Origin of the sequence: Azospirillum oleiclasticum, assembly GCF_013423485.1 — a bacterium.
Lineage (GTDB): Bacteria > Pseudomonadota > Alphaproteobacteria > Azospirillales > Azospirillaceae > Azospirillum > Azospirillum oleiclasticum.
Genome location: NZ_JABFFR010000019.1, coordinates 110,768 through 166,302, shown reverse-complemented (window position 1 = coordinate 166,302; position 55,535 = coordinate 110,768). Strand labels below are relative to the sequence as shown.

56 protein-coding genes (2 of these 56 running past the window's edge) are annotated in these 55,535 nt (G+C 70.9%); 14 read left to right on the top strand and 42 right to left on the bottom strand.

Translation table 11 applies throughout. From position 1 onward, the window contains the following. The 11 genes from HL658_RS19720 to secF form a co-directional block, all read right to left on the bottom strand. A protein-coding gene (locus HL658_RS19720; RefSeq protein ID WP_180284008.1) for a chemotaxis protein CheW crosses the window boundary here: on the bottom strand, window positions 1-566 show its beginning. Its footprint begins 1,690 nt before the window's first position; 566 of the gene's 2,256 nt are visible here — the first part of the coding sequence; the start codon lies at window positions 564-566; its stop codon lies beyond the left edge, outside the window. Window positions 567-615: 49 nt separating this feature from the next. Then, window positions 616-981 carry a response regulator gene (locus tag HL658_RS19715; RefSeq protein WP_180284009.1) on the bottom strand — a complete coding sequence of 122 codons (366 nt, stop codon included), beginning with the start codon at window positions 979-981 and terminating at the stop codon, window positions 616-618. Then, on the bottom strand, window positions 978-1,289 hold the full coding sequence (locus HL658_RS19710; protein ID WP_180284010.1) for an STAS domain-containing protein: 312 nt from the start codon (window positions 1,287-1,289) through the stop codon (window positions 978-980). Before HL658_RS19710 ends, HL658_RS19715 begins: the two co-directional genes overlap by 4 nt. 116 nt (window positions 1,290-1,405) lie before the next feature. Further along, a complete protein-coding gene (locus HL658_RS19705) occupies window positions 1,406-1,840 on the bottom strand; it encodes a DUF29 domain-containing protein (RefSeq protein WP_180284011.1) in 435 nt (144 codons plus the stop codon). A 114-nt stretch (window positions 1,841-1,954) separates the two neighbouring features. Further along, window positions 1,955-4,702: a sensor histidine kinase gene (locus tag HL658_RS19700; protein ID WP_180284012.1), complete on the bottom strand. Its 2,748-nt coding sequence runs from the start codon at window positions 4,700-4,702 to the stop codon at window positions 1,955-1,957. 4 nt (window positions 4,703-4,706) lie between these two features. After that, the gene (locus HL658_RS19695; RefSeq protein ID WP_180283907.1) at window positions 4,707-4,949 is read right to left on the bottom strand and encodes a hypothetical protein; all 243 of its coding nucleotides are present in this window, start codon (window positions 4,947-4,949) and stop codon (window positions 4,707-4,709) included. Beyond that, window positions 4,946-7,141 (bottom strand): 3'-5' exonuclease, encoded by a 2,196-nt coding sequence (locus tag HL658_RS19690; protein ID WP_180284013.1) that lies wholly within the window; start codon window positions 7,139-7,141, stop codon window positions 4,946-4,948. The genes HL658_RS19695 and HL658_RS19690 overlap by 4 nt, the downstream gene beginning before the upstream one ends. Next, window positions 7,138-7,530, bottom strand: coding sequence for a response regulator transcription factor (locus HL658_RS19685; RefSeq protein WP_180284014.1), 393 nt, complete (start codon window positions 7,528-7,530; stop codon window positions 7,138-7,140). Before HL658_RS19685 ends, HL658_RS19690 begins: the two co-directional genes overlap by 4 nt. Before the next feature lie 213 nt (window positions 7,531-7,743). Then, window positions 7,744-8,697, bottom strand: coding sequence for an SPOR domain-containing protein (locus HL658_RS38050; RefSeq protein ID WP_180284015.1), 954 nt, complete (start codon window positions 8,695-8,697; stop codon window positions 7,744-7,746). 142 nt (window positions 8,698-8,839) lie between these two features. After that, on the bottom strand, window positions 8,840-9,025 hold the full coding sequence (locus HL658_RS19675) for a twin-arginine translocase TatA/TatE family subunit (protein WP_180284016.1): 186 nt from the start codon (window positions 9,023-9,025) through the stop codon (window positions 8,840-8,842). A gap of 4 nt (window positions 9,026-9,029) precedes the next feature. Further along, window positions 9,030-9,968 (bottom strand): protein translocase subunit SecF, encoded by a 939-nt coding sequence (secF, locus tag HL658_RS19670; protein WP_180284017.1) that lies wholly within the window; start codon window positions 9,966-9,968, stop codon window positions 9,030-9,032. 177 nt (window positions 9,969-10,145) lie between these two features. On the opposite strand from secF, the gene HL658_RS19665 reads away from it, so the two are divergent. Both HL658_RS19665 and HL658_RS19660 read left to right on the top strand, forming a co-directional pair. Beyond that, entirely contained in the window at window positions 10,146-11,915 is a 1,770-nt protein-coding gene (locus HL658_RS19665) for an SLC13 family permease (RefSeq protein WP_180284018.1), read from the top strand. Window positions 11,916-12,019: 104 nt separating this feature from the next. Then, complete coding sequence (locus HL658_RS19660) at window positions 12,020-12,589, top strand: hypothetical protein (protein WP_180284019.1); 570 nt, start codon at window positions 12,020-12,022, stop codon at window positions 12,587-12,589. Window positions 12,590-12,614: 25 nt separating this feature from the next. Here the strand turns inward: HL658_RS19660 and HL658_RS19655 are convergent, their stop codons facing one another. The 4 genes from HL658_RS19655 to dctP all read right to left on the bottom strand — a co-directional run bounded on the left by HL658_RS19655 (window position 12,615) and on the right by dctP (window position 17,644). Further along, entirely contained in the window at window positions 12,615-13,811 is a 1,197-nt protein-coding gene (locus HL658_RS19655) for a phosphoglycerate kinase (protein ID WP_180284020.1), read from the bottom strand. 130 nt (window positions 13,812-13,941) lie between these two features. Beyond that, a complete protein-coding gene (locus tag HL658_RS19650; protein WP_180284021.1) occupies window positions 13,942-15,306 on the bottom strand; it encodes a TRAP transporter large permease in 1,365 nt (454 codons plus the stop codon). Window positions 15,307-15,309: 3 nt separating this feature from the next. Then, window positions 15,310-16,425, bottom strand: coding sequence for a TRAP transporter small permease subunit (locus HL658_RS19645; protein ID WP_180284022.1), 1,116 nt, complete (start codon window positions 16,423-16,425; stop codon window positions 15,310-15,312). 88 nt (window positions 16,426-16,513) lie between these two features. Beyond that, entirely contained in the window at window positions 16,514-17,644 is a 1,131-nt protein-coding gene (gene dctP / locus HL658_RS19640) for a TRAP transporter substrate-binding protein DctP (protein WP_180284023.1), read from the bottom strand. 182 nt (window positions 17,645-17,826) lie between these two features. On the opposite strand from dctP, the gene HL658_RS19635 reads away from it, so the two are divergent. Genes HL658_RS19635 through HL658_RS19625 form a run of 3 tightly spaced genes read left to right on the top strand, consistent with a single transcriptional unit; the run spans window position 17,827 to window position 21,218 of the window. After that, on the top strand, window positions 17,827-18,888 hold the full coding sequence (locus HL658_RS19635) for a class I SAM-dependent methyltransferase (protein ID WP_180284024.1): 1,062 nt from the start codon (window positions 17,827-17,829) through the stop codon (window positions 18,886-18,888). Window positions 18,889-18,945: 57 nt separating this feature from the next. Then, on the top strand, window positions 18,946-20,559 hold the full coding sequence (locus HL658_RS19630) for a CYTH and CHAD domain-containing protein (protein ID WP_180284025.1): 1,614 nt from the start codon (window positions 18,946-18,948) through the stop codon (window positions 20,557-20,559). A 32-nt stretch (window positions 20,560-20,591) separates the two neighbouring features. Then, window positions 20,592-21,218 carry a ParA family protein gene (locus HL658_RS19625; RefSeq protein ID WP_180284026.1) on the top strand — a complete coding sequence of 209 codons (627 nt, stop codon included), beginning with the start codon at window positions 20,592-20,594 and terminating at the stop codon, window positions 21,216-21,218. A 63-nt stretch (window positions 21,219-21,281) separates the two neighbouring features. Here HL658_RS19625 and HL658_RS19620 read toward each other — a convergent pair whose 3' ends face one another. The 4 genes from HL658_RS19620 to HL658_RS19605 all read right to left on the bottom strand — a co-directional run bounded on the left by HL658_RS19620 (window position 21,282) and on the right by HL658_RS19605 (window position 25,229). Beyond that, entirely contained in the window at window positions 21,282-21,488 is a 207-nt protein-coding gene (locus HL658_RS19620; RefSeq protein WP_180284027.1) for a hypothetical protein, read from the bottom strand. A 98-nt stretch (window positions 21,489-21,586) separates the two neighbouring features. Then, window positions 21,587-23,008: a sensor histidine kinase gene (locus HL658_RS19615; RefSeq protein ID WP_180284028.1), complete on the bottom strand. Its 1,422-nt coding sequence runs from the start codon at window positions 23,006-23,008 to the stop codon at window positions 21,587-21,589. Between the two features lie 68 nt (window positions 23,009-23,076). Beyond that, window positions 23,077-24,483: an FAD-dependent oxidoreductase gene (locus tag HL658_RS19610; RefSeq protein WP_180284029.1), complete on the bottom strand. Its 1,407-nt coding sequence runs from the start codon at window positions 24,481-24,483 to the stop codon at window positions 23,077-23,079. Next, window positions 24,480-25,229: a TVP38/TMEM64 family protein gene (locus HL658_RS19605; protein WP_180284030.1), complete on the bottom strand. Its 750-nt coding sequence runs from the start codon at window positions 25,227-25,229 to the stop codon at window positions 24,480-24,482. The genes HL658_RS19610 and HL658_RS19605 overlap by 4 nt, the downstream gene beginning before the upstream one ends. A 214-nt stretch (window positions 25,230-25,443) precedes the next feature. Here HL658_RS19605 and rfaE1 point away from each other — a divergent pair, with 214 nt between their 5' ends. Continuing rightward, window positions 25,444-26,898 carry a D-glycero-beta-D-manno-heptose-7-phosphate kinase gene (gene rfaE1 / locus HL658_RS19600; protein WP_180284031.1) on the top strand — a complete coding sequence of 485 codons (1,455 nt, stop codon included), beginning with the start codon at window positions 25,444-25,446 and terminating at the stop codon, window positions 26,896-26,898. Between the two features lie 3 nt (window positions 26,899-26,901). On the opposite strand, the gene HL658_RS19595 is transcribed toward rfaE1, so the two are convergent. Continuing rightward, window positions 26,902-27,888, bottom strand: coding sequence for a WD40 repeat domain-containing protein (locus HL658_RS19595; protein WP_180284032.1), 987 nt, complete (start codon window positions 27,886-27,888; stop codon window positions 26,902-26,904). Window positions 27,889-27,929: 41 nt separating this feature from the next. Then, window positions 27,930-28,889: a CobW family GTP-binding protein gene (locus tag HL658_RS19590; RefSeq protein WP_180284033.1), complete on the bottom strand. Its 960-nt coding sequence runs from the start codon at window positions 28,887-28,889 to the stop codon at window positions 27,930-27,932. 79 nt (window positions 28,890-28,968) lie between these two features. On the opposite strand from HL658_RS19590, the gene HL658_RS19585 reads away from it, so the two are divergent. Together HL658_RS19585 and HL658_RS19580 are read left to right on the top strand one after the other, a co-directional pair. Continuing rightward, window positions 28,969-29,211, top strand: a complete 243-nt coding sequence (locus HL658_RS19585) for a hypothetical protein (protein ID WP_180284034.1) — start codon at window positions 28,969-28,971, stop codon at window positions 29,209-29,211. Continuing rightward, window positions 29,208-29,537, top strand: a complete 330-nt coding sequence (locus HL658_RS19580) for a hypothetical protein (protein WP_246337721.1) — start codon at window positions 29,208-29,210, stop codon at window positions 29,535-29,537. Before HL658_RS19585 ends, HL658_RS19580 begins: the two co-directional genes overlap by 4 nt. Before the next feature lie 128 nt (window positions 29,538-29,665). Here HL658_RS19580 and HL658_RS19575 read toward each other — a convergent pair whose 3' ends face one another. After that, window positions 29,666-29,812: an entericidin A/B family lipoprotein gene (locus tag HL658_RS19575; protein ID WP_180284035.1), complete on the bottom strand. Its 147-nt coding sequence runs from the start codon at window positions 29,810-29,812 to the stop codon at window positions 29,666-29,668. A gap of 122 nt (window positions 29,813-29,934) precedes the next feature. Here HL658_RS19575 and HL658_RS19570 point away from each other — a divergent pair, with 122 nt between their 5' ends. Then, entirely contained in the window at window positions 29,935-30,825 is an 891-nt protein-coding gene (locus tag HL658_RS19570; RefSeq protein ID WP_180284036.1) for an alpha/beta fold hydrolase, read from the top strand. Here the strand turns inward: HL658_RS19570 and HL658_RS19565 are convergent. The 8 genes from HL658_RS19565 to HL658_RS19530 form a co-directional block, all read right to left on the bottom strand. Beyond that, window positions 30,815-31,039 carry a formate dehydrogenase subunit delta gene (locus tag HL658_RS19565; RefSeq protein ID WP_180284037.1) on the bottom strand — a complete coding sequence of 75 codons (225 nt, stop codon included), beginning with the start codon at window positions 31,037-31,039 and terminating at the stop codon, window positions 30,815-30,817. The two genes, HL658_RS19570 and HL658_RS19565, sit on opposite strands and share 11 nt — an antisense overlap. Window positions 31,040-31,078: 39 nt before the next feature. Then, entirely contained in the window at window positions 31,079-31,891 is an 813-nt protein-coding gene (fdhD, locus tag HL658_RS19560) for a formate dehydrogenase accessory sulfurtransferase FdhD (protein WP_246337720.1), read from the bottom strand. A gap of 12 nt (window positions 31,892-31,903) precedes the next feature. Continuing rightward, a complete protein-coding gene (gene fdhF / locus HL658_RS19555) occupies window positions 31,904-34,747 on the bottom strand; it encodes a formate dehydrogenase subunit alpha (RefSeq protein WP_180284038.1) in 2,844 nt (947 codons plus the stop codon). 22 nt (window positions 34,748-34,769) lie between these two features. Beyond that, complete coding sequence (locus HL658_RS19550) at window positions 34,770-36,335, bottom strand: formate dehydrogenase beta subunit (RefSeq protein ID WP_180284039.1); 1,566 nt, start codon at window positions 36,333-36,335, stop codon at window positions 34,770-34,772. Then, the gene (locus HL658_RS19545) at window positions 36,332-36,820 is read right to left on the bottom strand and encodes a formate dehydrogenase subunit gamma (RefSeq protein ID WP_180284040.1); all 489 of its coding nucleotides are present in this window, start codon (window positions 36,818-36,820) and stop codon (window positions 36,332-36,334) included. Before HL658_RS19545 ends, HL658_RS19550 begins: the two co-directional genes overlap by 4 nt. A gap of 123 nt (window positions 36,821-36,943) precedes the next feature. Then, a complete protein-coding gene (locus HL658_RS19540) occupies window positions 36,944-37,903 on the bottom strand; it encodes a LysR family transcriptional regulator (protein WP_180284041.1) in 960 nt (319 codons plus the stop codon). Window positions 37,904-37,953: 50 nt separating this feature from the next. Beyond that, window positions 37,954-38,535, bottom strand: a complete 582-nt coding sequence (locus HL658_RS19535; protein WP_180284042.1) for a type II toxin-antitoxin system VapC family toxin — start codon at window positions 38,533-38,535, stop codon at window positions 37,954-37,956. Then, window positions 38,525-38,899 (bottom strand): hypothetical protein, encoded by a 375-nt coding sequence (locus HL658_RS19530; protein ID WP_180284043.1) that lies wholly within the window; start codon window positions 38,897-38,899, stop codon window positions 38,525-38,527. The genes HL658_RS19535 and HL658_RS19530 overlap by 11 nt, the downstream gene beginning before the upstream one ends. A gap of 295 nt (window positions 38,900-39,194) precedes the next feature. Between HL658_RS19530 and gcl the strand changes: the two genes are divergently transcribed. The 3 genes from gcl to glxR are packed head-to-tail and all read left to right on the top strand — an operon-like array spanning window position 39,195 to window position 42,756. Then, window positions 39,195-40,964, top strand: a complete 1,770-nt coding sequence (gcl, locus tag HL658_RS19525) for a glyoxylate carboligase (RefSeq protein ID WP_180284044.1) — start codon at window positions 39,195-39,197, stop codon at window positions 40,962-40,964. Window positions 40,965-41,022: 58 nt separating this feature from the next. Next, the gene (hyi, locus tag HL658_RS19520; protein WP_180284045.1) at window positions 41,023-41,820 is read left to right on the top strand and encodes a hydroxypyruvate isomerase; all 798 of its coding nucleotides are present in this window, start codon (window positions 41,023-41,025) and stop codon (window positions 41,818-41,820) included. 27 nt (window positions 41,821-41,847) lie between these two features. Further along, the gene (glxR, locus tag HL658_RS19515; protein WP_180284046.1) at window positions 41,848-42,756 is read left to right on the top strand and encodes a 2-hydroxy-3-oxopropionate reductase; all 909 of its coding nucleotides are present in this window, start codon (window positions 41,848-41,850) and stop codon (window positions 42,754-42,756) included. Window positions 42,757-42,817: 61 nt separating this feature from the next. Here glxR and HL658_RS19510 read toward each other — a convergent pair whose 3' ends face one another. Next, on the bottom strand, window positions 42,818-43,363 hold the full coding sequence (locus HL658_RS19510; RefSeq protein WP_180284047.1) for a hypothetical protein: 546 nt from the start codon (window positions 43,361-43,363) through the stop codon (window positions 42,818-42,820). Window positions 43,364-43,616: 253 nt separating this feature from the next. Between HL658_RS19510 and HL658_RS19505 the strand changes: the two genes are divergently transcribed. Together HL658_RS19505 and HL658_RS37245 are read left to right on the top strand one after the other, a co-directional pair. Continuing rightward, the gene (locus HL658_RS19505; RefSeq protein ID WP_180284048.1) at window positions 43,617-44,312 is read left to right on the top strand and encodes a GntR family transcriptional regulator; all 696 of its coding nucleotides are present in this window, start codon (window positions 43,617-43,619) and stop codon (window positions 44,310-44,312) included. Window positions 44,313-44,584: 272 nt separating this feature from the next. After that, window positions 44,585-45,220, top strand: coding sequence for a transposase (locus tag HL658_RS37245; RefSeq protein ID WP_211109798.1), 636 nt, complete (start codon window positions 44,585-44,587; stop codon window positions 45,218-45,220). Window positions 45,221-45,305: 85 nt separating this feature from the next. Here the strand turns inward: HL658_RS37245 and HL658_RS19495 are convergent, their stop codons facing one another. From HL658_RS19495 to HL658_RS19445, 11 genes are all read right to left on the bottom strand, one after another. Beyond that, window positions 45,306-45,905, bottom strand: coding sequence for a DUF2076 domain-containing protein (locus HL658_RS19495; RefSeq protein WP_180284049.1), 600 nt, complete (start codon window positions 45,903-45,905; stop codon window positions 45,306-45,308). 258 nt (window positions 45,906-46,163) lie between these two features. Further along, complete coding sequence (locus HL658_RS19490) at window positions 46,164-46,544, bottom strand: hypothetical protein (RefSeq protein WP_180284050.1); 381 nt, start codon at window positions 46,542-46,544, stop codon at window positions 46,164-46,166. After that, entirely contained in the window at window positions 46,541-47,878 is a 1,338-nt protein-coding gene (locus tag HL658_RS19485) for a sigma-54-dependent transcriptional regulator (protein ID WP_180284051.1), read from the bottom strand. The genes HL658_RS19490 and HL658_RS19485 overlap by 4 nt, the downstream gene beginning before the upstream one ends. Further along, a complete protein-coding gene (locus HL658_RS19480; RefSeq protein ID WP_180284052.1) occupies window positions 47,875-49,302 on the bottom strand; it encodes a sensor histidine kinase in 1,428 nt (475 codons plus the stop codon). The genes HL658_RS19485 and HL658_RS19480 overlap by 4 nt, the downstream gene beginning before the upstream one ends. Window positions 49,303-49,353: 51 nt before the next feature. Continuing rightward, complete coding sequence (mnhG, locus tag HL658_RS19475) at window positions 49,354-50,643, bottom strand: monovalent cation/H(+) antiporter subunit G (protein WP_180284053.1); 1,290 nt, start codon at window positions 50,641-50,643, stop codon at window positions 49,354-49,356. Window positions 50,644-50,648: 5 nt separating this feature from the next. Continuing rightward, the gene (locus tag HL658_RS19470) at window positions 50,649-50,957 is read right to left on the bottom strand and encodes an MrpF/PhaF family protein (RefSeq protein ID WP_180284054.1); all 309 of its coding nucleotides are present in this window, start codon (window positions 50,955-50,957) and stop codon (window positions 50,649-50,651) included. Beyond that, window positions 50,954-51,277, bottom strand: coding sequence for a Na+/H+ antiporter subunit E (locus HL658_RS19465; RefSeq protein WP_180284055.1), 324 nt, complete (start codon window positions 51,275-51,277; stop codon window positions 50,954-50,956). Before HL658_RS19465 ends, HL658_RS19470 begins: the two co-directional genes overlap by 4 nt. Further along, a complete protein-coding gene (locus tag HL658_RS19460; RefSeq protein ID WP_180284056.1) occupies window positions 51,274-52,806 on the bottom strand; it encodes a Na+/H+ antiporter subunit D in 1,533 nt (510 codons plus the stop codon). Before HL658_RS19460 ends, HL658_RS19465 begins: the two co-directional genes overlap by 4 nt. Beyond that, the gene (locus HL658_RS19455) at window positions 52,806-53,213 is read right to left on the bottom strand and encodes a Na+/H+ antiporter subunit C (protein WP_180284057.1); all 408 of its coding nucleotides are present in this window, start codon (window positions 53,211-53,213) and stop codon (window positions 52,806-52,808) included. Before HL658_RS19455 ends, HL658_RS19460 begins: the two co-directional genes overlap by 1 nt. 1 nt (window position 53,214) lies before the next feature. Next, complete coding sequence (locus tag HL658_RS19450) at window positions 53,215-53,601, bottom strand: Na+/H+ antiporter subunit B (protein WP_180284058.1); 387 nt, start codon at window positions 53,599-53,601, stop codon at window positions 53,215-53,217. A gap of 4 nt (window positions 53,602-53,605) precedes the next feature. Then, window positions 53,606-55,535, bottom strand: the 3' portion of a protein-coding gene (locus HL658_RS19445) for a putative monovalent cation/H+ antiporter subunit A (protein WP_180284059.1). 404 nt of this gene lie beyond the right edge of the window; the window shows 1,930 of its 2,334 coding nt (coding positions 405-2,334); the start codon falls outside the window, past its right edge; its stop codon occupies window positions 53,606-53,608.

Below are 55,535 nucleotides of genomic sequence, written 5' to 3'. Positions count from 1 at the left end.
CGCTGCCGGCCGGCGGCAGCCGCCGACGGATTGCGGGCGTCGAGGATCGCGGCCATGGCGTCGCCGAAGATGCCGGCCTCGTCGTCCTCGTCGTCCGGGTGGGTGGTTTCCGCGGCGTGGGCGGCGGCGAAGGCGGCGTCGAGGTCGTTGTGCGGCGGCCCCGCGTCCGTTGCGGGCGGCGGCGCGGACTGGTGCCGGCGCAACGCGTCGGCCACCGCGTCCCCGGTGCCCGGCGGCACCGGCGCCTCGTCGCGGGCGTAGCCGAGCATGGTGCCCAGCACGTCGTTGGCGCGGATCAGCGTGTCCACCAGTTCGGTGGTGATCGGGATGGCGTCGTTGCGGACGAGGTCCATCACCGTCTCGAACTCGTGCGCGAAGGCCACGAGGTCGGTGAAACCGAAGGCGCCGCCGCCGCCCTTGATGGAGTGGACGGCGCGGAAGATGGCGTTCACCTCGTCGGCGTCCGCCGTGCCGGGGGTCAGGCGCAGCAGCCCGGCCTCGGCCACCGCCAGCAGTTCGGCGCTCTCGTCGAAATAGGTCTGCTTGAAGCGGCTGAGGTCTTCCACGGGCGGACGTCCTGGCGGGGTGGGGTGGTCGGCGGTGCCGGCGCGCGGATCAGCCGCAGACCTTCTGGACGACGGAGACCAGCTTCTCCGGGTTGAAGGGCTTGACGATCCAGCCGGTGGCCCCGGCGGTGCGCCCCTCCTGCTTCTTCCTGTCGTCGGCCTCGGTGGTCAGCATCAGGATCGGCAGCGACCGGTGGGCCGGCATGGCGCGCAGCCGGCGGATCAGCGTCAGCCCGTCCATCACCGGCATGTTCAGGTCGGCGATTACCAGATCGACCTGGTTGGTGCCGATCAGCCCCAGGGCCTGCTGCCCGTCCGACGCCTCCAGCACGTCGTAACCGGCGCTTTTCAGCGTGAAGGCGACCATTTCACGCATGGTGCGCGAGTCGTCGACCGTCAGGACCTTCTTCTTCACGATTGACTCCAACGATTCAGCCAGCTGGCGAGACCCAGATCGTCGCAGGTCTCCACCAGCACCTCGGACGGCCGCAGGATGACGAAGCGGACCCCGGCCTCGGCGGCGGCGCGGGACGCCACCAGCAGCGCCTGGACCGACGCCGTGCTGACCCGCTCCACCCCCTCGGCCAGGACCGCGACATCGCCGCCCGCGGAGAGCGCGTGCCGCAAGCTGTCCAGCAGAGGCTGCGCCATGGGCAGGTCGAGGTCCCCCGGCAACCCCAGCCGGACCTGCCCGCCCTCTTCACTCCACTTGATCAGCGACACAGCAACGCACTCCCCCGAACGGACCGTCGCGCGGGCCTTCCGACCTATGACCGGACGATGCCGGAGTTGCGGATAAGGAAACGTTAAGGAGGGGAGCGGGGCGGGTGCGTCAACCCTCAGTCGGGAAGGAACCCCTGCTCCAGCAACTTTTCGACGGGCCAGAGGCAACTTTCGGGAAAGGTCTCCTCCGGCAGTCCGGCCTCCCGCTCCGCCTCGACCAGGGCCAGCCGGTAGGCATCGGCGATGGCGTTCGGCAGGCGCGCCTTCAAACTGGGGTTGTCGGCGAGATGGTCGGCCAGCCGGTAACGTTGCTCCTTGATGCCGAGCCGCCAGCTGTTGCCTCGCAGCCCAGGCTGGAATTGCCATTTGAGCATATGGAGCAGCAGGATCGCCAAGCGGTTGACCAGTTCCCGCTTCTCGCTGCGCCCCATGCTCTCGATCTCCTCGGCGATGTGGTCGATGTCGGCCGCGGACAGATCGCCGGCGCGCAGCAAAGCCGCCTGCCGGTTGGCCCAGGCGTAGAAGTCGCGGTCATAGAGATCGTCAGGCATCGACGGATGCTCCTTAGCAGCGGCGCCGGTGACGGATGTCGGTGTTGCCGATCCGACCCGAACAGACGCGCGCCCGGCCGCAGGTGGGGTCAAGCGCTTCGCGCAGACCCGGCGTCAGACGTGCGGCGCCGGCGGGTTGGCATGCCCCGCCACCGGCACGGTGAAAGCAAACCGCGCCCCCCGCCCCGGCTCGCTCTCCACCCCGATGGTGCCGCCCAGATGCTCGACGATGCGCTTGCTGATGGCGAGGCCCAGCCCCGTGCCCTGGGGCTTGTCGGTCATCGGGTCGCCGACCTGGCGGAAGCGGTCGAAGATGGCGGCGTGGTGTTCGGGGGCGATGCCAGGGCCGCTGTCGGTGACGGTCACGCGGACAAGGCCGTCCGCCGGCTCCACCGCCACGGTCACGGTGCCGCCGCCGGGGGTGAACTTGGCGGCGTTGGACAGCAGGTTGACCACCACCTGCACGAGACGGTCGTAGTCGCCCAGCACCGGCGGCAGGGCGGGCGGGATGCGGACGTCCAGATGGATGCCCTTGTCGCGGAAAAGCTGGCTGGTGGCCGCCGCCGCCTGCTCCACCGCGGCGGCGGGGTCCATGGGGCCGACCTGCCAGTCGATCTCCCCCGCCTCGATCTTCGCCATGTCGAGCACCTGGTTGATCAGGCGGGTCAGCCGCTCGCTCTCCTTGATGACGAGGCCCAGGAACTCCTGCCGCTGTTCGGCCTCGATGTCGGGGTTGTCGTACAGGATCTCGGTCAGCGCACGGATGGAGGTCAGCGGCGTGCGCAGCTCGTGGGTGACGGTGGACAGGAACTCGTCCTTCAGCCGGTCGAGCTCCTTCAGCCGCTCGTTGGCGGCGCGCAGCGCGGTGCTGGTGCGCTCCAGCTCAGCCGTCTTGTGTTCGAGCTGGCGGCTGTACTCGATGACGTGGCTGGTCTCGTCCAGCATGCGCATCAGCTCGGGCAGCCCGACCTCCGCCCCCTTCACCGCGGACGCCAGCGCCACCCGGGCGGACGCGGCACCGATGGCACCGGCCAGCAGCCGCTCGGCGAAGCGCACCAGCTCCGCCCCCGCCCGTCGCTCCGGTTCCAGCGGCTGCCCACGGCCAGCCGCGAACTGCGCGAAGGCGGCGTCGGCGCGGGCGGGGCCGAGGAAGCGCGCGACGATCCGCCGCAGGTCACCGACCGTGGCGCGGCCCCGCCATTCCCCGGCCGCGGCCGCCGGGTCGGCCGGGCTCAGCCCTTCCACGAAAGCGGTGGCCTGCGTCCGCTCGCCCAGCGGCGGCCGGTCTAGGATCGACACCACCATGTACAGCCCGATGTTGGCGAGCAGGCTCCAGAACAGCGAGTGGGTCAGCGGGTCCAGCCCGTCCAGCCCGAACAGGGCGTAGGGGCGCAGCAGCTCCACCCCCCACGGCCCCCGCTCGATGAAGGCCGCCGGCAGCCAGCCCGACCGCGCGAAGGAGGGCAGCAGCAGCGTGTAGGCCCAGGTGAGGATGCCGGCGCTCAACCCCGCCAGCGCGCCGCGCCGCGTGGCACCGGACCACAGCACGCCGCCCACCAGGGCCGGCGCGAACTGCGCCACCGCGGCGAAGGAGATCAGCCCGATGGCGACCAGCGCGTAGGCCGATCCCGCCACCCGGTAATAGACGTAGCCCAGCGCCAGGATCGCCACGATGGCGACGCGGCGGATCAGCAGCAGCAGCGGCGACAGGTCGGCCCGGCTCTCGATGCTGCGATGACGCAGCCTGAGCAGCAGCGGCATGACGAGGTCGTTGCACACCATGGTGGACAGCGCGATGGCCTCCACGATGATCATGCCGGTGGCCGCCGACAGCCCGCCCAGGAAGGCCAGCAGCGCCAGCCACTCCGCCCCGCCGTGCAGCGGCAGCGCCACCACGAACACGTCGGGGTCCACCACGCGGCCGGGAAACAGCAGCAGACCCGCCACCGCCACCGGCAGCACGAACAGATTGATCAGCAGCAGATAGAGCGGGAACAGCCACAGCGCGCGGTCCAGGTGCCGCTCGTTCACCGTCTCGACCACCATCACCTGGAACTGCCGGGGCAGGCACAGCACGGCGGCCATGGCGAGCAGGGTGGTGGTCACCCAGCCCCCGTCGCCCAAGGCCGGGGCCGCGGTGTAGAGCGCCCGGATCTCCGGGTGGGCCTCGGCGCGGCCGAACAGGTCCTGCGGGCCGGCGAACTGCCACCACACCACGAAGGTGCCGACCGCCAGGAAGGCCACCAGCTTGACCACCGATTCGAAGGCGACGGCGGCGACCATGCCCTCGTGATGCTCGGCGGCGTCGATGTGGCGGGTGCCGAAGATGATGGCGAAGGCGGCCATGACCACCGCCACGTAGAAGGCGTTGTCGAGCACGAAGGGCAGGCCCAGCCCGCCCGCGCGGCCCGACGGGTCGGCCCCCGACAGCACCGCGAAGCTGACCGATACCGCCTTGAGCTGCAACGCGATGTAGGGGGTGACGCCGACCACCGCGGTCAGCGCCACCAGCCCGCCCAGCCCCTGGCTGCGACCGTAGCGGCTGGCCATGAAGTCGGCGATGGATGTGCTGCGCTGCTCCTTGGCCGCCCGCAGCACCCGGCGCAGCACCAGCGGCCCCAGGATCATCAGCAGGGTGGGGCCGAGATAGATCGGCAGGAAGCCGATGCCCAGCGACGCCGCACGCCCCACCGAGCCGTAGAAGGTCCAGGTCGTGCAGAACACGCCCAGCGACAGCGCGTACACGTACGGCGACGCGATCACGCTGCGTCCCGCATCCGCCCGCCGGTCGGCCCAATAGGCGATGGCGAAGAGACCGAGCAGATAGGCGAGGCTGGCGGCGACGATCAGCGGCCAGGGCATGGCGTCACCCCCCGGTTCCGCGCCGCTCCACATGCACCGCCAGCAGCCCGATCACCCCGAGCCAGACGGCGAACACGTACAGGTACAGCAGCGGCAGCCCGAATACCGTGTCGCCGGCGCCGAAGACGCGCAGCAGCGGTGGGTTGAAGGCCACCGCGGCGGCGAGGAACAGGGCGGCGAGCCGGTCCGTCCCCGGGCGTGCGCCGCGCGGGCCGGGGGACGGTCGGCCCGCCGGGGGCGGGCTCAAAAGGCGCGCTCCCGCTGGGCCAGCTCGACGATGATGTTGGCGGCGCGGATGGCGTCGTCCAGCGTGCGCACGTCGCGCTCGCGCAGCATGTCGATCATCTTCAGGAAGATGGCGGCGGTGACCAGGCTGTCGCCGAGCGCGGTGTGCCGGTCCACCACCTCGATCCCCAGCCGATGGGCGATGCCGTCCAGCGTGTGGTCGCCGTCGTCGCCCTGGAGCATGCGCGACAGCAGCATGGTGTCGAGCACCGGCGTGTCGAAGCGCACGCCCGCCGCCCGCTCCTTCATCTTGATGAACTTCAGGTCGAAGGCGGCGTTGTGGGCGACGATGACGGCGCCGGAGACATAGGCGCGGAACTGCGGCAGCACGGTCCGGATGTCGGGAGCGTCGGCCACCATGGCGTCGGTCAGGCCGTGGAACCGCACCGATTCCGCCGGGATCGACCGGCCGGGGTTGACCAGCGTGCTGAAGGTCTCCCCGGTCAGGATGCGGCCGTTGACGATGCGCACGGCGGCGATCTGGATGATCTCGTCACCGGTCGAGGGCGCCAGGCCCGTCGTCTCGGTGTCGAACACCACGTAATGCAGCCGGTCGAGCGGCGTGCGGCCCAGCTCGCTGGTCACCAGCGGCTGGTGGAGCAGGTTGAAATCGAAGAACTCCGGCCGCGCCGCAGCCGCCGCCTTGTGCTTGCCGGCGCTGGGCGGGGACAGCGCCGGCGGCAGTGGCACGCGCAGCCGGGCGAAACCGTCGCGACCGCGGATCGCCTCGCTCCACATGGTGCTGCGGTGGTGCTGGAGCACGTCGCCCACGGTCAGGCCGCCCAGCGCGTCGGGAAGCGGGTGGTCGAGCCAGCTGTCGACGATGCCGCTCGGCACCGGCGGGCCCTGCCACTCGATGTCGAGATAGACCCAGCGCCCCTCCGCCGTGGCGGAGAGGTCGTACGCGCCGATGGCGGTCAGGGCGTACACGTATTCGATCAGGTAATCGAGCAGCACGACGACGCTGAAGCTGTCGGCGTGCACCCATTGCGGCAGGCCGGTGGGGGTGACCGTGTAGCTGCGGCCGCTGCCGACGCGGTGGCGGACCAGATTGATCAGGTTGGCGGAATGGATGTCGCTCATCGGCCAGGAGCCGGTGATGATGTTCCGGTACTCGCCGGCCACGCGTTCCAGCTTGTCCGACAGGGCGTTGCAGGACTCCAGCATCGCCGCTTCGAAGGCGGCCCGATCGTCGGCCCCCAGGTCGGGGGAATCGGCCATGGTCTCGACGACCGCGCGCAGGTTGGCGATCGGGCTGCGGAAGCTCTCCGTCGCCTCGCGCAGCAGCGCGTCGCGCTGGCCGAGCGCCGCCAGCTCGCGCGTCGCGTCGGCCAGCGTGATGACGTAGCCGGTGATGACCGGTGGCCCCTCCTCCGTCCCGCCGGGTTCCTGCAGGATGACGCTCATGCGGCCTTCCAGCAGCACGCCGCCGTCCTTGGTGCCGCCGATGAACTGGGCGGTGGTGCCGTGCTCGTGGTGCAGGTGCCGCCCTTCGCGCACGCGCAGCGTCAGCCGCTCCAGTGTGTGGATCACCGGCTCGGCGGCCAGGAAATGCAGCAGGCTGCGGCCCAGCCCCAGCGTGCCGGACAGTTGCAGCAGGTCGACGGCGGTCTGGTTGTACAGCAGGATCTGATGCTGCGCGTTGCACACCAGCACGCCTTCGTGCAGGTCGCGCAGGATGGCGGCGAGGCGGGTCTTCTGCTCCTCCACCGCGGTGGTCTGGTGGGCGACGGTCCGGTCGATGTCGCGCCGCGCCGCCACCAGCTTCTCGGCGAGGTCGTTGACGGCGAGCGCCACCGCCGCCATGTCGCCGTAGCGCTCCGCCGGGATGCGGGCGCCGCCGCTGCCGTGACCGACCACCCGTGCCTCGCTTGCCAGCGTGGCGCCGGCGCGCAGCAGCCGCCGGTCCACCACCAGCCACAGCCCGCCCAGCGCCGCCGCGACGGCCATGACCATCAGGATGGCGAAGCTAGTCAGCGGGTCGGCACTGCCGCCCCCCTTCAGCCAGACGGCCAGCCCGCCGGCGGCAAGCACCAGGAAGCCCCCGGCACCCAGGAAGGCCAGCGGCACGACGCGCCGTGGTGCCGCCGGTGCCGGCGCGGCGGCTTGCGGGGCGGGAACGCCGGCTGATTCACCCGTGGCGGGCAGGGTCATGCCGCGCCCCCCGCCGCGTCCGGCAGCGGCAGATGCTTGCGCACGACGGCGACCAGCTCGCGCGTGGAGAAGGGCTTGGTGATGTAGTCGGTGGCCCCCAGCGCCATGCCCTTCTGCCGCTCCACGTCACGGCTGCGCGCGGTCAGCATGATGATGATCAGATCCTGGCAGCCCGGATCGGCGCGCAAGGACTGGCAGACGTCGAAACCGTCGCGCTTGGGCATCATGGCGTCGAGCAGGATCAGGTCCGGCCGCTCCTCGGCCACGGATTGCAGCGCCTCCTCGCCGTTGCGGGCGACGCGCACGCGGTATCCGGCCTTCTGCAACAGCACCTGCAGGGAAAGCACGATGCTCGGCTCGTCGTCGGCGACGAGTATCGACGGCTGCATGGCCCGCGTATCCTCCGATCCGTCGTCCCTCCACCGGGGACGATCTTCGTCGTTGTCGGGTTTTGAAGGGACCCGATGCGGTCACTGTACCGACAAGGCCGCCGGCGAATCAAGCCGGCCCCCCGGTCGCATCAGCGATCCCTGATGGGAGCCGCTGCGGCATATCGTTGCGGGGCGTAACCGGGATCGGCGGGCGCGATCGGCCGTTTTGGATCAGCGCGTGGTGACGACCTGCACCGGCAGGCTGAGGCGGGTCTTCAGGTCCTCGGCGGCGCGGCGCGCCTCGGCGTCGGTCCGGAAATTGCCGACGCGGACCACCCGCCAGGAGCGCTGGTTGCGGTCGGTCCAGTCCAGCGCGTAGGCGTTGAAGCCGCGTTCCGCGAGACGGCGCTGCAAGGCGGTGGCGTTCTCCGGCACGCCGAAGGAGCCGACCTGCACCGCGTAGTGCCCGTCGCCGGCCGGCGCGGCCGGCGCTGCGGCCGGCGGCGTGGAAGCTGGCGCCGCAGCTCGTGGCGCTGGCGCGGGGGGCGGGGTCGCGGCGGCTTGTCGCGGTGTGGGGGCAGGCGCGGGGGTGGGAGCGACCGCACGGCTGGGCGGGGGCGCCGCCGGTTCCGTCGTCGGGGCGGGCGTACGCAGCATCGCCTGCAACTCGGCGGTGCTGGCCGGAGCGGGAACGGCAGGGACGGCGGCTGGAGCCGATGCGGGTTGCTGCGGGGCCGGCGCGGCGGCGGCCGGTGCTGGAGCGCCGGCCGGCTCCGGGGCCGGGGTGGGTGCCGGGGCAAGGGCCGGCGTGGTGGTCGCGGCCCGTGCGATCAGCGCTTCCGGCTGGGCGCCGGGCGTGGCCGTGGTGGCGGAGGGGGCGGGAACGGCGGCGACCGTCGGCCGGGACGTTTCCGGCGGCACCTCCCCGCCACCGTCGAACATCACCACGGCAAGCCCGATCCCCACCGCGGCCAGAAGGGCGGCGGCGATCATCATCACCGGAACGCCGCGGTCGCGGCGCGGCTCCTCCTCGTCCTCGGGGCCTTCATCCAGCCGGAGGGCGGGCTCCTCGTCCTTCAGGTCCTCGTTCAGCGCGCGCAGCAGCCGGGCGATGTCGTCGGTGCCGGATGGGGGCGGCGCTGCCGCCTTGGCTCCGGCGGCGTTCAGTTCGTCCTTGAAGCTCACGTTGGCCGCACGAATCCAGGGTGGCCGCGAAAATCCCGACGGACCTGCCGCCGGGTTCGGCCCTACTGTATGACGGGATTTTGCGGCCCGTTCAACCGCCGATGCGCCCGGAACCCGGGCGCAGCCTGTCCACCCCAGGCCGTCAGGCGTCGGTGGTCGGCCGCGTGGCCGGCGGGGCGGCGGCCGTGTCGTCATCCTTCAGGTTGGCCTTGAAGGCCTTGATGCCCTTGGCGGCGTCCCCCATCAGGCGCGGCAGTTTGCCGGCCCCGAACAGGAGCACGACCACCGCCAGAACGATCAGCCAGTGCGCGATGCTGAAGCTACCCATCGTCTCAACGTCCCTCGCCCGCGGTTGCCGCTTCGCCGGCCACGGGGCGGCCGGGGCGGATCGGTTTCATGTAGAGCAGCAGCGCCGCCGCGACATAGACCGAGGAGTAGGTCCCCAACAGGATGCCGAAGGTCAGCGCCAGCGTGAAGTTGAACAGCGCGCTGCCGCCGAACATCAGCAGCGGCAGGATCGCCAGCAGAGTGGAACCGCTGGTCAGGATGGTGCGCGACAGCGTCTGGTTCACCGATTCATTGATCAGCATCCGCATGTCCCAGGACTTCTGCCGCCGCATCGTCTCGCGGATGCGGTCGAAGACGACCACCGTGTCGTTGATCGAGTAACCGGCCAGCGTCAGCAGCGCCGCCACCGCGGTCAGATCGAACTCGAGCTGGAACAGCGTGAAGAGCCCGAGCGTGCAGACCACGTCGTGCGCGGTGGCGATCAGGGCGGCCACGCCGAACTGCCATTCGAAACGGAAGGCGACATAGGCCGTGATGCCCAGGATCGCCAGCACCGTCGCGATCACGCCGTCGCGCAGCAGCTCGCCGCCCACTTTCGGCCCGACCAGCTCCACCCGGCGGTATTCCCAGCCGGGGCCCAAGGTGCCGCGCACGGTTTCGATGGCGGCGCGGTTGGCCGCCTCGCCGCCCTCCTGCTGCTGCACGCGGATCAGGATGTCGCGCGGGCCACCGAACTGCTGCAGCTCGACGCCGCCGAGGTCCTTGGATCCCAGCGTCGCGCGCAGGGCGCCCACGTCGATGTCCTGGCCGGACTTCGCCTCGATCAGGATGCCGCCGGCGAAATCGATGCCGAGATTCAGTCCCTGAACGCCGAGCGAGCCGAGTGTCAGGACGAACAGCGCCGCCGAAAGAGCGAAGGCGATCAGACGCTTGCCGACGAAATCGAAATGAGTCTCGTCGGGCAGGAAACGCAACAGGCGCATGGGCTTTCCATAACCGGTCGGTGCGGGCTCCATCCCGGCTTACCGGCTTTCACCGCCGAGGGCAAGGAAAAGGGGAAGGTCCCCGCCGCGCTGCCGCCCGCTTGTGCGGCGCAGCTTGCGCCATTCCGCTCGCCGCTCCACAATCCTCGCAACCGACGCAAGAAGGAGCAGCAGCCGATGACGATGGATCAGGTCTTCGTGCTGGTGCTGCTGGCGGTGGTCTTCCTGGCCTTCATCCGCGAATGGGTGCCGCCGGATCTGGTGGCGCTGTCGACCACCGCGGTGCTGCTGGTGTCGGGCATCCTGACCACGAAGGAGACGCTGGAGGTGTTCTCCAACCCCGGTGTCATCACCGTGGGCGCCATGTTCGTGCTGTCGGCGGCGCTCGAGAGGACGGGCGTGGTGGAGGCGGTGGGCGACACCGCGACGCGGATGATCGGCCACACGCGGGTGCGGGCGCTGCTGGGGCTGACCCTGCTGACCGCGGCCATCTCCGCCTTCATCAACAACACGCCGGTGGTGGTGATCCTGACGCCGGTGGCGATCCGGCTGTGCCGGCACCTGTCGCTGGCGCCGTCGAAGATGCTGATCCCGTTGTCCTACGCCGCCATCTTCGGCGGCACCTGCTCGCTGATCGGCACCTCGACCAACCTGCTGGTGGACGGGGTGGCGCAGCGGATGGGGCAGGCGCCCTTCGGCCTGTTCGAGATCGCGCCGCTCGGCTTCTGCCTGTCACTGGTCGGCATCGCCTATCTGGTGCTCACCTCGGGCCGGCTGCTGCCGGACCGGGAGACGGCGTCGGACCTGCTGTCCGACCAGCCGCAGCGCCGTTTCCTGACCGAGGTGGTGGTGCTCGCGGGATCCGACCTGATCGGCAAGTCGGTGGTGGAGGCGAAGCTGGCCACCCCCGCCGACGGCCGGGTCATCGACGTGATCCGCGGCGACGAATCGCTGCGCCGCGGCCTGGGCGAGGTGCGGCTGGAGGCCGGCGACCGGGTGGTCGTCAAGGCCGCGGTCGCCGGGCTGATGGGCCTGCGCGAGCGCGCCGGCGTCGGTTTCGATACGGAGGACCTGCACGAGATCCAGACCAGCAGCACGCTGGTGGTCGAGGGGATCGTCGGCCCCCGCTCCGGCTTCGTCGGGCACCGGCTGGCGGAGTTCAACCTGCGCCGGCGCTACGGCGTCTACATCATCGCCGTGCACCGCCAGGGTGTGAACCTGCGCAACCGGTTCGAGGAGGTGCAGCTGGAGGTCGGCGACACGCTGCTGCTGGAGGGGCCGGCCGACGGCATCCGCCGGCTGGTGGCGTCCGGCGACCTCATCAACCTGACCCAGCCCGAGCACCGGCCGATGCGCCGCGACAAGGCGTGGATCGCCGTCGCCGCGGTGGCCGCGGTGGTGGTGCTGTCGGCCGGCGATGTGTTGCCCATCGTGGCGCTGGCCCTGGTCGCGGCCATCGTGGTGGTGGTTCTGGGCTGCGTGCCGCACGCCGACCTCTACAAGTCCATCGACTGGCGCATCCTGTTCATGATCTTCGGCATGCTGCCACTGGGGTTGGCGCTGGAGAAGACCGGCGGGGTGGAACTGATCGCCCAGTCCATCACCGCGGTCACCGGGCAGTTCGGGCCGCATGTGGTGCTGTCGCTGCTTTATCTGCTGGGTGTCGTGCTGACGGAGATCGCGTCCAACAACGCCGTCGGCGTGCTGCTGACGCCGATCGCCATCGGCATCGCCGACCAGCTCGGCGTCGATGCGCGGCCCTTCATCGTGGCGGTGATGTTCGCCGCGTCCAACGGCTTCGCCACGCCCATCGGTTACCAGACGCATCTGTTCGTCTATGGCGCCGGGGGTTACAAATACATGGATTTCGTGCGCATCGGCCTGCCGCTCGACCTGCTGTTCTGGGCGGTGGCGAGCCTGCTGATCCCGGTGTTCTTTCCGTTCTGACGGCGGAATGATGAAATTTTGTCACCGGCCACGCCCGCGTACCGAAAGAATCGGTTAACCACCCGCGGCCACCCTTTTCCCGTTGCAACCGGAAGAGGGTGGACATGACCTGCATCGTGGGCCTGGTCGATGGCGACCGCGTGTGGATGGGTGGCGACAGTGCCGGGGTGTCGGGGCTGGACATCACCGTGCGGGCGGACACCAAGGTGTTCCACAACGCCGGCATGCTGATCGGCTTCACCAATTCCTTCCGCATGGGCCAGCTCCTCCACTACAAGCTGGAGGTGCCGGAACGCGCGCCGGACGAGGACCTGTTCCGCTACATGGTGGTGGAGTTCGTGGACGCGGTGCGCGGTTGCCTGAAGGACGGCGGCTACGCCCACAAGTCGAACGACGTCGAGTCCGGCGGCAACTTCCTGGTCGCCACCGAGGGCCGGCTCTTCTCCGTCCAGTCCGATTATCAGGTGGGGGAGGCCATGCGCGGCTACCACGCCATCGGTTGCGGGGCCGACTACGCGCTGGGCTCGCTCGCCTCCACCATCGGCCTGTCGCCGGAGGCGCGGGTGCGCCGCGCGCTGGAAGTGGCCGAGCTGTTCAGCGGCGGCGTCCGCGCCCCCTTCACCGTCCAGTGCCTGCACAGCCAGCCGGTGCCGGCGCTGAGCGAGGCGGCGTAGGCGCGCCGCCCCGCGCACCGGTTCCTTACTTCTTCCGCAGCGCCGCAACGCCCGGCAGCGCCTTGCCTTCCAGCCATTCCAGGAAGGCGCCGCCGGCGGCGCTGACATAGGTGAACTTCTCCTCGACCCCGGCGGAGGCCAGGGCCGCCACCGTGTCGCCGCCGCCGGCGACCGAGAGCAGGCGGCCCTCGGCGGTGCGCTCGGCGACGAGGCCGGCGACGGCGTTGGTGCCGGCGTCGAAGGGCTTGATCTCGAAGGCGCCGAGCGGGCCGTTCCACACCACGGTCTTGGCGCCCTGGAGCTTCAGCCCCAGGAACTCGACCGTCGCCGGGCCGACGTCCAGCGCCATCTCGTCGGCGCCGATGGACTCGGCCGCCACAACACGGCTGGCGGCGCCGGCCTTGAACTCCTTGGCGACCACGAAGTCCTTGGGCAGCAGCAGCTCGCAGCCGGCGGCCTCCGCCTTGCGCATGATCTCGCGGGCCTGGTCGGCCATGTCCTTCTCGGCCAGCGAGGCGCCGACGTCCACGCCCTGGGCGTAGAGGAAGGTGTTGGCCATGCCGCCGCCCAGCGCCAGCATGTCCACCTTGGTCACGAGGTTGCCGAGCAGGTCGAGCTTGGTGGAGATCTTGGCCCCGCCGACCACGGCGCAGACCGGCCGCTCCGGCTTCTCCAGCGCCTTGGTCAGCGCGTCCAGCTCGGCCTGCATCAGGCGGCCGGCGGCGGCGGGCAGATGGTGCGCCACCCCCTCGGTCGAGGCGTGCGCCCGGTGCGCGGCGGAGAAGGCGTCGTTGACGTAGAGGTCGCCGAGGGAAGCCATCGCCTTGGCGAAGGCGGGGTCGTTCTTCTCCTCCTCCGCGTGGAAGCGGGTGTTCTCCAGCAGCAGGATGCCGCCGGGCTGCAGGGCCGCCACCGCGGCGGCGGCCGTGTCGCCCACGCAATCCCCGGCGAAGGCGACCTCCTGCCCCACCGCCTTGGACAGGGCGGGCAGCACGATGCGCAGCGAGTTCTTGGTGTCCGGCCCGCCCTTCGGCCGGCCGAAGTGCGAGAGCACCACCACCTTGGCACCCTTGCCCGCCAGCTCGGTCAGGGTTGGGGCGAGGCGGTCGATGCGGGTGGTGTCGGTGACCGCCCCATCCTTGGCCGGCACGTTGAGGTCGGCGCGAACCAGCACCGTGCGTCCGTTCACGTCCAGATCGTCGATGGTGTTGAAATCGCTCATGGCGGCGGTGCTCCCGTTGGCTCGCGTCTGTGGTTTCGCGTTTGGGGCGAAACGAAGCACAGCGCGCGCCGCGATGCAACCGCCCGGTCGGGCGGGCGCGGCGCCCGCCCGACCGGCGCGTCGCAACGCCTCAGCCGTACACCTGCCGGGGCAGCCAGAGGGCGATCTCCGGGAACACGATCACCAGCGTCAGCCCGATCCCCTGGAGGAACAGGAAGGGAATGGCGGCGCGGATCACCTGGATCATGGTGATCTCCGGCGGGGCGACGCTCTTCAGGTAGAACAGCGAGTAGCCGAAGGGCGGCGACAGGAAGGCCATCTGCATGTTGACCATGAAGATCACGCCGTACCACAGCGCCACGTCCTTCGATTCCACGCCCGGCAAGCCCAACAGGCCGTCGAAGCTCAGCTTGGCCAGGATCGGCAGGAAGATCGGCACGGTCAGCAGCAGGATGCCGATCCAGTCGATCAACATGCCCAGTATGAACAGGATCACCATCATCACGAACAGGATGCCGTAGGCGCCGAGCCCGGTGCCCAGGATGCTCTCCGCGATGAAGGTCTGCCCGCCCTCCACGATGTAGAAGCCGACCAGGATGGTGGCACCGAAGAAGATCCACATGACCATGGCGACCGCGCGCACGGTGGCCAGCCCGGCCTGCCCGATCACGTCCCAGGTCAGCGCGCGCGAGGTGCCGGCGATGACCAGGGCGCCGAAGGTGCCGATGCCGGCCGCCTCCACCGGCGTCGCCGCCCCGGTGAACAGCACGCCCACCACCAGCACGATCAGGATGGCCGGCGGGATGATGCCCTTCATCAGGGCCAGCTTCTCGCGGGTGGAGACGCGCTCCTCCGGCGGCAGCGGCGGCCCCAGCGTCGGGTCGATGACGCAGCGGATGGTGACATAGGCGATGTACATGCCCGACAGCAGCAGGCCGGGGAACACGCAGCCGATCAGCAGTTCGCCCACCGACTGCTGCGCCACCACGGCGTAGACGATCGCCATCACCGAGGGCGGGATCAGGATGCCCAGCGTGCCGCCCGCCAGGATCGAGCCCATGGCGAGTTCCGGGTTGTAGTTGCGGCGCAGCATGGCGGGCAGGGCGATGATGCCCATGGCGACCTCGGTCGCCCCGACCACGCCGCAGACCGCGGCCAGGATGGTGCAGGCCACCACCGCCGCCGAGGCGAGCCCGCCCGGCATGCCGCCCAGCACCTTGTAGGCGGTGTCGAACAGCTGCTCGATGATCCCGACCCGTTCCAGCACCGCCGCCATGAAGATGTAGAGCGGGATGGCGGCGAGGTCGTGGTTGGTCATGAAGGGGAAGATGCGGCTCGGCACCAGCGTCAGGTCCTGGAGCGAGCCGAAGACGAAGAGGAAGACGCAGCCCAGCCCGCCCGTGACGAAGGCCATGGGCAGGCCGGCGGCCAGCAGCACCACCAGCGACACCACCATGAGGATGGTGAGCGACTCGATCCCGATCTCGATACCCATCGCTCAGACCCTTCCCGACCGCAGGACGAGCACGTCCTTCACGAACTTCGACGTGCCCTGCAGAAGGAGCAGGACGGAACCCAGCAGCATCACCCCCTTGATCGGCCAGTACTGGATGCCCCAGTCGGAGAAGGAGACCTCCTTCACCTCCCACGCCGTGTCCAGATAGATCCAGGACGTCGCGACCAGCGTGCCGGCGAAGATGAAGAAGAAGACCGACGTCAGGACATCGGCCAGGATGCGCAGCCGTGGGCGCATCCGCGCCCAGACGATGTCCACCCGCACATGCGCGTCGATCAGGTAGCCGTAGCCGCCGCACAGCAGGTACATCATCCCGAACATGAGGAACATCGCCTCATGCACGAAGGTGGTCGGGGAGTTGAACAGGTACCGGCAGACCACCTCCGTGTAATAGAAGAAGACGGCGATGACCGTCCACCAGGCGATGAAGCCACCGACCAGCTCGGACAGGCGGTCGATGGCGCGGGTGAAGCCGTTCGTCGGCGCTTCCACCGTCTCCACGGCGGAGGGTGCCTCCGCGTTGACGTAGTGGTAGGGGTTGACCACCGGCGTCACCTCCTCCACCCGTCTGCGGTTGCGGTGCAGGAAGGGAAGCAGCACCAGATCGGCGGCCAGCAGACCGGCGATCACCAGCGCCAGCGTGCGGGTGACCATCTCGGCCCGGTCGAGCACCACGTGCGCCGCCGTCATCTTCGCGTCGGCCTCCGCCGCCTGGGCGCGTGCCGTCTCCAGCCGCTGCGTGGCGTTGCGGGCGTTGTTCTGAACGGCGGTCTCGGCGCGGCGGACCTGCACGGCCGCGGCCTGCACGTCGGCGCGCGCGGCCGACACCAGCTCGCGCCCGTCGCGGATGTGGCCGTTGCCGATGATGACGGCCAGCGTCAGCGGCACGAACACCCACCACCAGCGGTTCTTCAGATAGACGCGGTGCGCGCCGACGAAGCCGGCGAGCAGAAGCAGCATGTAGGCGAAGGGAAGCGAGGGAAGGCGGGGACCGTCGTGCCGGCGGGACCGCCAGGCCAGCGCGGTCCCGATCAGCGGGAAGAGGATCAGCCCGGCCCAATAGAGCCAGTGCGGCAGATGCAGATTGATCGTCGGCATGCGGTGGATCGCGATGGTCGGGGGTCAAAAGAAAACCGGCGGCCGCGGATGCGGCGCGCCGGCGTCACGAGTTTGGACGTGCATCCGGTCACAGGCTCAGCTTCTGGTCCTTGATCTGGTCGGGCGTGACGTAGCCCAGGCTGCCCGACATCATGTAGTCGAGCTGGATCTTGAAGACCCGCGCCGCGTCCTTGTCCTTGTTGGCCCAGGCGAACCAGCGGGGGATGGCCAGCTTGGTCAGCTCCTCGATGTCCTCCTCGGCCAGCCGGTTCACGGTGGTGCCGGCCGCCTGGAACTTCGGCCAGGCCTCCTGGTCGGCCTTCTGGATGGCGGCGTGGTGCATGGTGGAATAGACGAAGACCTCCATGTTCAGGAACTGCTTCATCTTCGGCGACAGCTTGTCCCACGCCCCCTGGTTCACCACCAGATCCATCACGTCCACCGGCTGGTAGACGGACATGAAGCCCGGCGGGCCCATGGTGATGTACTTCGTCACCTGATGCAGGCCGAGCGCGTAGTTGACCGCCGGGCCGGTGTAGTCGGCGGCGTCGATGGTCCCTTTCTCCAGCGCCGAGAACACCTCGCCGCCCGGCATCAGGGTGGTCTGGGCGCCCGCGGCCTGGAACACCTCCGCCACCATGCCGCCGGGAACGCGCAGCTTCAGACCACGGAAATCCTCCACCGAGCGGATCGGCTTCTTGGAGTGGATGATGTTCGGGCCGTGGTGGATGACGCCGACATAATACATGCCCTGCTTGGCGAACACCTCGCGCGCCAGCTCCAGCCCGCCCAGCCCATAGAAGAAGGAGTCCCACTCGTGCGGGTAGCGCGGCCCCAGCGGGTAGGAGGACAGGAACACGGTGGCCGGCAGCTTGCCCGCCCAGTACAGCGTGAAGCTGTTCATCGCGTCGAGCGCACCGTTCTTCACGGCATCGAACAGCTCGAAGTCGCCCACCACCTCCTTCGCCGCGTAGGGCTTGAAGGCCAGCTCGCCGCCGGTCTTCTCCACGATGCTGTTGCACCACGCCTTGAAGGTGTCGAGACCGACGCCCGACGGCCAGGAGGTCTGGATTCGCCAAGTCTGGGTCTGCGCGTGGGCGGGGTTGCTGACGAAGGGGGCCGCCACGGCACCAGCCACGGCGACGCCGGCGCCCGCCTTCAGGATGTTCCGGCGCCCCAGCGCGGCCGGCACGGTGGCGGGGGACTCATGGTCTGTCATGCTGTGCGCTCCCTGTTCAGCGATATTGTTCGTTGTTTCAACAATTTATCAAATTGCCGCTGCCGGTCAAGCGCCGCTTGCGCTTGCCCCATGGCGGCGACGCCTGCGGACAGGACCCCTTCCGGCCCGGCTTCGGCGCTCTAGATAGTTCAGCAGGACGGAATCGATGGGGCACGGAACTGATGATCGGTGCGGTGGAGCGGGCCGCCTATGCCGCCGGCCAGGCGGCGCGGATCGCGTGGTTCCTGGGGCAATACCGGCTGGCGGCGCGGCTGTCCGGGCCGGCGGTGCCGGCCGATCGCCGGCCGGCGGAGGGGCGCGCTCCCGGCACGCGCGGCATTCTGGAGCGGCTGCGCGCGCTGATGCGGCGGGATCTGGCAAACATCCGGGCCGGCTTCTACCGGCTGCCGCACGACCTCGTGCCCGACCCGCGCCGGGCGCTGGCGGATGCCGCGGCCTTCCTGCGCGACGTGCCGGAGGTGGCGCGCCGTCGTCGCGGCCGGATCGCGGTGGAGGTGCGCGACAACCCGCCGCCGGGGGTGGAGCGGCTGCCCGCCTATTACCGGCAGAACTTCCATTTCCAGACCGATGGCTACCTGTCCGAACGCAGCGCCCGGCTCTACGACCATCAGGTGGAGGTGCTGTTCGGCGGCGGGGCCGACGCCATGCGCCGGCAGGCGCTGGTGCCGGTCTTCCAGCACTTGAAGGACCGGACGGTCGCCGACTGCCGCCTGCTCGACGTGGCGGCGGGCACCGGCAGCTTCCTGGCCTTCGTCAAGGACAACTGGCCGCGGCTGCCGGTGACGGCGCTGGACCTCTCCGTCGCCTATCTGACCGAGGCGCGGCGGCGGCTGGCGCCCTGGCGCCGCACCGTCATGGCGGTGCAGGGGGCGGCGGAGGCGCTGCCGGTCGCCGACGACTCGCAGGACGTGGTGACCTGCATCTACCTGTTCCACGAGCTGCCGCCGAAGCTGCGGGCGCCTGTGGCGGCGGAGCTGGCCCGCGTGCTGAAGCCGGGCGGCATCCTGGTCTTCATGGACAGTCTGCAGACCGGCGACGACCCGGAGCTGGACGGTCTGCTGGAGATGTTCCCCGTCGCCTTCCACGAGCCCTACTACGCCCATTACATCCGCGACGACCTGACGGGGCTGTTCACCGGTGCCGGTCTGGTCCACCGATCGACGGAAATCGCGTTTCTTTCGAGATTGATGGTGTTCGAGAGGCCCGCTGCGATAGACCAGTGACGAAAAATCGGTTCAAGCTCGCGGCGTGCCTGTGAACAAACGAAACGCCGAGGGGGTATGGTCACCGAAACCGAATCGACGGACGACACCGGGGGTGCCGCCGCGACCGCGCCGAACGCGGAGACGGAGCTGAAGCTGGCCGTCCGCCCGGAGGATCTGGAGCGGCTGCGGGCCGCACCGCTGCTCAAGCAGCGCGGTGCCGGCCGTGCGGTCACGAAGACCCTGGAGAGCGTCTACTTCGACACCGACGATTTCGACCTGATGCGCCGGCTGGTCACCTTCCGCGTTCGCCGGTCGGGCGAGCGCTTCGTGCAGACGCTGAAGACGGCGCCGACCTCGGCCGGCGGCCTCACCCGCGGCGAATGGGAATGGGCGGTGGCCGGGCCGGAGCCCGACCTGTCGGTGATCGCGGAGGCCGAGGCGCTGGAGCAGCTCGGCACCGTCGGCGCCGGCGACCTGCGCCCCGTCTTCACCAGCCATGTCCGCCGCACGATCCGGGTCATCGACGGCGGGGAGGCGGCGATCGAGCTGGCCTTCGACACCGGAGAGATCCGGCTGCCCGGCGGCGGCACCGTCCCCCTGTCGGAGTTGGAGCTGGAGCTGAAGCGCGGCGACCCGGCGGCGCTGTTCGAGCTGGCGCGCCTGCTGGCCAGCGTGGCGCCGCTGCGGGTCGAATCGCGCAGCAAGGCGGCGCGCGGCTTTGCGCTCGCGTCCGGCACGCTGGACGACCCGGTGAAGGCGGAGAAGCTGGCGCTCGATCCCGAGGACTCGGTGGAGACCGCGCTGTGCCGGGTGATGCGCGCCTGCCTCGCCCACGCCGCGGCCAACGAGGCGAGCGTGCTGAAGGGCACCGACCCGGAGGGCGTGCACCAGATGCGGGTGGCGCTGCGCCGGCTGCGCTCCGCCTTCTCGCTGTTCCGCCCCTTCCTGCCGGCCGACCAGCATGACGGGCTGGTGGCTGACGTGAAGTGGCTGGGCTCCACCCTCGGGCCGGCGCGCGACTGGGACGTGTTCCTGGGCGATCTCCTCGCCCCCGTCATCGACGCCATGGATGCCGCCGGCGGGCATGGGCGGCCGGTGGTGGGCGACCTGCGCCAGCTCGAGGAGGCGGCGAAGGCCCGGCGCGACCGTGCCTACGACGCCGTGCGGGAGGCGGTGCTGTCGGAGCGCTACACCGGCTTCCAGCTCCGTTTCGCGGCGTGGCTGGAGGGGCGCGGCTGGCGCGAGCAGCGGGTGGACGAGCGGTCGGTCCGCCTGTTCGAACCGGTGCGCGGGCTGGCCGACGAGCTGCTCGCCAAACGCCACCGCAAGGCGCGCAAGAGCGGCAAGGGCTTCGCCGGCCTGACGGTGGACGAGCGCCACCAGGTGCGCATCGCCTTGAAGAAGCTGCGCTACGCGTCGGAGTTCTTCCGGGCGCTCTATGAGGAGAAGGCGGCCCGCCGCTACATCCAGCAGGTCTCGGCCTTCCAGGACGCGCTGGGGCACCTGAACGACGTGGCGACGGCGACCCGGCTGATGCACGACCTGCACGAGGACGGCGGCCGGCCGGCCGCCGGCGAGGCGCGTGCGGCCGGCATCGTCATCGGCTGGCACGCCCGCGGCGTGACGGAGGGGGAGGAGCGGCTGCTCGCCCTGTGGCGGGATTTCGCGGACACCAAACCCTTCTGGTAACACCCCACCCTTTGGCGTAGTCTGAGGCCCTGATGATTGCCGTCCTGGTTGCCAACATAAAGGGTGGTTGTGGCAAGACGACCATTGCCACCCACCTCGCCTCCGCCTACGCCAAGGCGGGACACGCCACCGTGCTGGCGGACGTGGACCGTCAGCGCTCTTCGCTGGGCTGGATGGACCGGCGCCCGAACACCGCGCCATCCGTCCTCGGCATGGACTGGGCGAAGGATTTCACCGACCCGCCCAAGGGCACAGGCCGTCTGGTGATCGACGCCCCGGCGGCGCTCAAGACCAAGCAGATCGAGGAGCTGGTGAAGCTGGCCGACGTGGTCGTGCTGCCGGTGCTGCCCAGCGCCTTCGACGAGCAGGCGACCCGCCGCTTCCTCGACAAGCTGGAGGAGCTGAAGTCCATCGCCAAGAACAAGAAGGCGGTGGCGGTGGTCGGCAACCGGATGCGGGCGCGCACCCGGGCGGCCGACCGGCTGGACGAATTCCTGGGCGGCGTCGGCCACAGCGTGGTGACGCGGCTGCGCGACAGCCAGATCTACCCCGACGCCGCGGCGTCCGGCCTCAGCCTGTTCGACATGACGGGCAAGCGCGCCGCCGAGCACCGCGCCGACTGGGACCCGCTGCTGGCCTACATCGACAAGGTGGCGTAGGGCGGGGTTGCGGGCGTCGGGTCCACGGGCGGAGGTGGGCCCGACGCCCGCAACCGCGGCCTGTCAGTGCCCGTCGTGCGAATGCTGCGCGGCTTCCACACGGTCGTAATAGCGGCCGACCGTGATGAAGATGTAGGCGACGCTGATGATGAAGACGAGGAACCCGCCGTAATAGAACGCCCCGTCGGCAGCCCGCGAGGCGGCGAGCAGCCCCAGAATGCCGACGAAGACGATGATGCCGCTCGTGATCCACTTGCCGCTGCCTTCCACGACCCTGCCCTTCCTGGTTGGTGCCGCCACGGCCCCGACGGCGCGGCGGCGAGCCTCAGCCCGACGGCCCTCTTGATAGGGCAAAGGGCGGGCGAAGATCAATCGGGCACCGACGATGCCGGCGATTCGATGGCTCCCGGCAGCTCCGCCGTGAACACCGTCCCGGCCTCGCCGGTTTCGGCGAGCCGCAGGTCGCCGCCGTGGGCGCGCAGGATCTCGCGCGCGATGGCGAGGCCCAACCCGATGCCGCCGGCCCGCGCGGAGCCGGCGAAGGGCTGGAACAGGTTGGCCAGCGCGCGCGGCGGCAAGCCGGGGCCGTCGTCGGCCACCGTCAGCAGCACCCGCCCCTCCGCCGCCTCGGCCGACACGACCACCCGCTCGGCCCCCGCTTGCACCGCGTTGCGGCCGAGGTTGGCGAGGGCGCGGGCGAGCTGCACGGGATCGGCCGGCACACACAGGCCGGGCGGCACCCGGTTGTCCCACAGCGCCTCCACCCGCTGCCCGTCGGGGCGAAGTGCGGCCAGCACCTGCGGCCCCATCTCGTCCACCAGAGCCGCGAGGTCCACCGGCCGGCGGTCGAGCGGCAGCACCCCGTCCTGCGTGTAGGACAGGGTCTGCCCGCACAGCTCCACCGCCCGGTCGATGGAGGCCATCAGCCGCGGCGTCACCCGCCGCACCTCGGGGTCGGCGCTCTCTCCCAGATGCTCGGACAGCAGGGCGGCGGTGGACAGGATGGCGCGCAGGTCGTGGTTGATCTTGGCGACCGCGGTGCCCAGTGCCGCCAGCCGCTCGCGCTGGCGCAGCGCGGTGCTGAGCGTGTCCTGCATGGTGGCGAGCTCGCGCTGGGCGACACCCAGCTCATCGGTGCGACGTTCGGGCGTCAGGGTGCGGGCGGCGTTCTCCGGATCGCGGCTGAACTCCACGATGGCCTGGGTCAGCCGGCGCAGGGGCCGCACGAACAGCCCGTTCAGCGACAGGAACACCAGCCCCGCCGTGATCAGCGAGATGACGATGGACAGCCCCAGGATGCGGCCGGAGAAGTCGTGCATGGCCGTGATCATCGGCCGCTCGTCCATCACCAGCTCCACCCGCAGCGCCGGGTCGCGGGGGGAGCGGTCGACCACCCGGATCACCCGGTCCCCACGCCGGAACAGGGCGGCGAAGGCGTCGAGGATCATGTCCGCGGTCCCGGCGGTGCGCAGATCCACCGTGGCGTCGACCCGCGGCGGCATGGCCGCCGACAGCATGTAGACGCGCGCGTCGGGCTGGATCAGGTCGATCATGTGGGCGCCGACATGGTCCAGCAGCTTGCGCTGCAGCGCCTTGTTGACCATCAGATCGGGGGCGGCCTCTACCGACAGGGCGGCGAGATGGGCCGAGGCCAGCTTCTCCTGCAGGTAGGCCAGCCGGAAACGGGCGATGGACGGGGTGTAGATCAGCACCTCCGCCAGCATGACGAACAGCACCGTCAGCAGCAGCAGCTTGGCCGACAGGCTTCGGGACACGGGCGAGGGGCGCATGGACGACGTGTGCGTGGTGGGCGGACGGGCGGGAGTGTAGGGCAACCGCCCCGCCCGCGGTAGCCGCGTCACCCGAAGCGGGCCAGGAAGCGCACCAGCCGCCGCGTCCGCTCGCCGAACAGCGACGGCGTGTACCAGCCGCCGGCCGCGCGCTTGCCGGTTTCCGCCAGGGTGGGGTAGGGCAGGGTCAGCCCGGCCACCGCCCCGACATGCAGCCGCTTCGACACGGCCAGCGTCCACAGCGCGATCTGCTCCCCGGCCTGCGCCCCGACGATGGAGGCGCCGAGCACCCGGCCGCGGCGCGACAGCACCAGCTTGACCAGCCCGTCCGTCCGCGCCTCCGCCCGCGCCCGGTCGCTCTCCGCGAAGGGCGCGCGCAGCACGCGCACCTCCCCTTGCCGCTCGCGCGCCATCGCCTCGGTGAGACCGACCTGCGCCAGTTCGGGGTCGCTGTAGGTGACCCAGGGCAGGGCGTCGTAGTTCACCTTGGCGGGCAGGCGGAACAGCGCGTTGCGGATGACGATGCCGGCGTGGTAGCCGGCGACGTGGGTGAATTGCGGCCCGCCGGCCACGTCGCCCACCGCGAAGACGCGCCGGTTGGTGGTGCGCAGCCGCGCGTCGGTGACGACGCCGTTCTTCGCCAGCTCCACCCCCGCCGCGTCCAACCCCAGTTCCTCAACGTTCGCCCGCCGGCCGGCGGCGACCAGCAGATGCGTGCCCTCCACCGTCGACCCGTCATCCAGCACGGCGGTCACCCCGCCGGACACGCGCGCGACGCCGGTGCCTTCGCGCAGGTCGACGCCCTCCGCGACCAGATGGCGGCGGACGACGGCGACCAGCTCAGGGTCGTCCTTCGGCAGGATCGTGCCCTTCTCCACCAGTGTCACCCGCGCACCCAGCCGGCGGTGGGCCTGCGCCATCTCCACCCCGATGGGGCCGCCGCCCAGCACGATCAGGTGGCCGATGGCGCGCGGCTCCTCGAACAGCGTCTCGTTGGTCAGGAAGGGCACGGTGTCGAGGCCGGGGACCGGCGGCACGAAGGCGCGGGAGCCGGTCGCCAGCACGAAGCGGCGGGCGCGCACGGTCGTGCCGTCCGCCACCAGCGTATCGGGTCCGATGAACCGGGCGTGGGCGCGGATCACCCGCACGCCCAGCCCCTCGAACCGTTCCTGGCTGTCGTGCGGCGCGATGGCGTCGATGGTGCCGCGGACATGGGCGTGCACGAGCTCGTGGTCGATGGCGGGCTCGGGGGCCTCCACGCCGAACCGTGCCGCCTTCCACACCCCGTGCGCGGCCTTGGCCGCGGCCAGCAGCGCCTTGGACGGCACGCAGCCGGTGTTCAGGCAATCCCCGCCCATGGCGCCGCGCTCGACCAGCACGACGGACGCCCCCATCTGCGCCGCTCCGGCCGCCACCGACAGCCCGCCGGAACCCGCACCGATCACGCAGAGGTCGCACCGGATCTCGTTGCTCACCGCCGTGTCCTCCAAGCCTTCACCGCCACCGGCAGCAGCGCCAGCAGCGCCAGCCCGACCAGCGGCAGCACCACCTCCGCCGACAGCAGCACACCCAGGTCCGGCGTGCCGCCGGCGTCCAGCACGGCGCCCAGCCCGCTGCCGACGCCGGCGTAGACCACCACCCCCGGCACGATCCCCAGCACCGTCGCCGCCGCGTAGGTGCCCAGCGGCACCCCCAGCACCGCCGGCACCAGATTGACCAGCCAGAAGGGGAACAGCGGCACCAGCCGCAGCACCAGCAGATAGCTGAAGGCGTTCTCGCGGAAGCCGCTCTCCAGCCGCGCCACCCACGGCCCGGCCCGCTCCCGCAGCAGCCCGCCCAGCGCCGAGCGCGCGGCCAGGAACACCGCGACCGCCCCCGCCGTCGCCCCCACCACCGTGTAGGCCGAGGCCGCCGCCGTCCCGAACAGGAAGCCGCCGGCCAGCGTCAGCACGACCGCCCCCGGTATCGAGAAAGCGACCGCCACGGCGTAGGCGGCCACATAGGCGGCGGCGGCGAGCGCGCCGTTGTCCGCCACAAAGGCGGAGAGGTCGGCGCGGTGCTCCCCCAGCGCCGACAGGCTGACGTAGCGGCCGAGATCAAGCGCCACGAACAGGCCAAGCCCGGCCGCCAGCACCGCCAGCGGCCAGAGCCGCCGCCATCCGTGGCGGGGCCGGGCGTCGGCGGCGGCGGGCGGTTCGGCGTGGTGTTGCACGGCGGTCATCGCGGGTCCGGTCACGGGAAAGCTCACCCGCAGTGAACCAGCCGCAGCCGCTCACCGGCCACTCACCTTGCCGTGAGGGGGATCACCGTCGCGTGATGGGGCGCGTGATGGGTGTGTGACGCACGATGCTGCAACGCGGCAACCTTCGGGGTAGCCACGGAGATCCCGGTGCTGTCTCTGGCGCTCCCCGCCCAGGGTTGCTATGAGGAGTCCCATGAGCGACCTTGCCCGCCACATCGAAAAGCTCGCCGACGCCACCGTGCTGTGCGTCGGCGACGTCATGCTCGACCGCTTCGTCTACGGGTCGGTCGACCGCGTCTCACCGGAAGCGCCGATCCCCGTGCTGCGGATCGAGCGGGAGACGGCCATGCTCGGCGGGGCCGGCAATGTGGCCGCCAACGTGCTGGCGCTGGGCGCCGCTTGCCGCTTCGTGTCGGTGGTCGGCAACGACGCGGCGGGGGCCGAGCTGCGCCGGCTGGTGGCGGAGACCACGGGCGATGCCGGCGGCGTGGTGGTGGAGCCGGGGCGCCAGACCACCGAGAAGACCCGCTTCATCGCCGGCCGCCAGCAGCTCCTGCGCGCCGACGCGGAGACGGTGATCCCCATCGCGTCGGCCTCGGCCGAGGCGGTTCTGGCGGCGGTGCGGGCGGTGCTGCCCGGCGTCGGTGCCATGATCCTGTCCGATTACGGCAAGGGCGTGCTGACGGCGGAGCTGACCGCCGCGCTGATCGCCGCCGCACGGGAGGCGGGGCTGCCGGTGGTGGTCGATCCCAAGGGTTCCGACTACCGCCGTTACCGCGGCGCCGGGGTGGTGACCCCCAACCGCAAGGAGCTGATGCAGGCAACCGGCATGCCGGCCGACGACGACGCGGACGTCACCGCCGCCTGCCGCCACCTGATCGAGAGCTGCGGGCTGGGTGCGGTGGTCGCCACGCGCAGCGAGCGCGGCATGTCGGTGGTGACCGGCGGCGGCGAGGTGGCCCATCTGCCGGCCGAGGCGCGGGAGGTGTTCGACGTGTCGGGGGCCGGCGACACCGCGGTCGCGGCGCTGACCACGGCGCTTGCCACCGGGGTGGAACTGGCCGACGCCGCGCGCCTCGCCAACCTCGCCGCCGGCATCGTGGTCGGCAAGGTCGGCACCGCCGTGGTGCGGGCACCCGAGCTTCTGGAGACCCTGCACGAGCAGCAGTGGCGTCACGGCGAGCGCAAGGTCGCCACGCTGGCCGAGGCGGTGGAGTGCGCGGAGCGCTGGCGCCTGCGCGGCAAGCGGGTGGGCTTCACCAACGGTTGCTTCGATCTGCTGCACCCCGGCCACATCTCCCTGCTGACCCAGGCGCGCGCCGCCTGCGACGTGCTGGTGGTCGGGCTGAACAGCGACGAGTCCGTGCAGCGTCTGAAAGGGCCGACCCGGCCGGTGCAGGCGGAGACGGCGCGCGCCACCGTGCTCGCCTCCCTGTCCTCGGTCGATCTGGTGGTGATCTTCGGGGAGGACACGCCGGAAACGCTGATCCGCGCGGTCCGCCCGGACGTGCTGGTCAAGGGTGCCGACTACCGCGTCGATCAGGTGGTGGGCGCCGATTTCGTGCACAGCTACGGCGGCAAGGTGATGCTGGCCGAGCTGGTCGCCGGCCAGAGCACCACCAACACCATCAAGCGGATGGCCGGCTGACCCTCAGCCCGGCCTTTTCCCTGCCCGTTCCGGCAGCGCTATGTGGCACAGGCGCCCGGCCTCCGTGCCGTAGAGCAGGTGCCGGCCGTCGCCGCTCCACACCATGGCGGTGACCGCGGACCCGCTGGCGGGCGCCACACCGGCCGGTGGCGAGCCGTCGAGGGCGGCCAGCAGCACCAGCCCGTCGCCGCAGCCGGCGGCCACGAAGGGCGAGGTCGGGTGCGGGGCCACCACCGTGATCAGATCGGCGGCCCCCGCGGCCAGCTCCAGGGGGCGCTTGTCCCAGGGGCCGCCTCCGGTGAAGGGCCAGCACACCGCGCAGTCGGCACCCCCCGTCGCCAGGAAACGCGCGCCGGTGGTCCAGCCGACGGAGCGCACCTTGGTCGGGTAGCCGCCCATGCTCATCTCGGCCCGGTCCTTCAGCCGCCAGCCGTGCAGCCCGGATTCCTGCAACAGGGTGATCAGATGGGTGCCCTCGGGGTGCCAGAGCATGCCCAGATGCGACCCCTTCCAGTCCAGCCGCACCGGCTCCGCCGCGCCCTTCAGCCACCACAGGCTGACGCCACCGTAATGGGCGACCGCCAGCCGCTGGCCGCCGGGCGCGAAGGCCAGCCCGCCGACGGTGCTGGGATGCTCCAGCACCGGCCCGTCGGGCTGCCCGTCGACACCGATCCGGTGCACCCGCTTGCCGGCGTTGTAGGCGCGCAGCCGGGCGCGGGGGTGGCTGTCGATGTGTTCGATCCAGCGGCCCGGCGCGGTCGCCAGCGTCACCGGCCCCGTGCCCGGCGCGATGCGCCGCAGCCGGCCGTCATCGCCGCCGGTCAGGAAACCGCCGCCGTCGATGTCGCGGGCGAGCGCCAAGCAGGCGCCGTCATGGACCGGCACGACCGCCGGCTCGGCCCCGGCCTCCGCCAGATCGATCATCCACAGCGTGCCGTCGCCGAGTGCGGCGGCGGCGTGGCTGCCGTCGCGGTTGACGGCGATCGCCACCACAGGGGCTCCGGTCTCCCACCGGCGTTCCGGGGAACGGCTCATCGCGCGGCGCACTCGGCGAAGCCGGCGCTGAGCGCGTCGGCGTCGAGCTTGCGGCCGATCAGCACGAAGCGGCTGACCCGTTCGGCGCCACCCTGCCACAGCCCCAGATTGGCGCTGTCGCTCAACATGTGCACGCCCTGCACCACGGTGCGCCGGTCGCTGCCCGCGAAGGCCAGGATGCCCTTGTAGCGCAGCAGATCCACGCCCTTCAGCTGGATCAGCGTGCGGAACCACAGGTCGAAGGCGGCGGGGTCGAGCGGCCGGGTCCCCGCCAGCGACACGCTGGTCACGCTCTGGTCGTGCTCGTGGTCGTCCTCCGACAGGAAGCCGGGTTCTGCCGCCAGCACGCGGTCGAGATCGAAGGCGCCGATGCCCAGCACATCGTCCAGCCCCACGGCGCAGCGTTCAGTGCGCAGGATGCGGGCGAAGGGGTTCATGGAACGCAGCCGGCGCTCCACCGCTTCCAGAGCCTCGGCGTCCGCGAGGTCGGTCTTGTTCAGCAGGATCACGTCGGCGAAGGCCACCTGCTCCTCCGCCTCGTGGCTGTCGGCGAGGCGCTGGGCGATGTGGCGGGCGTCCACCACGGTGACGATGGCGTCGAGCCGGGTGCGCTCGGCCACCTCGGGGTCGACGAAGAAGGTCTGGGCGACCGGGGCGGGATCGGCCAGCCCGGTGGTTTCGATGATGATGCCGTCGAAGCCGCCCTTGCGCTTCAGCAGGCCGCCGATGATGCGGATCAGGTCGCCGCGCACGGTGCAGCAGATGCAGCCGTTGTTCATCTCGAACACCTCCTCGTCCGCGCCGACGACGAGGTCGTTGTCGATCCCGATCTCCCCGAACTCGTTGACGATGACGGCGAAGCGCTTGCCGTGCGGCTCCGACAGGATGCGGTTCAGCAGGGTGGTCTTGCCGGCGCCGAGATAGCCGGTCAGCACCGTGACGGGAATGGCGGGCATGGTCTCTTTCCCTCTGGAGCGTCGGTTGATAGTTACGTTATAACGTAACCACAAGCGCGACAACCCTTCGGGCCCGACCATGACCGACACCGATTGCCAACCGCCGGACGATCTGGCCCCCGCCCTCGCCATGGTGCGCGACCTGTGGCGCGAAGGCAGCGACCGCGACCTGTCCGAACCCGTCATCGCGATGGCGATGATGATCGAGGCGGTGGACCGGCTGACCCGGCTGCACGGCCCGCTGGCCATGTCGGGCATGCTGGACCGTCTGCGCGACGCGGTGCGCGACACGCCTCTCGTCGGTGGTGGAACCCTGCAATGACCGGGCGGGCGATGGCCGGGGCGACCAACAACCGGATCGTCGGCGCGCGGTCCTGGAGCCGGGCGCGGCCGGTGCTGCTGCACCCGAAATTCTTCGAGGGATTCCGCGACTATCTGGCCGGGCGGCCCTTCGACTACCGCAGGCTCGATGGCTGGCCGCTGTTGGACCAGCATCGCTACGAGAACGGCCGCGAGATCGCGGCGGAATGCGTGGCGGCGGGGTTGGCGGTGCGCTGGGGTGACCACAGCCGTATACCGCGCGGCCTGAAGGCGTTGGTCGCCTCCCGCGCGTTGGAGCGTTCCAGCGCGCACACTCTGCCGGGCTGAGGCCCGGGGCTCGACCGGCCGGTCCTCCCGCGCGTCGTGCCGCTGCGGGGCCGGGGCGCCGTGCGCGTCACCCGATGCCGTGAAGGGGGTGGGAGGCAAGCACCCCCTTCAAGCGGCAAGGGGCTCCGTCACATCTTCTTCTGGACGCTGTCCGCGCTGCGCTCCACGGCGCGGCCGCCGGCCTGGACGTCCTCGCCCACGCCTTCGACGGTGTTGCACGCGGTCAGCAGCGCCCCCAGAAAACCGAGGATGACGAGTTTCTGCAGGATGTTCATGATCGGACCCTCTCGACCGTTGCGGTGAAGCGATCAAGGAACGCATGAGGGGCCGCGTCGGTTTCCCAAGCGGAAGCGACGCAATGGTCATTGTCCGAAAGAGGGATGGGGAGTCAGGTCATATGCTGAGCGGATTCGTGGAGCGCCGGATCGTCACCAGCGGGGCGGAGATCCACGCCTGTGTCGGCGGCAACGGCCCGCCGTTGCTGCTTCTGCACGGCTTTCCGCAATGCCACGCCATGTGGCACCGGGTCGCCCCGGAGCTGGCCCGGCGCTTCACGGTGGTGGCGACGGACCTGCGCGGCTACGGCCGGTCGGAGCGGCTGCCCGGCGATCCCCAGCACGCCAACCATTCCAAGCGCGCCATGGCGCAGGACCAGGTGGAGGTGATGCGGGCGCTAGGCCACGAGCGCTTCTTCGTGGCCGGACACGACCGCGGCGCGCGCGTTACCCACCGGATGGCGCTCGACCACTCCGACCGCGTGCTGCGCGCCGCGGTGATCGACATCGTGCCGACGGTGGAGGTGTTCGAGCGGCTCGATCAGGCGATGGCGACCGCCTACTACCACTGGTTCTTCCTGATCCAGCCCGGTGGCCTGCCGGAGCATCTGATCGGGCTGGACGCGGCCTTCTACCTGCGCCGGGCGCTGGGCTCCATCGGCTCGGGCGGGGCCAACGCCGGGGTGTTCGACGACGCCGCACTCGCCGAGTACCTGCGCGCCTTCCGCGATCCCGCCGCGGTGCATTGCATGTGCGAGGACTACCGCGCCGCCGCGACCATCGACCTCGTGCACGACCGCGAGGACCGCGCCGCCGGCCGCAAACTCGCCTGCCCGTTGCTGGCCCTGTGGGGGCAGGCGAGTGTGGTCGGCCGCAGCTACGACGACGTGGCCGCCATCTGGCGCGCCTACGCCCCCAACCTCACCGCCGCGGCGCTGCCCGGCGGCCATTTCCTGCCGGAGGAATCGCCGCAGGAGACGGTGGAGGCGCTGGTGGGGTTCTTTACGGGCTGACGGGCGCCGGCCGCAGCATCTCCGCCGCCTCGCGCACGATGGGGTCGAGCCCGTCGCCGCCGGCTTCCAGATGGGCCTGGAGCTGGGCGCGCATGCGCGGGTCCCAGAAGCTGCGGATGTGGGCCGCCGTCTCGGTCACCGCCTGCTCGCGCGGGTAGGCGGCGAAGAAGGAGGCGATCTGGTTCGCCATGCGCACGATGGCGTCGGACTTCATGGGTCTCTCTCCGTTGGGTCGATTTACCGGAAGAACACGTCACCGGAAGAACACGGCCCCGCCCGGCGCGCGGCACGCCAGCATCATTCCGGCGTCGCGGGCGAGGGTCAAGGCCAGCGCGGTGGGGGCGGAGATGGTCGCCAGCATCGGGATGCCGATGGCGGCGGCCTTCTGCACCAGCTCGAAGCTGCACCGGCTGCTCATCAGGGCGAAGCCGCCGGCCGTGTCGGTGCCGGCCGCGGCCAGCGCGCCCGCCAGCTTGTCGAGCGCGTTGTGCCGGCCGACATCCTCGCGCGCCAGCAGGATGTTTCCAGCCGGGTCGCACCAGGCCGCGGCGTGGACGGAGCGGTTGGCGCGGCCGATGGGCTGGTGGTCGGGCAGGGCGGCGAAGGCCGCCGCCACCGCCTCCGCCGACGCCTCGAAGCCCGGTGCGACGCGACGGGGCGTGCGCACGGCGTTGGCGAGGCTTTCCACCCCGCACAGGCCGCAGCCGCTGCGCCCTTCCATCGACCGCTGGCGCAGCGAGCCGCGCAGCAGCCGCATCGGGTCCACCCGGATGTCGAGCACGACACCGCCGTCCACCGCCCGCACGGTCACGCCCTCGATGTGCTCCGGCCGTTCCACGATCTCCTCGCACAGGCTGAAGCCGAGCGCGAAGTCCTCCAGATCGGCGGGGGTGGCCATCATCACCGCGTGGGCGCGGCCGTTGTACTCGAAGGCGACCGGCACCTCCTCCGCCACCATCCACAGCACGTCGTCGTCGCCGCCCGAGGGGGAACGGCTGCCCACCGCCGGGACGGAGGTGGCGGGCATCGGCGGGTCGCTGCGGTGGCGGCGGGTGGCGGCGTGCATCGGTCCCTCCCCTTACTCCGCCGCCTCGACCTGGGCGATGCGCTTGTGCTCGGTCTGGAGCCGGTCATACTCCCGCTGCCAGTCCGACGGCAGGTTGCTGCGCGTCACCTGCACCGCCGTCACCTTGTATTCGGGGCAGTTGGTGGCCCAGTCCGAATTGTCGGTGGTCACCACGTTGGCCCCGGTCACCGGGTGGTGGAAGGTGGTGTAGACGACGCCCGGCTGCATCCGCTCCGACACCATCGCGCGCAGCGTGGTGGCGCCGATGCGGCTGGCCAGCGAGATGAAGTCCCCGTCCTTGATGCCGCGCTGCTCGGCGTCGTGCGGGTGGATCTCCAGGATGTCCTCCGGGTGCCACGCGACGTTGGCGGTGCGGCGGGTCTGGGCGCCGACGTTGTAGTGGCTGAGGATGCGCCCCGTGGTCAGGATCAGCGGGTAGTAGCGGGAGGTCCGCTCCTCCGTCGCGATGAACTCGGTGACCATGAAACGACCCTGGCCGCGCACGAAGCCGCCGATGTGCATGATCGGCGTGCCGTCGGGGGCGGCCTCGTTGCAGGGCCACTGCACGCTGCCCATCTCGTCGATCTTGGCGAAGCTGACGCCGCGGAAGGTCGGGGTGACGCGGGCGATCTCGTCCATGATCTCCGACGCGCTGCCGTAGTGCATGGGGTAGCCGAGCGCCGACGCCAGCTCCGCCACCACCTGCCATTCCTGCTTGCCGGTCTTGGACGGCATCACCGAACGCACCCGGTTGATGCGCCGCTCGGCGTTGGTGAAGGTGCCGTCCTTCTCCAGGAAGCTGGTGCCGGGCAGGAAGACATGGGCGAAGGCCGCCGTCTCGTTCAGGAACAGGTCCTGGACGATGACGATCTCCATCGCGGACAGCGCCGCGGTGACGTGGTTGGTGTTGGGGTCGGACTGGGCGATGTCCTCGCCCTGCACGAACAGGCCCATGAAGCTGCCGGCGATGGCGGCGTCGAACATGTTGGGGATGCGCAGGCCCGGTTCCGGATCGAGCGGCGCGTTCCACACCGTCTCGAACATCTGCCGCACCGTGTCGTCCGACACGTGGCGGTAGCCGGTGAACTCGTGCGGGAAGCTGCCCATGTCGCAGGAGCCCTGCACGTTGTTCTGCCCGCGCAGCGGGTTCACGCCCACGCCCTCGCGGCCGATGTTGCCGGTGGCCATGGCGAGGTTGGCCATCGCCATCACGGTGGTGGAGCCCTGGCTGTGCTCGGTCACCCCCAGCCCGTAATAGATCGCCGCGTTGCCGCCGGTGGCGAACAGCCGGGCGGCGGCGCGGACCTCGGCCGCCGGCACGCCGGTGGCCGCCTCGACCGCCTCCGGCGCGTGGCGCGGCTCGCGGATGAAGGCCTCCCAGCGGCCGAACTCGACCGGGTCGCAATAGGCTTCGACGAAGGCGCGGTCGATCAGCCCCTCGGTTGCCACCACATGGGCCATCGCGTTCAGCACGGCCACGTTGGTGCCGGGTTGGAGCGGCAGGTGGTATTGCGCCTCGACGTGCGGGCTGCGGACGAGGTCGATGCGCCGTGGATCGACGACGATCAGCTTCGCCCCCTTGCGCAGCCGCTTCTTCATGCGCGAGCCGAAGACCGGGTGCCCGTCGGTGGGGTTGGCGCCGATCAGCAGGATGACGTCGGACTTCTCGACGCTCTTGAAGTCCTGCGTGCCGGCCGAGGTGCCGAAGGTCTGCTTCAGGCCGTAGCCGGTGGGGGAGTGGCAGACACGGGCGCAGGTGTCCACGTTGTTGTTGCCGAAGGCGGCGCGGATCATCTTCTGGACGACATACACCTCCTCGTTCGTGCAGCGCGAGGACGTGATGCCGCCGATGGAGCCGCGGCCGTATTTGGCCTGCACCTCCTTCAGGCGCTTGGCGGCGTAGCCGATCGCCTCCTCCCACGACACCGCCCGCCAGGGGTCGGTGATCTTGTCGCGCACCATCGGGGTGGTGACGCGGTCCTTGTGGGTGGCGTAGCCCCAGGCGAAGCGGCCTTTGACGCAGGAATGCCCCTCGTTGGCGCCGCCGTCGGCGTAGGGGACCATGCGCACCACCGTGGTGCCGCGCATCTCCGCCTTGAAGGAGCAGCCCACGCCGCAATAGGCGCAGGTGGTGACCACGCTGTGCTCGGGCTGGCCGATCTCGATGACCGACTTCTCCATCAGCGTCGCGGTCGGGCAGGCCTGGACACAGGCGCCGCAGGACACGCACTCGCTGTCCATGAAGCTCTCGAGCGCACCCGGCGACACCTTGCTGTCGAAGCCGCGGCCGCTGATGGTCAGGGCGAAGGTGCCCTGCGTCTCCTGGCAGGCGCGTACGCAGCGCGAGCAGACGATGCATTTGCTGGCGTCGAAGGTGAAGTAGGGGTTGCTCTCGTCCTTCGGCGCCTTGATGTGGTTCTCGCCGTCGAAGCCGTAGCGCACCTCGCGCAGGCCCACCGCACCCGCCATGTCCTGCAATTCGCAGTCGCCGTTGGCCGAGCAGGTCAGGCAGTCCAGCGGGTGGTCGGAGATGTAGAGCTCCATCACCCCGCGGCGCAGCTTCGCCAGGCGGTCGGTCTGGGTCCACACCTTCATGCCCGGCGCCACCGGCGTGGTGCAGGAGGCGGGGGTGCCGCGGCGGCCCTCGATCTCCACCATGCACAGCCGGCAGGAACCGAAGGGCTCCAGGCTGTCGGTGGCGCACAGCTTGGGCACGGTGATGCCGGCGTCCATCGCCGCGCGCATCACGGAGGTGCCGGCCGGCACGGAAACGGCGGTGCCGTCGATTTCCAGCGTCACCAGCGTGTCGGAAACGCGCGCCGGGGTGCCGTAGTCGGTCTCGACGATCAGGGTCATGTCTCTTCTCCTCCCGCTACGGTCACTCGGCCGCGATGGCGCTGGGGCCGGCGGCGCGCAGGAAATCCTCGGGGAAATGCTTCATGGCGCTGCGCACGGGGTAGGGGGTCATGCCGCCCATGGCGCACAGCGAGCCGTCCACCATGACCTCGCAGAGGTCGGACAGCAGAGCCAGGTTCTTGTGGACGTTCTGGCCGGCGATGATGCGGTCGATCACCTCCACCCCGCGGGTCGAGCCGATCCGGCAGGGGGTGCATTTGCCGCAGGACTCCACCGCGCAGAACTCCATGGCGAAGCGGGCTTGGCGGGCCATGTCGACCGTGTCGTCGAACACCACCACGCCGCCATGCCCGACCATCGCCTCCAGCTTGGCGAACTCCTCGTAGCATTTGGGCGTGTTGAACTGCGCCGGCGGCAGATAGGCGCCGAGCGGCCCGCCCACCTGCACCGCGCGGATCGGCCGCCCGGTCAGGGTGCCGCCGCCGAAATCATAGAGCAGTTCGTGCAGGGTGATGCCGAAGGCCTTCTCCACGATGCCGCCGTGGCGGATGTTGCCGGCGAGCTGGAAGGGCAGGGTGCCGCGCGACCGCCCGACGCCGAAGTCGCGGTAATAACGGGCGCCCTTGTCCAGGATCACCGGGATCGAGGTCAGCGACAGCACGTTGTTGACCACGGTCGGCTTGCCGAACAGACCCTCCAGCGCCGGCAGCGGCGGCTTGGCGCGGACGATGCCGCGCTTGCCCTCCAGGCTTTCCAGCATGGAGGTCTCCTCGCCGCAGATGTAGGCGCCGGCCCCGACGCGGACCTCCAGATGGAAGGTGTGGGCGCTGCCGTGGATGTTGTCGCCCAGCCACTCCTGCTCGTAGGCCAGCCGGATCGCCTCTCGCAGGGTCTCGGTCGCGTGCGGGTATTCGCTGCGCATGTAAACGAAGCCGTGGGTGGCGCCCACCGCGATGCCGGCGATGGTCATGCCCTCGATCAGGCAGAAGGGATCGCCCTCGATGATCATGCGGTCGGCGAAGGTCCCGCTGTCGCCCTCGTCGGCGTTGCAGCAGACGAACTTCTCGTCGGCCTTGGCGTCGGCGACCGTCTTCCACTTGATGCCGGTGGGGAAGCCGGCGCCGCCGCGGCCGCGCAGGCCGGACTCGGTGACCGTCGCGACGATCTGCTCCGGCGTCATGGTCAGCGCGTTGTCCAGCCCGCGGAAACCGCCATGCGCGCGGTAGTCGGCCACCGACAACGGGTCGATGACGCCGCAGCGGGCGAAGGTCAGCCGCTCCTGCTTGGCGAGGTAGGGGATCTCCTCCGTCGGGCCGTGGCACAGCGGGTGCTCGGCCCCGCACAGCAGCCCGCCGTCGAACAGGCCGGGCACATCCTCCGGCGTCACCGGGCCATAGGCGACCCGGCCGCGGTCGGCCGTCGCCACCTCCACCAGCGGCTCCAACCACAGCATCCCGCGGGAGCCGTTGCGCACGATGCTGACGGCCTCGCCGCGGCGCTCCGCCTCGGCCCGGATGGCGCGGGCCACGGCGTCGGCCCCCACGGACAGCGCGGCGGCGTCGCGCGGCACATAGATGGTGACGGTCATTGCGGGTTCTCCGAAGCCAGGGTTTCGGCCACCAGCGCGTCGAAGCGCGCCGGCGTGACGCGGCCGTGCAGGTCGCCGTCGATCATGGCGGCGGGGCCGAGCGCGCAGTTGCCGAGGCAGAAGACCGGCTCCAGCGTGAAGGCGCCGTCGTCGGTGGTCCCATGCATCTCAACACCCAGACTGCGCTCGATGTGCCCGATCAGGCTGTCGCAGCCGGACGCCTGGCAGGCTTCCGCCCGGCACACCTTGATGGTGTGGCGGCCCGGCCGCTCGCGCCGGAAGTCGTGATAGAAGGAGATCACGCCATGCACGTCGGCCCGCGACAGGTTCATGGAGCGGGCCAGCATGGGCACCGCCGCCTCGTCGATGCAGCCGAACTCCTCCTGAAGGGCGTGCAGGATGGGCAGCAGCGCACCGCGCAGATGCCGGTTTCCGTCGATGATCGCCTGCGCGCGCTGGGCGTTCCATTCCGCTCGGCCGTTCACGGTCTCCTCCTCCGCGACCCGCCACCGCGGGCCGCCATCTGTTGCGACGCTCCACAGTCAGCTTGGCGGATCACAACGGCCGCCGCAAATTTCAATTTCCCATGCCGTGATAGCTTTTGGCTATTAAGGCGGTGTTCCGGGCCGTGTCCAGGCCGCCAGCGCCCCGGCGACCGCGGCGGCGATGCGACCGGTCACCGCCTCCTCCCCGGCCACGGTGGCGAGCGCCTTGGACAGCGGGGCGGGCGGCTCGCGGTCGGCGTAGGCGACGCCGACGACGTAGGTCAGGTCGGGCTCGGTCAGCGGCAGCAGCAGCAGGTCGGGGTGCGGCGACACCACCGTCAGCAACAGCCCCGGCACCACGCTGGCGCAGGTGCCATAGCGCGCCGCCGTGTACAGCGTGATGATGGAATTGGTCTCGATCACCGGCTCGACCGTCCGCCCGGCCATGCGGAAGGCGCTGTCGGCGATGCGGCGGTTCTGCATGTCCGGCGTCAGCAGGCAGAGCCGCAACGCCGACGCCGCCCCCCAGGGCACCCGCTCCGCCCCTTCCGGCACGATCCCGGCCAGCATCGCGCGCGGGGCCAGCAGGTAGTAGCGCTCCGAATAGAGCGGCACCATGCGGACGTTGTTCAGCGGCTCGTTGTCGAGATAGGTGACCGCGGCGTCCAGCGAGAACTCGTCCAGCTCCCGCTGGATGTCGCGCGAGCTGTGCGAGCTGACGCTGGCGCGGATCTGCGGGAACCGCTCGCCGAAGCGCGCCAGCAGCGGGGTGACGGCGGGAAGTGCCGTCGGGATGGCGCCGATGCGCAGATGCCCCGACACCCCCTCCGCCAGCGCCGCCAGCTCCTGGCGCAGCCCGTCGCGCTCGGCCAGGATGCGGCGGGCGTATTCCAGCACCTTCAGCCCCTCCGGCGTGAAGCCGCCGAACTTCTGCCCGCGCTCCACGATGGGCACCTGCAGATCCTCCTCCAACTGCCGGATGGCGTTGGACAGGGTGGGCTGCGACACATGGCACGCCTCCGCCGCCCGGCCGAAATGCTGCTCCCGGGCAAGGGCGAGGAGGTAGACGAACTTGCGGAACATGGGCTGGGGCGTTTGGCTGGTGGATGCTCGGGTCGTGGAACCGTGGCCGGTCAGGCTCCGGGCTCCAGGGTATCATAGAGGAAGAACTCTCCGCAGGCCGCCATCTGCTGGATCAGGTCGAAGTCGCCACGGTTCGAGGTCAGAACCGGCAGGCCGGCACGGGCGGCCATGAGATGGATGAGAGCGTCGTTCATCAGATCCTTCCGCTGCTGCGGTTGCAACCCCTGGGTCCGGGCAAGGGTTCCGGCGATCACCCCGGCTTCGTTCCAGGTGAGGTTGGTCGGCGTCAGGATTCGGTGACCGGGAATGCTGTCGATGAGATCCCGGTAATGATCGCGCACCCGGTGCCAGTCGGGTGAGTCCGGGGACCGGCTGGCGATGCCGACGGCCAGTTCCGCCAGGCAAACCGAGCAGTGGAACAGCAGGCACCGGTCCACAAAGTCCCGGATCTCGGCGGGTAACCGGCCGGCGGCGGCGTTGATGTAGACGTTCGTGTCCGGCACAAGCGCGATGCGCCCGGACCATGGTCGCGGAGGCACGGTCCTCAGGTCGGATGGCGGGCGGTACCGCAGCCGCTCGCGCCGCCGCTCCGGTTTCAGTCGGCGCAGGGCCTGTGCGAAATCAGAGGTCAAGGTCGTGGTCGCGGCCGAGCACGCCGAAACGGCTGGTCATGAGCCGGGCCGTTGGATCGGGCGTGGCAACGCTGGCAAGCGCATATTCGATCAGTTGGGCCGTCGATTGGATGCCGGTTTCGCGCTTCGCCGCGTCCAGCAGTGCGGGCGTGATGCGTGCCGACAGGTGGGCGGACTTGTCGCCCGTGAGCAGTCCCTGCTCCTGAGCCGCCGACAATGTTGCGGAGATGGCCGCATTGCCGGTCCCGCCCGTATACCGTCCGGTAAGGGCGGTCCGTCGGCCCGGTCCCATCGGGCCCGGCTCCACGCCTGCCTCAATCCGTCGGCGGCCCTTCGTGCCGTGGCTACGGCCGGTCGATGGCATGGTGGCACCTCGTGCATCGTCACCATGAAGATGCGCCGGCTCGGGTGGTCCGTCAATCTTGAGGCCAGCTCCCGCATCGTGGAAAAACCCGCCGGCATCCTTGCCGTTGCAGGGCACCCATCGCTGCAATCGGTCGCCCGCGTTCCCCATACCCGAAGAAATCGCCCGTATCTTTCCGCAAGGTGGAAAGAAATCGCGAAGACGGGGACGCCGGAAACACTCCCGATTTAACGATATCCTGCAACGCCGACCACGGTATTTCGAAGCCGCGGCAAGACAGGGAAGGAGCCGGATCATGGCAAGAATGATGGCGGTCGAAGCGGCGGTCCATATCCTCGAGAAGGAGGGGGTGAGCGTCTGCTTCGGGGTTCCGGGGGCGGCGATCAACCCGTTCTACGCCGGGCTGATGCGCAATGGCCGGATCGGCCACATCCTGGCGCGGCATGTGGAGGGCGCCTCCCACATGGCGGAGGGCTACACCCGCGCCAAGGCCGGCAACATCGGCGTGTGCGTCGGCACCTCCGGCCCGGCGGGGACGGACATGATCACCGGCCTCTATTCGGCCATCGCCGACAGCATCCCCATCCTGTGCATCACCGGTCAGGCGCCGCGAGCCCGCCTCCACAAGGAGGATTTCCAGGCCATCAACATCACCGACATCGCCAAGCCCGTGACCAAATGGGCGGTGACGGTGCTGGAGCCGGCCCAGGTCCCCTACGCCTTCCAGCAGGCCTTCCACCTCATGCGCTCCGGCCGGCCGGGGCCGGTGCTGATCGACCTGCCGGTGGACGTGCAGACCACCGAGATCGAGTTCGACATCGACAGCTACCAGCCGCTCCCCGTCTACAAGCCGCGCGCCACCCGCCAGCAGGTGGAGAAGGCCATGGCGATGCTGAACGCGGCGGAGCGGCCGCTGATCGTGGCCGGTGGCGGCATCATCAACGCCGACGCCAGCGACCGGCTGGTGGAGTTCGCGGAAACGGTCGGCATCCCCGTCGTGCCCACCCTGATGGGCTGGGGCGCCATCCCCGACGACCACCCGCTGATGGCCGGCATGGTGGGGCTGCAGACCTCCCACCGCTACGGCAACGCCACGCTGCTGGCCTCGGATTTCGTGCTCGGCATCGGCAACCGCTGGGCCAACCGGCACACCGGCTCGGTGGACGTCTACACCAAGGGCCGCAAGTTCGTGCATGTGGACATCGAGCCCACCCAGATCGGCCGCGTCTTCATGCCCGATTTCGGCATCGTGTCGGACGCCGGCGCCGCACTCGACCTGTTCGTCGATGTGGCGGAGGAGATGAAGGCCGCCGGGACGCTGCGCGACCGCCGCGACTGGCTGAAGCTCTGCCAGGCGCGCAAGCACGGCATGCTGCGCCGCTCGGACTTCGACAACACCCCCATCAAGCCGCAGCGCGTCTATCAGGAGATGAAGACCGCCTTCGGCAAGGATGTCTGCTACGTCACCACCATCGGACTGTCGCAGATCGCCGGTGCCCAGTTCCTCAACGTCTACAAGCCGCGGCACTGGATCAACTGCGGGCAGGCCGGGCCGCTGGGCTGGACGCTGCCGGCGGCACTCGGCGTGCGGGTCGCCGATCCCGACCGCAAGATCGTGGCGCTGTCCGGCGACTACGACTTCCAGTTCCTGATCGAGGAGCTGGCCGTGGGCGCGCAGTTCAAGCTGCCCTACGTGCATGTGCTGGTGAACAACTCCTACCTCGGCCTGATCCGGCAGGCGCAGCGCGCCTTCCAGATGGATTTCCAGGTCCAGCTCTCCTTCGAGAACATCAACGCGCCGGAGATCGGCGTCTATGGCGTGGACCATGTGAAGGTGGCGGAGGGTCTCGGCTGCAAGGCGATCCGCGTCACCGACCCCGACGAGCTCGCCCCCGCCTTCGCCCGCGCCGAGGCCATGGCGGCGGAGTTCCAGGTGCCCGTGGTGGTCGAGGTGATCCTGGAGCGCGTCACCAACATCGCCATGGGCGCCGAGATCAACTCGATCACCGAGTTCGAGGAGACCATCGACCGCCCGGCCCACGAGACCGAAGTGCTGGTGATGTGAAGTGAAAACCCTCTCCCCGGCGGGGAGGGGGCCTGTTGCCGACCAGGGAGAGCCATCCATGCCGAAATTCGCGGCCAACCTCACCATGCTCTACAACGAGCACGATTTCCTCGACCGGTTCGCGGCGGCGGCGGCGGACGGCTTCACGGCGGTCGAGTACATGTTCCCCTACCCCTATCCGGCCGAGCAGCTCGCCGAGAAGCTCCAGCGCCATGGGCTGACGCAGGTGCTGCACAACCTGCCGGCCGGCGACTGGGCGGCGGGCGACCGCGGCGTCGCCACCGACCCGGCGCGCGCGGGCGAGTTCCGCGACGGCGTCGGGCAGGCGATCGCCTACGCCACCGCCCTGGACTGCCCGCAGGTCAACTGCCTCGTCGGCAAGACGCCGGCCGGGGTTGCGGCCGACGCGGTGGAGCGCACGCTGGTGGACAATCTGGCATTCGCCGCGGCGGAGCTGAAGAAGGCCGGCATCCGGCTGCTGGTGGAGCCGATCAACACCCGCGACATCCCCGGCTTCCACCTGTCCGGCACCGACCAGGCCGAACGGCTGATCGAGGCGGTCGGCTCCGACAACCTCTTCATCCAGTACGACGTCTACCACATGCAGGTGATGCGGGGCGACATCGTGAAGACGGTCGAACGGCTGCTGCCGGTGATCGCGCACATCCAGGTTGCCGACGTCCCCGCCCGCAACGAGCCGGGCACGGGAGAGCTCAACTACCCCTTCATCTTCCAGGCCATCGACCGGCTGGGCTACGCCGGCTGGATCGGCTGCGAGTACAAGCCGGCCGGCCGCACCAGCGACGGCCTGTCCTGGCTCGCCCCCCACCAGCCGGCTCGCGCCGACGCCGCCTGACCCACGCTCATCCAGGGAGGAACCCCAATGGACATCGGTTTCATCGGGCTCGGCATCATGGGAACCCCGATGGCGGGTCACCTGATCGACGCCGGCCACCGCCTCTTCGTGCGCGACATCCGTCCGGCACCGGAGGCCCTGCTCGACAAGGGCGCGGTCGAGTGCGTGTCGGCGGCCGAGGTGGCGCACAAGGCCGAGGTGATCATCACCATGGTGCCCGACACCCCGCATGTGGAGGCCGCCCTCTTCGGTCCCGACGGCGTGGCCGAGGGGCTGTCGCCGGGCAAGATCGTGGTCGACATGTCCTCGATCTCCCCCATCGAGACCAAGGGCTTCGCCCGCCGCATCAACGCGCTCGGCTGCGATTACCTGGACGCCCCGGTGTCGGGCGGTGAGGTGGGGGCCAAGGCCGCCAGCCTCACCATCATGGTCGGCGGGCCGGACAAGGCGTTCGAGACGGTCAAGCCGCTGTTCGAGCGGATGGGCAAGAACATCACGCTGGTCGGCGGCAACGGCGACGGCCAGACCACCAAGGTCGCCAACCAGATCATCGTGGCGCTCACCATCGAGGCGGTGGGCGAGGCGCTGCTGTTCGCCTCCAAGGCCGGGGCCGATCCGGCGAAGGTGCGGCAGGCGCTGATGGGCGGCTTCGCCTCGTCGCGCATCCTGGAGCTGCACGGCGACCGCATGGTCAAGCGAACCTTCAACCCCGGCTTCCGCATCGAGCTGCACCAGAAGGACCTGAACCTGGCGCTCGCCGGCGCCCGCGCGCTGGGGCTCAGTCTGCCCAACACCGCCACCTGCCAGGAGCTGTTCAACGCCTGCGCCGCCAACGGCGGCAGCGCCTGGGACCATTCCGCCATGGTCCGTGCCCTGGAACTGCTGGCCGCCCACGAGATCGGCCAGAACCACCGGCTGGCCGAGGCGGCGGAGTAGGCTTATTCTCCTCCCCCTGCGAGAGCGGGGGGAGGTCGGGAGGGGGGCCGAACGCGTCCACTCACTTCGTCAGGAACAGGAACACCGGCAGCGTGGCCAGCACCGCGCCGTTGACCGCCCCGCCGATGCGCGCGGCGCGCACACCCTGGTCCTCGCCGCCGGCCGCCGGCGCCACGGCATCCACCAGTCCGGCCAGCCCGAACCACAGAGCCCAGGCCGGTGCGGCGTCCAGCACCACGGCGGGGCTCAGCAGCAGCGTCATCCGCGCGATCCCCCACAGAGCCCCGGCGACCACGCGGGTCGCCGGTGTGTGCGCGTGCACGTCCGGCATCGCCAGCAGCACCATCACCAGCGCGGATGTGGCAGCGGCCACGCCGACGGACGTCGTCGCCGGCGCCGCGAGCGTCCAGAAGGCACCCAGCAGCAGGCCCAACGGCAGGATCCAGGCGGCGAACAGCGGCGACAGGGCGCCTGCCTGCCGGGCCGCCGCGTGCTGGCCGTGGACGGTGGCCAGCAGGAACGCACCCAGCAGGCCGCTGGTGATCGCCGCGAAGATCGCCGAGATCAGGAGATAGTCGACATCGGCCTGCTCGGTGAGCGTCACCATCCAGCCGATCTCCTGTCGCCGTCCCGATTCGAGGGGGCAGGGTGTGGCACCCCGCTCGGCTGGCTGTCAATGGGGCCGCTGGTCGGGGGGTGGCGATCGGTCACTTTACCGCTGTTGTGTGGAAAGGGGTGGCGCGGCGCGGTTCTCAGGCGCATCTGGTATGTGTTATACGGGAATCCGTCTGCCCGGACGGCTCCGCTTTCCGGCAGGTTTCCCGTGCACCCCTGTCGCGCCTGCCTGTGAAGGATCACCGATGACGACGTCCATGCCGTCGCTGAAGGTTCAGCCGCTCGCCACCACCACCACCTTCCGCAACCAGGCCTACCAGGCGCTGAAGCAGGCGATCACGGAGATGGACATCTACGACCATCCCGAGGAGGTGCGGCTGGACGAGCGGCAGTTGAGCGACCTGCTGGGCGTCAGCCGCACCCCGATCCGCGAGGCGCTGACCCTGCTGGAGCAGGAGGGTTTCATCCGCCTGCTGCCGCGCCGCGGCATCTTCGTGGTGCGCAAGACCAAGCAGGAGATCATCGAGATGATCCATGTCTGGGCGGCGCTGGAAAGCATGGCCGCCCGGCTGGCGACGCAGTCGGCGTCGGGCGAGGAGATCCACAGGCTCTGGCAGCTCTTCGCGAATTTCGAGCAGCGCAGCCCGACCGACCATGTGACCGAATATTCGGAAGCCAATCTGGACTTCCACAAGAGCATCATCCGGCTCAGCGGCTCCAAGCTGATCCAGGAGATGACCGACAACCTGCTGATCCACATCCGCGCGATCCGCAAGCTGACCATCGGCCAGAACAACCGAGCGGAGCGGTCGATCAACGATCACAAGGCCATCATCAAGGCGTTGGAGCAGCGCGACGCCGACCTCGCCGAACGCCTCGTCCGCGACCACACGCTCGGCCTTGCCGCCCACGTCGCGGCGCATTGCGATTTTTTGGAGTGAGATGACACCCTCTCCCGCCTCCGGCGGGCTATGGCATTCACACAACGAGGATTGCGTGTCCTCCGAGTTTCTGATTCGGTTGTGCGGTCAGAGTCGGGAGGGCGTGGCGTTCGGGTTCGCCGGCTTGGCGGAAGCCGGGCGGGTGAGATCCGCTTGACGCGTCTTCTGCGCAATGAGGCGGCGACGGTGGATGAGATGGCGGCCGAGGCGGGCCGTCGGACGGCTCGGAGCGCTGTCATGGCCGGTCGATCCTGGCGATCCAGGACACAACGGTGGTCCGCTCCCAAGGCGGGGGCGGTCTTTATCGTCATCCCGTGCTGGCGGTGGACGCCGAGGATGGAGCGATCATCGGGCTGGTGACGGCGAGCTTCCTGACGCGGGAAGCGGGCCGGCGTGAGGACCGCCGGAGCCGACGCCGGTGGCGGCGAAGGAAAGCCGGCGCTGGCTGGACGGCGCCCGGCGTGACGGACCTCGCCCAAGCCTTCGCCGTGATCGATCTGTACCGTCGCCGCTGGGCGATCGAGCAGGTGTTCCGCACCCTGAAGACCCAAGGGTTCGACATCGAACACCTGCTGATCGAGGATCAGGATGCGGTGGCCCGGCTGGTGATGGCCACCGTGATCGCGGCCATCACCATCCAGCAACTCGTCCATGCCCGCGATGGCCGTGAGGGGCCGGCACCACTGCGCCCGCTGCTCGACGCCTTCGATCCCGAGGACGCGGTGCTCCTGGACGCCTGGTGCGAAACGCTGCAAGGCAAAGACCGCACGACAGAAAAATCCCCACCCCCAGGGCTCGCTTGCCTACGCCGCCTGGGTCTGCGCCAGGCTCGGAGGATGGACCGGCGACTACGGAAAGCCGGGACCCGTCGTCATGCACCAAGGCTGGCTCGAATTCCAAGCCGCTGAACGGGGCGTCGCTCTCCTCGCAACGCAACGCGAACTGTGAATCCGATAGCCCGCCCCGGGAGCGGGAGAGGGTTACACGCGGACCTTACAGCTCCTCGTCGAAGCCCATGTCCTCGAAGCCCGGATCCTCCGGAAGCTGCTCGGTGACGGCGCTGGCGGCTTCCGCCGCCGCCGCCTCGCCGCCGGAGAAGGCGCTGGCGAGCGCGCTGCCCAGCAGCATGCCGCCGGCCACACCCATCGCCGTCTGCGCAGCCCCGGCCATGAAGCCGCCGCCGGGCCGCTGCTGGTGCGGGTTGGCGTAGCCGGCGACGCGCGGATCGCCGTAGGCCGGCGTCTGCGGCTGCTGCCCCCAGGGCGAGGCGCCCATGCCCATCCGCTGCGGCGCCGGGGCGGGAGTGGCGGGACGGCCGCCGCCGAACAGGCTGCCGAACAGCCCGCCGCCACCGGATGCGGCCGGGCGCTCGCGCTGCTGGCGCTCCAGCTCCTCGACGCGGCCCTGCAGCGCGGCCAAGCCCTGCTCCATCATCACGATGGACTGGGCCATGATGTAGGGGGCGGCGGGCTGGCGGGCGACCTGATCGCGGATGTAGGCCTCCGCCTGGGCATCGCGCGGGCCGGACTGGGCCTCGGCTTGGCGCAGCTTGGCGAACAGGTCGTCGATGATCTGGCGTTCGGTCTGGTCCATTGCGGTCCTCGTGTTTTCCTTGGTTGGCAGTGAGCGTGGATTCGGGAGGGCGTGTCCTGCCGTTACGCGACCGCGCCGTCGGCGGATGCGGCGCAGCACGTCGTCGGGACATCCGGCGGGTGGCAGGCTGTGGGGTCGCTGGTCCATGGGGGCATCGGTCCCTCCAAGTGCGGTCACGCCCGTCGGCGCAAGAGCAGGTGAAGAGATCCGACATCGCGACCACGTCTAAGTCGCCAGAGGGGCCCGGATCCAAGTGGCCTACAGGTGTGGACGCGGCTCCCCGCCGTCAAGGGATGCCTCTTCCGGCCCGGCGCGGCAGGCCCGCTCGGTCGTCGCGGCCCCCTGGCGCGACAGCATGCCGTCGAGCGAGGAGAGGATGCAGGCGGCGTAGGGCGACGGTCCACCCTCCGCCACCGCGGACCGGCAGGCGCGCCCCACCGCCTGGGCGGCCAGGGCGTTGGTGGTTTCCGGCAGGTGGGTGGCGAGGCAGTGGTCCAGCGTGCCCGGCTCGGTGTCGCCGACCGTCAGCACGCGCACGCCGACCAGATCGCCCCAGGCGGCCCAGCCCAGCCCGGCGCCGAGCACCGACAGGTAAAGCGCCGCTTTCCAACGGGGTGTGGCGTAGGCGGGGGCGGTCATGGCTCGTCCTCCATGGTTTTCCGGTCGATGCCCAGCCGGCGCATCTTCTCCCACAGGGTGGTGCGGGACACGCCGAGCTGGGACGCGGCGCGGGCGATCTGCCCGCCGGTCTGGTCGAGGGCGGCCAGGATGTGCCGCCGCTCCGCCTCGTCGCGCACCTCCGACAGGCTGGCGACCGGGGCGGCCTCGGCCGCGGTCAGCCCCAGCTCGGGGAAGAGGTCGGCGGGTTCCAGCCCGTCGCCCTCGCCGAGCGCCACCGCCCGCTCGATGCGGTTGCGCAGCTCGCGCACGTTGCCGGGCCAGGGGTGGTCGAGCAGGGCCAGCCGCGCCGAATCGCCGATGCGCGGCTCCGGCCGGCCGAAGCGGGCGGCGATCTCCGCCACGAATCCGGCGGCGAGCGGCAGGATCTCCTCCCGCCGGTCGCGCAGCGGCGGCAGGGTCAGCGCGATCACGTGGATGCGGTAATAGAGATCCTCCCGGAAGCCGCCGCGCCGGATCATCTCCGTCAGGTCCGCGTTGGTGGCGCACACCACGCGGGCGCGGAATTCCAGAAGCTGGGTGCCACCGACCCGCGTGAAGCTCCGCTCCTGCAACAGCCGCAGCAGCTTCGCCTGCACCGCCAGCGGCAGTTCCGCCACCTCGTCGAGGAACAGCATGCCGTCCTCGGCCTGCTCGGCGAAGCCGATGTGGCGGGCCTGGGCGCCGGTGAAGGCGCCGCGCTCGTGGCCGAACACCTGGCTGTCCATCAGCTCCGGCGGGATGGCGGCGCAATTGACGGCGACGAAGGGCTTGTCGGCGCGGTCGGACACGGCGTGCAGGAAGCGCGCGGCGACCTCCTTGCCGGTCCCCGTCTCGCCCGTCAGCAGCACCGTGCTGTCGATCGGGCCGACGCGGCGCAGGGCCTGTTCGACCCGCCGCGTGGCGTCCGAACGGGCGAAGCCGGCGGGTCCGGCCACGGCGGCCCGCGCCCGCGGCGTCACCCGCTTCAGCCGCTCCACCAGCCGGCCGATGGGGAAGGGCTTGGTCAGATAGTCGTCGGCCCCGGCGCGCACGAGGCGCACGGCCTGCTCGATCTCGCCGAAGGCGGTGATGAACAGGATGGGGACGCCGCCCAGCTCGGGCAGGGCGCGGCGGAACACCTCCTCGCCGCTCAGATCCGGCAGCTTGATGTCGGAGATGACGGCGTCCGGCCGCTCGCGCCGCAGCGCCGCCAGCCCCTCGGCCCCGGTCTTCGCCCAGACGGTGGGGAAGCCCTCCAGTGTCAGCCGCTGCACCAGCGACTCGCCCATGATGGGGTCGTCCTCGATCAGGACGACACGGACGGGCTCCGTCATGGGGTGGCCTCCTCGGTGGCGAAGGGCAGGGTCAGCGCGATCTCCGTTCCCGCGCCGGGGCTGGAGCGGACGGACACCCGTCCGTTCAGCGTCTCCACCAGCCGCACCACCACGGCGATGCCGAAGCGGTTGCCCGGCTCCGACGCAGCGGCGGTCGGCGCGGTCAGCCGGCCGGCCACCGGTTCCGGCAGCCCCGGCCCCTCGTCGGCGATCGCCATGCGCAGCGCCCCCTCGTCCACCCCCGCGGTGAAGCGCACCCGCCCGCCGGGCGGCGTCGCGGCGCAGGCGTTCAGCAGCAGGTTCAGCACGATCTGCCGGGTCTGCACCGCGTCCACCGGCAGGCGCTCCGGCACATCGACCGACCAGTCCAGGGCCACCCGCCGCCGCGTCGCCTCCGGCTCGGTCAGCAAGCGCAGGTCGGCGAAGTCGTCGGCACCCAGCGTGCGCCCCTGCGGCGGCGCCCGGTAGGTGTCGAGCACGGCGCGCACCACCTCCCCGATGCTGACCAGCCCGCGCTCCAGCAGGCTCAGCGACTGCGCGCGCACCGTCGGGTCGTCGCCGAAGCTCTTCAGGGTGTCGACCGTGTTGATCAGCCCGCCCAGCGGGTTGCGCACCTCGTGCGCGACGGTGGCGGCCAGCCGGCCGAGCACGGCGGCCTTGTCCTGCTCGGCGAGCTGGGCGGCCAGATGCTCGCGCTCCTGCGCCGCCACCACCATCCGGTTGAAGCCGCGCAGCAGCCGGCCGAACTCGGTACCCGGCGGCGGCAATTCCCGGTCCGGCACCAGCTCGGGCAAGCCACGCTGCGCCGCCTCGATGCGGCCGGTCAGCGCCACCACCGGGCGCAGCATGCGCTTGACCAGCAGGTAGCCGAGCAGCGCGCCGCAGGCGCTGAGCAGCAGGTCGAGACCCGCCATCGCCGCGCGCAGCGAGCGCTGCTCGCCGTACAGCGTCGCCAGATCCACATGCACGGCGATCCAGCCGGTCACCGGCTCGGTTCCCGACAGCGACCGGGCGAGCCAGGCGCCGTCGCCGTCCGCATCGAACAGGAAGCGGCCGGGCTGGCCGGTCAGGCCGGGGGGCGGGCGTTCCGGCGCCCCGGCCTCCGCCTGCACCGACCCGTCCGGGCGGAGCACCGTGATGGTGCGGACGTCCAGGCCGGGTGCCGCCGCCAGAAGCCGCGCCAGTGCCGCCTGCATCAGCGCCGGGCTTTCCAGCGCCACATAGGGCTGCACCGCCGCCGCCGCGGTGTCGAGCACGGCCGAGGCGAGGCCCAGCGTCTGATCCGCCTGGCGGCCGAACATCCAGCCGACGGCGGTCTGGGTGGTGCCCACCGCCGCCGCGAAGATCAGCACCGCCGCCACCAGCGGCAGCCGCACCACCCACGGCAGCGTGAAGCCCCGCCCGATCCACGCCGATACCCCCATGTCCCCCGCCTGTCCGTGTGCGCGCGCCGGGACATAGATGGTGTGCCGCGGTCATCCCAGCACCACCGGCCGGTCGGGATCGTGCAGCGCGCGCAGTGCGGCACTCGCGCACACCCGCATCGGCAGCAGCAGCCCCCCGGCGTTGCCGATCACCACCACCTCCGGTGCCGGGCCGCCGGCGATCACGGACAGCAGATCCTCGCCGCCCGCCACGGTGTCGCCGCGCGCGCACCGGCGGCCGTGCGCCACCAACAGCGATTCCCCCTCCGACAGCGCGGTGTCGAGCGCGTGCGACGGTTCGCCGAGCCCGACCAGCCTCACCTCGGCCTCCGGCCAGGGGCCGAGCTGGGCCAGCCAGGAGAGCGTGCGTGCCGCCCGCGCGCTGCCATCGTGGCAGAAGGCGACACGGCGCACCGGCCGCACCGGGCCGGCGGCCACCACCACCGGCCGCACCCCGCGGGCGAGCAGCCCCAGCGCGGTGCGCAGCGGGTCGCCGGCCTCGTCGTCGCAGAGCGCGCGCGTCGCCGGAACCAGCACCAGATCATGGGCGGCCGAGGCAGCCTCGACCAGCGCGCCGGCGTCGCCCTCCTCGTGGCGCAGCGCGTGGGTCAAACCGAAGCGGCGGCAGTCGGCCTCGAACCGCTCCAGCGCGTCGGCCATGCGCTCGCGGCAGCGGCGAAGCCGGGTGTCGGCCATCATGCGGGCGTAGGTGCCGCCGCCCACCGGCATCGGCCCGACCTCCGCCAGCCGCGGCAGATCGACCACCGACAGGCCGGTGATCGCGGCGCCATGCACCCGCGCCGCGCTGACGGCGTGGCCCAGCACCGTGTCGCCGGCCCCGTTCGGCGGCAGCACCGCCAGGATGCGGCGCACACGCGTGGCCTCGGGGGCCTGGGCGGTCGGGGCCTTTGCGGTCGGCGTGGCGCGGCGCAGGTCGCGGGCGCCCAGATCGCGGATGGTGGGCATGGCGGTGCTCCTCCCTTCGGTTCGGATGGGGTCGGACGGGGCCGGCCGGCGGTCGAGCACCCCCTCGAGGTGGTCGACCTGCGTGCCGTGCCACAGCGGGGCGCCCGACACATAGGCGGCGCGGCCCAGCAGATGGCTGGCGATCGGCGTGGTCAGCAGCAGGCAGGCCAGCGCGAACAGCACGGTCAGCCAGGCCTCCGGGCTGCCGAAGGCGACGGCCGCCCCCAGCAGCACCGTGCCGGCCCCGACCACCCCGGCCTTGGTGGCGGCGTGCATGCGCAGGTACGCGTCGGGCAGCCGGGCGACGCCGACCGCGGCGATCAGCACGATGCCCGAGCCGGCGAGCAGCAGGATGGCGGCGAGGATCTCGGCCATGGCGGTCACTCCGCGGGCAGGCGGGCGGCGCCGCCCTGATCGGCGGCCCGTTCGAGCAGGCCGGCGAAGGCGGCGGTGCCCAGGAAGGAGACGAGCGCCACACCGAGCGCCACGTCCAGGAAGGCGGCGTGGCCGGCCAGAAGCGCCGCCCCGGCGCAGCAGGCGGCGGCGACGAGACCCAGCATGTCGACCGCCACCAGCCGGTCGGCCGCCGACGGCCCGCGCATCAGGCGCAGCGTCAGGATGCCGGCCGACAGCAGCAGAACGGTCATGGAGACGTGGGTGGCAAAGGTCAGGAACAGCGTCGGGGTCATGGCAGCACCTTCCGGATCTTGGTTTCGAAGCCGGTCTTGATGGCCTCGGCGGTTTCCTCCGGTCCGGCCGAGTTCATGACGTGGACGTAGAGGGTGGAGCGGTCCTCCGACACGTGGACGCTGGTGGTGCCGGGGGTCAGCGTCACCATGTCCGCCAGCAGCGTGATGCCGGCGTCGCTTGTCACGTCGAGCGGCACGGCGACGATGGCCGGGCGCCAGTCGCGCCGTGGGCTGAGGATCAGCCACGCCGTCTGCCAAGCCGACAGCAGCAGCTCCTTGACGAAGAGGACCGCGAGGTCCAGCCAGCGGAGAAGGGTCATGGCAAGGCTCCCAGGACGGTTGGACCCGGGGCGGGGGAGCCGAGGACGGCGGCGATGTAGGCGGTCGGCGACAGGAGCTCCGCCGCGGCCTCCAGCGACACCGCCACGAAGGGCTCGGCCCACAGGCTGATGGTCAGGGTGACGGCGGCCAGCGCCGTGATGGGCGCCAGCATGAGCAGCCGCGTGCGTCCGGTCAGGCCGGAGACGGCGGGAGCTCCCTCCGGCGGCTCCTTCCAGAAGGCGTAGTTCCAGATCTTGATCATGGAATAGAGCGTCAGCAGCCCGACCAGCAGCGCCACCCCGGCCAGCCAGGCATGCCCCTGCTCCAGCCCGGCGCGGATCACCGTGAGCTTGCCCCAGAAGCCCGACAGCGGCGGGATGCCGGCCAGCGACAGGGCGGGGATCAGGAACAGAACCGCCAGCAGGGGCTGCGACCGCGACAGCCCGCCCAGATCCTTGAGCTGGTAGGAGCCGCCCGCCCGCTCGATGGCGCCGGCGATCAGGAACAGGTTCGCCTTCACCACGATGTGGTGGACGATGTAGAGGACCGCCCCGCCCAGCGCGAGCGGCGTCCACACCGCCAGCCCCAGCAGCATGAAGCCGATCTGGCTGATGATGTGGAAGGCCAGGATGCGGCGGATGTCGTAGTGCGCGGCCGCCCCCAGCACGCCGGTCAGCATGGTCAGCGCGGCCAACACCGCGACCACCGGCCCCACCCATTCCGCGGCCCCGCCATAGACCAGCGTGAAGACGCGGATCATCGCGTAGACGCCGACCTTGGTCAGCAGGGCCGCGAAGATCGCGGCCACCGGCGGCGGGGCCGTGTGGTAGGAGGCGGGCAGCCAGAAGAACAGCGGGAAGACAGCGGCCTTCAGCCCGAAGGCGGCCAGCAGCATCACCGCGGTCGCCGACACCAGCCCGCGGTTCTCCGCCAGCGGCACCTTGCCGGCGAGGTCGGCCATGTTCAGCGTGCCGGTGATGCCGTAGAGGAAGCCGACCCCGATCAGGAACACCGTCGTGCCGACGAGATTGAGCACGGCGTATTTCAGCGCGCCGTCGATCTGCTCCCGCGAACCGCCGAGGATCAGCAGCCCGAAGGACGCGATCAGCATCACCTCGAACCAGACATACAGGTTGAACAGGTCGCCGGTCAGGAACGACCCGATGACGCCGAGGATCAGCCCGTGGAACAGCGGGTGGAAGCCCGCCCGCTCGCGGTCCAGCGCGTCGTGGGCGAGGCCGTAGACGGTGGTCGCCAGCGCCATGGTGGCGGCGATCACCACCATGATGGCGGCGAAACGGTCGGCCACGAAGGTGATGCCGAAGGGGGCGCGCCAGTCGCCCATCTGGCTCGCCACCACGCCGCCGTCGAGCACGCGGACCAGCAGCGTCACCGCCGCGACCAGCAGCGCCACCGCCGCCGCGACGCCCACGGCGCGCTGCGCCCGCACGCTGCGCCACAGCATGGCCGTCAGCGCCGCCGCGGCCAGCGGGATCATCAGCGGCAGCAGGAGGATCAGGCCGTCCATCACGCGGCCTCCTTCCGCGGGGCGGGGCTGGTCACCGGCGTCGGCTGCGGCGGTTCGTGCGCCGGCTCCGCCTCCCGCATGGCCTCGGTGTCGAGCGTGCCGAGCGCGCCGTAGGCGCGGTGCACCAGCACCAGCACGAAGGACACGAAGGCGAAGCCGATGACGATGGCGGTCAGGATCAGCGCCTGCGGCAGCGGGTTGGCGGCCCCGGCCACCAGCGCGTCGATCCCCGCCGCCACGATCGGCGGCGTCGGCCCGACCAGCCGGCCGGACAGGAAGATCGACAGGTTGGCGGCGTTGCCCAGCAGGATCAGCCCCAGCACCATGCGCAGCACGTTGCGGCTGAGGATCAGGTAAGCCGAGGCGGCGAGGATCACGCCGAAGGCGATGGCGAGCAGCGGCTCCATCTCACTCCTCCGTCAGTTCGAACAGGAAGGCGCAGACGGCACCCACCACGGTCAGGTAGACCCCGACGTCGAAGACCAGCGCCGTGCTCAGCACCGACCACCAGAGATGCGTCAGGAAGGGTTCGCCCAGCAGGAAGGCCGGCAGGCCGCTGACCAGCGCCAGCAGCAGCCCCGCGCCCAGCACCGCTTTCGGTGTGAAGCGCAGCGCCGCTTCCGCCGCCCGCCGGCCGAAGGCGATGGCGTAGACGGCGAAGCCGCTGGCCGCGAACAGCCCGCCGATGAAGCCGCCGCCCGGCGCGTTGTGGCCGCGCAGCAGCAGGTAGAGCGAGAAGACCAGCATCAGGGCCAGCAGCGGCCGGGCGCTGGTGCGCAGGATCACGGACGGCATGGGCCTATGCCCCTCCTTGAGGCGCTTGGGGGCGGCGCTTGAGGATGGCGAGGGCGGCCAGCCCGGCGAGGCCGAGCACGGTGATCTCACCCAGCGTGTCGAGCGCCCGGAAATCGACGATGATGACGTTGACCACGTTGCGCCCGTGCGCTTCCGGCACCGAGGCCGCGCCGAACCAGGCGCCCAGCGTCGGGTCGAAGGGGCTGGCGAGCACCGCCAGCATCACCAGCGCACCGACGCTGCCCACACCCACGGCGAGTGCCGCGTCGGTCCGGCGCTGGCCGCGGGTGCGGTGCTCCGGCTCGCGCAGCGGCAGCTTCAGCAGCACCGCGGTCAGGATGACGATGAACAGCACCTCCACCGCGAACTGGGTGAAGGCGAGGTCGGGCGCCCCGAACAGCAGGAACACCAGCGCCGAGCCGAAGCCGACCACGCCCACCGCCATGATGCCGGCCAGCATGCCGCGCGCCACCACCGCGGCCACCGCCCCCGCCATCAGCAGCAGCGCCGCCCCGGCCTCGTACACGGTCAGGTCCAGCCAGCCGGCCGGCACCGCGATGCCGCCGCCGAACAGCATGGGTGCGGCGGTCGCCGCGGCGATCACCGCCAGCGTCACGGTGGCGTAGACCCGCAGGCTGCCCGGCTGGATCAGGCGCGTCTGCCACGCCGCCAGCCACTGGAAGCCGCCGAGCGCCACGGTGTAGCCGCGCTCCGGCCCGTGGCGGTCCAGCAGGTGCCAGCGCTCCATGCGGCGGCGCAGCGGCTCCCAACGCAGGAAGACCGCGATCCCCAGCGCCAGAGTCAGCACCGACAGGCCCAGCACCGGCGTGAACCCGTGCCACAGCGCGAGCGGCGCCGGGGTAGCGCTGCCCATCGCGGCACTGCCCATCACGGCACTCACCGCCGGCTCCACCAGCCAGCCGCCCAGCGTGCCGGGCAGCAGCCCGAAGAGCACGCCGCCGGCCGCCAGCGCCGCCGGCCCCGCCAGCATCTCCGGCGGCGGGTCGTGCGGCGTCGTCTCCAGCCCGCGCGGCGTGCCGAGGAAGGCGCGCACCGACAGGATGCCGCCGACCACCACCATGGCGGCGTTGGCGAGCACACCGGCCCCGACCAGCAGCAGCGGGGCGACGGGGTGGGTCAGCTTCGCCTCGTACAGCAGCTCCTTGCCGACGAAGCCGACGAAGGGCGGCAGTCCGGCCATGGACAGGCCGGCGGCCAGCGCCACGACGGCCGTCACCGGCATCGAACGGGCGAGGCCGCCCAGCCGGGTGGCGTCGCGGGTGCCCGTCTCGTGGTCGATGATGCCGGCCACCAGGAACAGGCTGGCCTTGTAGAGCGCGTGCACGATGAGGAAGGTCATGGCCGCGGTGGCGGCGATCGGATCCTGAAGCCCCAGCAGCATCACCAGCGTGCCCAGCGCCACCACGGTGGAATAGGCGAGCACCCGCTTCAGGTCGGTCTCGCGCAGGGCCAGCAGCGCGCCGACCAGCATGGTGGCGGTGCCCGCCGTGACCAGCGCGCCGGTCCACAGCTCCTCCCCCCCGAACACCGGGTTGAAGCGGGCCAGCAGATAGACCCCCAGCTTCACCATGGTGGCGGAATGCAGGTAGGCGCTGACGGGGGTCGGCGCCTCCATGGCGTTGGGCAGCCAGAAATGCAGCGGCGCCTGTGCCGACTTGGTGAAGGCGGCCAGGATCAGCAGGACCAGGATGGCCGGGGCCAGCGGGTGCTCGGTCAGCGCCGGCCCGGCGGCGATGATCTCCGACAGCCGGAAGGTGCCCGCCGCCTGACCCAGCAGCAGGGCCGCGGCCAGCAGCATCAGCCCGCCGGCCCCGGTGACCAGCAGCGCCTGCAGCGCCGCCGCCCGCGCCCGCTCGCTCTCGCCCTTGAAGCCGATCAGCAGGAAGGAGGTGAGGCTGGTCAGTTCCCAGAAC

Bases quoted from the DNA above. Each gene is read 5' to 3' on its own strand.
- HL658_RS19705 (WP_180284011.1), bottom strand. From the start codon at position 1,840: ATGCCTGACGATCTCTATGACCGCGACTTCTACGCCTGGGCCAACCGG.
- HL658_RS19700 (WP_180284012.1), bottom strand. From the start codon at position 4,702: ATGCCCTGGCCGCTGATCGTCGCCGCCAGCCTCGCCTATCTGCTCGGT.
- HL658_RS19690 (WP_180284013.1), bottom strand. From the start codon at position 7,141: ATGACCCTGCCCGCCACGGGTGAATCAGCCGGCGTTCCCGCCCCGCAA.
- HL658_RS19685 (WP_180284014.1), bottom strand. From the start codon at position 7,530: ATGCAGCCGTCGATACTCGTCGCCGACGACGAGCCGAGCATCGTGCTT.
- HL658_RS19675 (WP_180284016.1), bottom strand. From the start codon at position 9,025: ATGGGTAGCTTCAGCATCGCGCACTGGCTGATCGTTCTGGCGGTGGTC.
- secF (WP_180284017.1), bottom strand. From the start codon at position 9,968: ATGCGCCTGTTGCGTTTCCTGCCCGACGAGACTCATTTCGATTTCGTC.
- HL658_RS19665 (WP_180284018.1), top strand. From the start codon at position 10,146: ATGACGATGGATCAGGTCTTCGTGCTGGTGCTGCTGGCGGTGGTCTTC.
- HL658_RS19660 (WP_180284019.1), top strand. From the start codon at position 12,020: ATGACCTGCATCGTGGGCCTGGTCGATGGCGACCGCGTGTGGATGGGT.
- HL658_RS19655 (WP_180284020.1), bottom strand. From the start codon at position 13,811: ATGAGCGATTTCAACACCATCGACGATCTGGACGTGAACGGACGCACG.
- HL658_RS19650 (WP_180284021.1), bottom strand. From the start codon at position 15,306: ATGGGTATCGAGATCGGGATCGAGTCGCTCACCATCCTCATGGTGGTG.
- HL658_RS19645 (WP_180284022.1), bottom strand. From the start codon at position 16,425: ATGCCGACGATCAATCTGCATCTGCCGCACTGGCTCTATTGGGCCGGG.
- dctP (WP_180284023.1), bottom strand. From the start codon at position 17,644: ATGACAGACCATGAGTCCCCCGCCACCGTGCCGGCCGCGCTGGGGCGC.
- HL658_RS19635 (WP_180284024.1), top strand. From the start codon at position 17,827: ATGATCGGTGCGGTGGAGCGGGCCGCCTATGCCGCCGGCCAGGCGGCG.
- HL658_RS19630 (WP_180284025.1), top strand. From the start codon at position 18,946: ATGGTCACCGAAACCGAATCGACGGACGACACCGGGGGTGCCGCCGCG.
- HL658_RS19625 (WP_180284026.1), top strand. From the start codon at position 20,592: ATGATTGCCGTCCTGGTTGCCAACATAAAGGGTGGTTGTGGCAAGACG.
- HL658_RS19615 (WP_180284028.1), bottom strand. From the start codon at position 23,008: ATGCGCCCCTCGCCCGTGTCCCGAAGCCTGTCGGCCAAGCTGCTGCTG.
- HL658_RS19605 (WP_180284030.1), bottom strand. From the start codon at position 25,229: ATGACCGCCGTGCAACACCACGCCGAACCGCCCGCCGCCGCCGACGCC.
- rfaE1 (WP_180284031.1), top strand. From the start codon at position 25,444: ATGAGCGACCTTGCCCGCCACATCGAAAAGCTCGCCGACGCCACCGTG.
- HL658_RS19590 (WP_180284033.1), bottom strand. From the start codon at position 28,889: ATGCCCGCCATTCCCGTCACGGTGCTGACCGGCTATCTCGGCGCCGGC.
- HL658_RS19585 (WP_180284034.1), top strand. From the start codon at position 28,969: ATGACCGACACCGATTGCCAACCGCCGGACGATCTGGCCCCCGCCCTC.
- HL658_RS19580 (WP_246337721.1), top strand. From the start codon at position 29,208: ATGACCGGGCGGGCGATGGCCGGGGCGACCAACAACCGGATCGTCGGC.
- HL658_RS19575 (WP_180284035.1), bottom strand. From the start codon at position 29,812: ATGAACATCCTGCAGAAACTCGTCATCCTCGGTTTTCTGGGGGCGCTG.
- HL658_RS19570 (WP_180284036.1), top strand. From the start codon at position 29,935: ATGCTGAGCGGATTCGTGGAGCGCCGGATCGTCACCAGCGGGGCGGAG.
- HL658_RS19565 (WP_180284037.1), bottom strand. From the start codon at position 31,039: ATGAAGTCCGACGCCATCGTGCGCATGGCGAACCAGATCGCCTCCTTC.
- fdhD (WP_246337720.1), bottom strand. From the start codon at position 31,891: ATGCACGCCGCCACCCGCCGCCACCGCAGCGACCCGCCGATGCCCGCC.
- fdhF (WP_180284038.1), bottom strand. From the start codon at position 34,747: ATGACCCTGATCGTCGAGACCGACTACGGCACCCCGGCGCGCGTTTCC.
- HL658_RS19550 (WP_180284039.1), bottom strand. From the start codon at position 36,335: ATGACCGTCACCATCTATGTGCCGCGCGACGCCGCCGCGCTGTCCGTG.
- HL658_RS19540 (WP_180284041.1), bottom strand. From the start codon at position 37,903: ATGTTCCGCAAGTTCGTCTACCTCCTCGCCCTTGCCCGGGAGCAGCAT.
- HL658_RS19530 (WP_180284043.1), bottom strand. From the start codon at position 38,899: ATGCCATCGACCGGCCGTAGCCACGGCACGAAGGGCCGCCGACGGATT.
- gcl (WP_180284044.1), top strand. From the start codon at position 39,195: ATGGCAAGAATGATGGCGGTCGAAGCGGCGGTCCATATCCTCGAGAAG.
- hyi (WP_180284045.1), top strand. From the start codon at position 41,023: ATGCCGAAATTCGCGGCCAACCTCACCATGCTCTACAACGAGCACGAT.
- glxR (WP_180284046.1), top strand. From the start codon at position 41,848: ATGGACATCGGTTTCATCGGGCTCGGCATCATGGGAACCCCGATGGCG.
- HL658_RS19510 (WP_180284047.1), bottom strand. From the start codon at position 43,363: ATGGTGACGCTCACCGAGCAGGCCGATGTCGACTATCTCCTGATCTCG.
- HL658_RS19505 (WP_180284048.1), top strand. From the start codon at position 43,617: ATGACGACGTCCATGCCGTCGCTGAAGGTTCAGCCGCTCGCCACCACC.
- HL658_RS19495 (WP_180284049.1), bottom strand. From the start codon at position 45,905: ATGGACCAGACCGAACGCCAGATCATCGACGACCTGTTCGCCAAGCTG.
- HL658_RS19490 (WP_180284050.1), bottom strand. From the start codon at position 46,544: ATGACCGCCCCCGCCTACGCCACACCCCGTTGGAAAGCGGCGCTTTAC.
- HL658_RS19485 (WP_180284051.1), bottom strand. From the start codon at position 47,878: ATGACGGAGCCCGTCCGTGTCGTCCTGATCGAGGACGACCCCATCATG.
- HL658_RS19480 (WP_180284052.1), bottom strand. From the start codon at position 49,302: ATGGGGGTATCGGCGTGGATCGGGCGGGGCTTCACGCTGCCGTGGGTG.
- mnhG (WP_180284053.1), bottom strand. From the start codon at position 50,643: ATGGCCGAGATCCTCGCCGCCATCCTGCTGCTCGCCGGCTCGGGCATC.
- HL658_RS19470 (WP_180284054.1), bottom strand. From the start codon at position 50,957: ATGACCCCGACGCTGTTCCTGACCTTTGCCACCCACGTCTCCATGACC.
- HL658_RS19465 (WP_180284055.1), bottom strand. From the start codon at position 51,277: ATGACCCTTCTCCGCTGGCTGGACCTCGCGGTCCTCTTCGTCAAGGAG.
- HL658_RS19460 (WP_180284056.1), bottom strand. From the start codon at position 52,806: ATGGACGGCCTGATCCTCCTGCTGCCGCTGATGATCCCGCTGGCCGCG.
- HL658_RS19455 (WP_180284057.1), bottom strand. From the start codon at position 53,213: ATGGAGCCGCTGCTCGCCATCGCCTTCGGCGTGATCCTCGCCGCCTCG.
- HL658_RS19450 (WP_180284058.1), bottom strand. From the start codon at position 53,601: ATGCCGTCCGTGATCCTGCGCACCAGCGCCCGGCCGCTGCTGGCCCTG.